The organism is Pelotomaculum propionicicum, assembly GCF_004369225.1.
Lineage (GTDB): Bacteria > Bacillota > Desulfotomaculia > Desulfotomaculales > Pelotomaculaceae > Pelotomaculum_B > Pelotomaculum_B propionicicum.
On record NZ_QFFZ01000004.1, the window covers coordinates 1 to 57,671 of the forward strand.

Genomic DNA, 57,671 nt, shown 5'->3' on the forward strand with positions numbered 1-57,671 from the left:
CAAGCCTCGGACATTTTAGCAATATCATTACAATCTGCTTAAAAAATCAATTTTTTAAACCAAGGGATAAGTATGTCCTTTTTTAGGCTTACTCCTTCAGTTGTGTAATTGAATTGTTTTCACGCTAACTCTATCATGAAGATATTGGACGAAGTCGCCGACCTGGCCTGGGAAAAAGGAAATAGCCCGGCGGCTTCACTTTTAAAAGAAAGCAAAGCGAGACTGGCGCAGGAAGATTTTACTTTAGTTATACTTGGTGAATTCAAACGTGGCAAATCGACTCTTATAAATGCCCTCTTGAGGGGCCAATTACTGCCCACCGCTATTGTGCCCTTGACCGCTATTCCGACTATAATTCAATATGGAAGACAGCTAAAAGTGAATGTAATTACTCTGGACGGAACGAGAAAAGAAATCCCAATCTATGAAATTGGAGGTTACGTTACTGAAAGGGAAAATCCCAAAAATGTAAAAAGGATTAGGGAGGTTTTGATCAGCTACCCCTCGGAATTGTTGAAACAAGGCGTCATACTGGTTGACACTCCCGGCGTCGGGTCAGTTTACCAGCACAACACCAACGCCGCCTATGCCTACCTTCCTTATTGCGACGCCGCTATCTTTATGATCTCCATCGATGCCCCGCTGGGCAAAAACGAAATAGACTATTTGAAGGACATTTTACAATATACAAACAAACTATTTTTTGTTTTAAATAAAATCGATATCGCTACGGCGGAAGATGTTAACGAAGCCCTGGAATATACTAGAAAAACCTTACGAGAAGAACTTGGTGATGGCGCATATAACATGATCCCCTTATCGGCGCGGCAGGCTCTGCTTGCCAGAACCGGCAAGGGTGAGTCCATTATGGCGGACACCAGCGGGATAAAAAAATTGGAAGAAGTATTGGGAAGCTTTATCCGGAACGAAAAGGGCCGCCTGATCCTGGAGGCCGCCGCCGCCAGAGCACTACGGGCAATTAACGAACTGGAAATGGAACTCCTGCTATGGCGAAAGGCTATGGAAAGCTCGTTCCGGGATTTGGATGAGAAAATTGTTCTTTTAACTGCCGAGCTGGATAAGCTGGAGCGTGAACGGGAAGATTCGATCTATCTCCTTTACCGCGAGGTAGACCGTATAAGTGATATGACAGGGGAAGATCTCAATGAATTCCGGCAGGCTAAAACATGTGAAATACTAGGCTGGTTAGAGGATTTTTACAAAAAAGAATCGCCTGGAAAGTCCGCAAAAGAGCTAAACTCTGCCTATAACGGCTTTATCAAGGACCTGATTGAAATGGTTTTAGATGAAAAGCGCATTGAACAGAGCACAAAGGTACGGGAAGAGTTTAAAACCGTCGCTTACAGATTCCTTAACCGCATTGAAGAAATCGTGGACAGGATGCTTTCCGTTTCCGCCGAGATTTTTGAAATTCCTCTTGAAAAATCAGCATCCAAAGAATACATCCTGGGAGCAAAAAAATTCTCTTTCCACTTTGCTGAGCACCCGTCATTCATACCCTCCCTGGAAACGCTGACAACTTTCGGCCTGCTTCCCAAAGCGCTGATCGGCGCCCAACTCTTCAAGAACGCCAAAGGTAAACTAATTGAGCTTTTTGACCGGAACTGCGGCCGGTTGCGCTCTGATCTGGTGGACAGCTTAAAGGAAGGTGCGCGGGATCTGGCCGGCGAAATCAGGTTACGGGCCGACGCAGTATCCCAGGGCCTGCGCTCTGCTTTGCAGAAAGCCTTAAATGAGGCAAGCATGAACGAGGAGGAGCGCGTTGATAAGGAAGTAAAGTGGCAAAAAGAATATAATGAACTGCTTCAAATGAAGGAAACCTTAAAGCAGTTCATTGCTTCCCTGTAATATTTTACGCGGTTGATGGAGGTTTAAAGGTTGGTCTCCTCAGTAATCGCGTTTTAAATTTTACTCGGCAAACAAAAGAAATTGTTCCGCCGGCAGTGATATTACTACCTTTTGGCCGACGGAAAGTTCGGACACCTGTCCTAAGCTGTCGGTTGCAATTTCAGCTTCCAAAAGACATTTGCCATCCCCGTTGTCTGGTTGAAGTAACAAAATCAAACCTTTCCTTTTCTGGTATAGCTGCTTTACCGTACAAGCAGCTTGATTGAGAGCGGGCAGCTCCCTAGCGTTATCCATAGTTACATCTGTCTCAACGATAATGTTTTCAGCCCGTATCCCGACGGTAACAGAGGTTTTTGGGAGGAGCCGCGTCCAATCGCTGTTGTTGGCCTGCAGAACTATACCCAGGCCGGGACAAAACAGTGCCAAACTATCACTCTTATGAGCAACTACTTCTGCGGGAAACAAGTTTTGCACACCAAAAAATTTGGCTGTTTCCACGTTGGCCGGACAGCTATATACTTGCTGTTTTTCGCTGGATTGGACCACTACGCCACGGGCAATAAAAGTGACCGAATCAGCAAGTAAGAAAGCCTCCTCCATATCGTGGGTTACAATGAGAATAGTTATACCGTACTGCTGCTGTAATGTTTTCAGCAATAACCACAGTTCTTTGCGCATGGCCTCGTGCAGCGCTGAAAACGGTTCATCCAACAACAGCAGTTTATTACCTGGAACCAGCGCCCTGGCTAAAGCGGTGCGCTGGCGCTCACCGCCGCTTAAATTCTGAATGGAACGGTCTAAAAGGTGCCCAATTCCCAAATAGTGAGTTAGTTTTTCCACATCGCTGCGCTTATCCGGCGCATGGTGTTTCCGCATCCTCAGTCCATACTCAATATTCTCCCGTACATTCATATGGGGAAAGAGGGCCAGGTCCTGAGGCACATAGGCCAGTTCCCTTTGTTCCGGCGGCAGTACGGTAATGTCCCGGTTAAGCCAGTTAATGCTGCCGGCTTGAGCTTTGCGCAGTCCGGCAACTGTCTCCAAGACAAGGGTCTTCCCGCTTCCGGTCGCCCCCACCAGGGCGTGGCAACTCCCCGTCGGTACAGAAAAACTTATCTGATTGACTTGAAAGCTACCGGCTTTTAGACACAACCCCTTAATTTCCAGCATAAATTCCCCTCTTTGCAATGAGCCTGGCCGCATACAATACGCTGATCCCGATAAAGAGCAATATGCCGATGCAAACAACAGCGCCTTTGATATCCGATATGGCCAGCCGCATATAGATGGCGACCGGCATGGTTTCCGTGCGCATGGCCATTGTGCCGGCAATTGTTATAGTAGCGCCGAATTCTCCGATTGCTTTCGCCCAGGTAAGGATGGCAGCGGCGAAAATGCCGCGGCGGCAAAGCGGCAGCGTTGTAGTACGAAAAGCTGCAAAAGTCGAGGCGCCCAGCGTCCTGGCTACTGCCTCGTAACGTGGCGGTATTTCATCCAAAGCGGATTTGACCAGGCGCGCTGCCACACCGGCTACGGTTACAAACTGGGCCAGCACGATGCCATAGACGGTAAACACAAATTGTTGGAAGTTAGTTTGTATCCACTCCCCCAGGGGAGTGTTGAAAAATATCAGCAGCATGGCGCCAATGGCTGCAGGTGAAACAATCATCGGCAATTCCAGCAAGGTGTCAAGCAAAGTTTTGCCGAAAAAATCGTAGCGCGAAAGGGCGTAAGCCGTCGGCACGGCCAACAGCATGGCCAGTCCCATGGCTATTGTCGCAGCCATTATACTTAACCGGATCGAGAACAGCATCCGTTCCGATAACAGCACTTCCCAGAAACGCTCCCCGGAAAAGAAATATGCCAGTGACGCCATTAATAAAAAATACATGAGAAAGGTAGTGAAAGCTGCTGCCAGGCAAAATTGTTTTAGTTTCACTACTTTAACCACTCTTTAGGCAGGGTGTATTCTCCACCGACCGGCCTGTCTTCACCAATGTAGTCAACCGCTTCGGCGGGCTCCATAAAGTATTGGTATTTCTTAAAGGCAGTCTTGCCGTCTTCCGACTGCAGGAAATCAATAAACTGCTGGGCCAGTTCCCGGTTTTCAGTAAATTTAGATACGGCGATCGGAATGTAGCCGATACGGATAATCTCAGACGGTTTCAGCTTTACGGTTTCAATTTTCTCCGGGTCCCAATACTGGAATACGCTCCACCCGATAACCGCGTCCACAGTCTTTAATGATATGGCGGTAGCTGTTTTTTCACAGCTTTCGGTATAATTAACTATATTATTCCGAAAGGCTTGCTTCTCTTCAGGCGTAAAGGCATTTTCAATAATCTCCACGGCGTACAGTCCCACACACACACCTTCGGGATTGGCGATGGCCACTTTAATGCCCGGCTGGGTCAAGTCTTTCAGCGATTTAATGTTTTTAGGATTTCCTTTCTGTACATTGATGGAATTAACAAGGTAAACAATTTTTTGTTCGGTTTCCGGGTACACGACGCCATCCTTTTTAGCTGTCTCCATAAAGTCAGAAGAACCGGGGAAATACAAATCGCCTTTTTTGCCCAGTTTCATTTGCGTCAGCACATAGCCTGAGCCGCCGAATACCATATCGACTTTCACGCCGGTTTTTTGCTCAAAAGCTTTGGCCGCCAGTTCCAGCGGAGGTTGGCTCGCCGCGCCGGCATAGATCATTAGATGTTTTTCGGCAGGTGGCGCGTTGCCGGGTGTTTCATTGGATGCTTGTTTGCCGCCGGAGCAGCCGCTCACTAGGAGAGCTGCCGTGAAAAAAAGCAAAACTATGGCTGTCAGCCGCCGGGAATTTAGTTTTTTCATGTTACTATTCTCCTTTTCTACATAATAAACCTTGCTAACATTTTAAATTAATCACACCTACCGCAGCTTGCTTCAGGACAGAACCGGTTTATTCCCAGCAACGCGGCAGCGCCGGCGCCGGTCGTGCCGAACAGGACAAGCGGTATGGGGGCGTTGTACAAGGTGTCTATTGTAGCGTTGCAAATGGTGCTGCCGGTGGCGAAGATAACATCACTCGTCTCGATATACTTGTCCAGGTCGACGGCGCCGTCCCTGATCAGGACCCCGTTTTTAGTCTGGCCTATATTGGCCGGATCCAGGTCAAGAACAATTAAAGAGGAGAAGGCGCCAGCTATACGGGCAAGGTGGATCATAGTGTTCACTGCCGTAATGAAGGACCGGAGTTATGCGCCCGTCAGGCAGTTGAGTATTTTCAAAAAAACGCTATCTCCTCCTGTCAAACCAGTCTATAACTAACTAAATAAATATCATATTGGATCAAGAATATCCCAATTCACTTATTAAAGCTCCCCTTGGAAATCAACTTAACTCAACTTAACACAACTTATCAATATTTACTATCATTATAAATTGGGTTATAATGATAAGCAAGTATAATATAATAGTAATTACGACAAATTTTTATCCGGCTGTTAACTGATTGAACCCGCAGGATGTCGGTAGAGAGGGGAAGAGGCTTTTGCGTTTATTGTCATCATTTTCAATCGGCGCTCTTATTGGCGTCTTAGGAGGGCTTATAGGGTTGGGGGGGGCAGAATTCCGCCTGCCCGTGCTGGTCGGTGTGTTTAAGTTCAAAACCATCCATGCGATCATGATCAATCTGGTCGTCAGCCTGGTCACGGTCTGTTTTTCCTTTTTGTTTCGTTCATCCATCGTTCCTTACAGTCAGGTTTGGGGACAAACACCGGTCATTCTCAATTTATTGGCCGGTTCGTTGCTCGGTTCATATGCGGGCGTGCACTTTGCCACCCGCTTAAACGAAAAAAGCCTGAACCGTCTGGTCATGGTTTTTTTGGTTTCCCTGGGCTTGATGCTGGTATTTCACGGGGTCCTGTTTGACAACATCACATCATTTTCCTTGCACCCCTTAACGCGTGCCATCCTGGGCGCTTTAGCCGGTGTGGTCATCGGCATGTTTAGCAGCATGCTGGGTGTGGCCGGCGGGGAATTAATCATCCCCACGCTGTTGTTTCTATTTGCCGTTGATATAAAATTAGCCGGAAGCTTAAGTCTGGCTATCAGTATCCCAACTATTATCATTGGCCTCACCAGGTATAAGACTCATGAACCATTTAAAGTGGTGCGGCAGGAAGCCAAATTCATCGCCGTCATGGCGGCGGGCTCGATTGTGGGTTCCTTTGCCGGCAGCCACCTCTTACGGGGCATATCGGGCGAAGTTGTAAAGACCTTCCTGGGATTTATTTTACTCACATCGGCGGTCAAACTGTTTTACAGCAAATAAACCAATTTAAACAAAGTATTGCGGAAACTAACTGTGTGAGATATGCTTTAGCCAGTTACCATACTTAATTGAGGTGAACGCTTTATGCCCGACAATATATCCTATACACCGGAGGAAGTTGCTAAAATCCTTAGAATCTCCCGCTTTACAGTCTATGAACTGATTAAGCGAGGCGACCTTGTCGCCTACCGCGTAGGTGAGCGTAAAATGCGGATCGAGGCTGCCGATCTTGAACATTATAAAAATAAGACTAAAACGGCGGCGCCAGCTGCGCCGCGGCTGCCTTCGGCTGAGATGGTGGAGAGGCCTCTGTTCAGCAATCAAGAAGGACTCATCATCTGCGGCCAGGACGTTGTCCTGGATATCCTGACCCGTCACCTGGAAAAACAAATGCCGTACGTCCGTTTTCTACGGTATTATGCCGGCAGTGTAGACGGTCTCACGGCGTTATACAGGGGTAGCGCCAACGTGGTCACAACTCACCTTTGGGACGGGGACAACGACGAATACAATGTCCCCTATGTGCGCCGCCTGTTGCCGGGACAGCGGGCGGTCATCATCAACCTGGTGTACCGCATGGAAGGGTTTTACGTAGCGCCGGGCAATCCCAAATTTATCTACGACTGGCCTGATTTAATCCGGCCTGACATTCGGTTTGTAAACCGGGAACGGGGTTCCGGCGCGCGCGTGCTGCTGGATGAAAAACTCCGGCAGGTAGATATGGATCCCTGTCTAATCGCTGGCTACGAACATGAGGAAATGAGCCACCTGGCTGTCGCCAGCTGTGTGGCCAGGGGCGAGGCCGATGTGGGCCTGGGGGTGGAAAAGGCGGCCATGCAGGTATCCAACCTGGATTTTGTCCCCTTGCAGAAAGAACGCTATGATTTGGTATTTCTCCGCCGTGACCTGGACAAACCTCATTTTCAGGCGTTGCTTCACACCTTAAGATCTCCTGAATTCCGGGACGAAGTATCAGGCATGAGTGGTTATGATATCAGCAAAATGGGTGAGCTTATCGCAGAAGTTTAGTTTTTGTCACACTTTCAGATGCAAAACTTTTTTCCTTACCCCGCCAGATAAATGATGGAACAGGATACCCATGACTGTTAGGGCTGAGGAAACAACGAGGATTAAAGCCCATTGCAGCCCGTTTAAAGCAACGGCATGGAAAACCGGCTGATAATATCCCTAGTTCTTTTGCTACGGCACAGGCGGTAAGCTGGTGGTCACCGGTTATCATCACTACTTTTATTCCCGCCCTGCGGCAGGTTCGCACCGCTCCTAACGCTGAAAGCCTGGGAGGATCGATCATGCCGGCTAAACCAAGAAAAACCAGCCCCCGTTCAACAGACTCTTCCGTAAAATTATCGCTTGCGGCAGGCAGCTCCCGGCAGGCAAAAGCCAGCACCCTGAGCGCCTCTCCGGCAAGAGAGGAGTTCTGGGCCAGTATTGCTTCCCTGTCCCTGTCCGACAGGGGTACCGCCAATTCTCCCTTGTATATATGAGTACACAGGTCCAGGACAACATCCGGCGCTCCTTTCACATAAGCTGTTAAGGCTCCCGAAGACTGCCGGCATATCACTGTCATGCGTTTGCGGTCGGAATCAAAGGGTAGTTCGGCTATCCTGGGCTCTTTTACCTCCAGTTGTTCCCGCCAAACCCCGGCTTTTGCGGCCATAACCAAAATTGCCCCTTCTGTGGGATCTCCCATGACTGACCATTCTCTGGATGAGCGACTGCGGACCATGCCTCTAAAAAGCCCCTTGACACTAACTTTACTTCGCTCCAGAACGGCGTTGTTGCAAAATGCGGCCGCTTTCATAAATAATGTGAAATGATTGCCATGCCTGTCCGCTGGGCCGGCAAACTCACCTTTGGGGTTGTAACCTTCTCCTGTAACGTCAAGGGCAGATCCAGCCAGAACAATCTTCCGCACGGTCATTTCATTCTGGGTCAGGGTCCCGGTTTTGTCTGAACAGATCACTGTGGCGCAGCCAAGTGTTTTAACCGCCGGAAGTTTACGAATAATGGCATGCCGCCGGATCATCCGCTGCACTCCAATAGCTAACGATACTGTCACAATGGCCGGCAGGCCTTCAGGTATCGCCGCCACCGCAAGGCTGATTCCGGCCATAAACATCTGGTAAACTTCTTCACCTCTGATTATTCCCATAAACACAACTGCAGCGCAGATAAAAAGGCAAAAAGCCACCAACCACTTACCCAACTGGGCTAAGCGCCGCTGGAGAGGCGTCTCCTCCTGCCCGGCTTCCTGGATCATACCGCAAATCTGGCCCATCTCGGTAGCCATCCCCGTATGTACCACTATACCGCGTCCGCGCCCCCTGGTGACTGCTGTGCCCAGATAAGCCATGTTTCTGGTATCCCCCAGGGAGAGAATTTCTGTTTTAAGAGCCTGTTCCTGCTTTCCTACCGGCGTCGCTTCCCCGGTGAGCGCCGACTCCTCGATACCCAGGTTGACAGTTTGCAGCAGGCGCAAGTTCTGTATGGGCTCAAAAAATGCTTTAAACCAGGCTTTTAGTGCAACAATCCCTACTGTGGCGCACGTAAGATGAGTAACTTTATTCTTGCAGGCAGCATAAAAAAGTGTTACATTAAAAACGGGATGAAGCCCCCTTTGGAAAGATCCGAAACGCTGTTAACGGCTGATGGCTTCTACGAAACAAACGTAGAGACTATCAGCTTTTTTATTGGCGCAGGTTCCAAGGGGGATTTTTCATATTTTGAGTCTTGTCTTAGTTAGCACTAATATTCGAAGGCAAATGCTGTTATGCGTCACCGTTATAGCCCAGGAGGTGTTTTCCATGACCTTCCGCAGTATATTATTTAAAAGAACTGAAGACTGTATAAAAAATGAAACTCTTGAAGCACCAGAGTTTTTTATTGACTTAAACCTTGATCAGATTGTGGACGCCATTACTGCCGGCTGGCAGGAGTATAATCTTAAACCTTTCTTTTATACTTCTTTGAATGACAGCGACGCGATCTATTATCGGCATGAAGTAATGCGGGATCTGGAAAATAAAATACTGTTTGAGCATATAAAATCATTTGCGCAAAGAATGCGCGCAATGCGCGGACATCTTGCCCAAGCAGACAAGCTCCACTATAAATACCAAAAGAAAAGATGGTTTTTGGACGCGGTTGAAACATATTGCGAGGCCGTTAATGGTTTGGTTATCGATCTAACCCTTGTGGATTTAAAATCATCCGGTTTTCTGGCCTTCCGCGAATACATATCAAACTACGTTAAATCCGGAGGTTTTACATTGCTGCTGGCGGAAACAAAAAAGCTTAAAGCAGATTTGTCCGGCATAAAATACTGCCTGCTTATTAAGGACAACAGCATAAAAGTCCGCAAGTATGAATCTGAGATTGACTACAGCGCCGATGTGGAGGAAACATTCGAGAAGTTCAAACAGGGAGCGGCGAGAGATTATAGGGTTAAGTTTTCCAACTATCCGGACATGAACCATGTTGAGGCGGAAGTTCTGTCTATGGTAGCTCAATTGTATCCTGAAATATTCAAGAACCTTGATGACTACTGTGAGAAATGCGTTAATTATCTGGATGAAACCATAGGAGTTTTTGACCGGGAAATACAATTTTATCTCGTCTATTTGGAGTATATAGGAGTACTCAAGCAAGCGGGATTGAAATTTTGTTATCCGCAGATATCAGATAAATGCAAGGAAGTTTATAACTGTGAAGGGTTTGATTTAGCCCTGGCCAAAAAACTGATTAAAGAGAACTTGCCTGTTGTGTGCAATGATTTTTACCTTAAAGACAAGGAGCGCGTATTTGTAGTATCCGGTCCGAACCAGGGCGGCAAAACAACCTTCGCCCGCACTTTCGGGCAGTTGCACTACCTGGCCGGCATAGGCTGTCCCGTTCCTGGCCGGGAAGCGAGGCTTTTTCTGTATGACAAGCTCTTTACACACTTTGAAAAGGAGGAAAATATCAAAAATCTACGCGGCAAACTGCAGGATGACCTGGTCAGAATATACGAAATCCTCAACCAGGCAACTACGAACAGTATCATCATCATGAATGAAATTTTCACTTCCACTACATTAAAAGACGCGGTTTTTTTAAGCAAAAAGGTAATGGAAAAAATAATACAATTGGATTTACTGTGCGTTTGCGTAACGTTCATAGGTGAATTAGCTTCTTTAAGCGGGAAAACCGTAAGCCTGGTCAGCTCGGTAGTACCTGAAAATCCGGCATTGCGAACATACAAAATTTTGAGAGGGCCTGCTGACGGACTTTTGTACGCGATAACCATAGCCGAAAAGCACCGGCTTACATACGACTGCATAAAGGAGCGCATAAATTCATGAAGGCTCATCTTATGTATAAAGACCGTGATTTCGACCTTAAAGGGGAATTACCATCTAATAGACAAGCGCTGACACAGGATCTGGAATTAAGCACGCTGTTCAAAAGTATGGCGCTGGGTGATGATTTTTTATTTGAAGTGGCAAAGAAAGCCGTTTTGTCAGGCTTAAATAATCTGGACACGATATTATACCGTCAAAACATTCTGAAAGATTGTCTAAATAACCCTTCCATTATCAGGGATATCTATGATATTACGATAGAATCAATTGAAAGAAAGAAAAAAACTTATTTTGGCTTTTTCAACAGATATCCCTCCTCAATACTGCATAGCTCAATTGATGTGTTGCAGATCTTCGTGGACATACTCAAAAAACTAAGGATTATCGCTGATGCGCATGCTGACAAATTCGCATCAGAGGGTTTTAGATTGTTTTTCACGATGCTCAAGAAAGAACTTGGTGATGAATACTTTGCCTGTGTCCAAAACCATTTAGAAGAATTGAAATTCCGTAACGGAGTTTTGATCAGCGCTGAATTGGGGGAAGGAAATAAAGGTTCCAATTATATACTTCGCAAACCACAAGGTAAAACACAAGATAAAAAGGAGAGTTGGGTGCAGCGGATCTTTGCCAAAAAACAGCCCGTTTTCACCATTTTTATCAGTGAGCGCGACGAGAGTGGCGCCAGGGCGCTATCGGAGTTGAAGGACAAGGGGATTAACCTGGTGGCTAATGCTCTCTCCCAGTCCGCCGACCATATTCTCAGTTTTTTTAATATGTTGAGGACTGAATTGGCTTTTTATGTTGGCTGTTTGAATTTATATGAGCGGCTTGCCCAAATAGGGGAGCCGGTATCCTTCCCCCTGCCCGTGGACGCCGGCGAACGCAGACATTCTTTTAAGGGGCTATATGATGTCTGTCTCGCTTTAAGTTTAGAGCAAAAAATTGTCGGCAACGATGTGAATGCCGATGGTAAAGACCTCGTGATGATTACGGGCGCCAACCAGGGCGGCAAATCCACTTTTTTGCGCAGCATAGGCTTAGCTCAATTGATGATGCAGTGCGGTATGTTTGTGCCGGCCGAATCTTTCTCATCCAACATCTGTCAGAACCTCTTCACGCACTACAAACGGGAAGAAGACACAACCATGAACAGCGGTAAACTTGATGAGGAACTCGGCAGAATGAGCGATATTGTAGATAAAATTACACCCAATTCGATGTTGCTATTTAATGAATCATTTGCCGCGACAAACGAAAGGGAAGGCTCGGAGATTGCGCGGCAAATAATTAGCGCATTATTAGAAAGACGCGTCAAGGTGTTCTTTGTTACGCATCTTTATGAATTTGCACATGGGTTTTATGATAAAAAGTTGAAGAACACCTTATTTCTGCGGGCTGAAAGACAAAACGACGGAAGAAGGACTTTTAAATTAGTCGATGGCGAACCATTACAAACCAGCTTTGGAGAAGATTTGTATAATGGGATATTCGGTACGGGCAGTTAAATTAGTTCGTATTGCAAGTAAAAGAGAAGATATATTAAGTTAATTGTTGACTTTAAAAGGCCACCCACATAAAATAATGATATTAAAACTGAAGGTGATGGAGCTCGCCTTGCGCCAAAAATGGCTAATGGCTCCTGTAGAGATGATCTGCGGGAGCTTTTTATTTTTTAAACGGGTTTTTCTTATAAAAGTTCTAACAAGGAGGTTTTTTAAATGAAAGGAAATTCGGTACTGCCAAGTGAACAGGTGACCCAGGGTGTAGCCCGAGCGCCGCACAGATCTCTCTTCTATGCTATGGGCTATACAAAGGAAGATCTACAAAAGCCCCTTATCGGCATTGTCAATGCGTTTAACGAAATAATACCGGGACATATCCACCTGAGGGATTTAGCCCAGGCGGCAAAGCTGGGGGTCTCGGCAGCCGGAGGCACACCAATTGAATTTCCGGTCATCGGCATCTGCGATGGTATCGCCATGAACCACAATGGCATGAAGTATCCCCTGGCCAGCCGGGAACTGATTGCAGATTCAATAGAAACTATGGTCATGGCTCACAAGTTTGACGGTCTCGTTCTTATAGCGGACTGTGACAAGATCGTGCCGGGCATGTTAATGGCGGCGTTAAGGTTGAACATACCATCGGTTTACGTCAGCGGCGGCCCTATGCTCACCGGAAGTTACGCTGGCCAGAAAGCGGACCTTGTAAGACCTCTCTTCGAAGCTGTTGGAGCTTATGCTGCAGGTTCAATCAGCGGACAGGAGTTGGAAGAAATGGAATTGAGCGCCTGCCCTACCTGTGGCAGCTGCGCAGGTCTTTTTACCGCGAATTCCATGAACTGCCTGGCAGAGGCGCTCGGTATAGGCCTGCCTGGTAACGGCACCATTCCGGCGCCATACGGGCAGCGTAAAGCGCTGGCCAAGATTGCAGGCCGGCAGGTCATGCAGTTGGTCAAGGAAAACATCCGACCGAGGGACATCATGACACTGAACGCGTTTCATAACGCAATAGCATTGGACATGGCTATCGGAGGCTCCAGCAACACAGTCCTGCACCTTCTGGCAATTGCCGACGAGGCTGGAGTGCCGCTCAAGCTTGAAGATTTTGATAAAATAAGCGCACGTGTGCCCAATATCTGTAAATTGAGCCCCGGAGGGATACACCGTCTGTTCGATTTATATGTGGCGGGCGGGATTTCTGCCGTCTTAAAGCAACTGGGCGGGCAGGGCCTGCTGCATCTGGAAGAGAAAACGGTGACAGGAAAAACACTTGGTGAGAACATCAGCAAAGCAGAGGTTAGAAACGTGGAAGTAATCCGCCCCATCAGCGATCCCTATACCAAACAGGGCGGCATCGCCATTTTGAGAGGCAACCTGGCACCCGATGGCGCGGTGGTGAAACAATCCGCCGTGGCCAAGGAAATGCTCAAACACACCGGTCCGGCCAGAGTCTTCGATAGTGAAGAAGAAGCTTTTGACGCTATTATGGGCGGTCGTATCAATAAAGGTGACGTAGTGGTAATCCGCTATGAAGGACCAAAGGGAGGCCCGGGCATGCGCGAAATGCTCAGTCCCACATCCGCAATAACCGGGATGGGACTCGACAAGGATGTGGCGCTGCTCACGGACGGACGTTTTTCCGGTGGTACTCGCGGGGCCAGCATAGGCCACATTTCACCGGAGGCGTCGGAAGGCGGCCCCATAGCTTTAGTCCAGGAAGGCGACTTGATTGAAATAAACATTCCGAAACGTACTATAAATGTAAAGATAACTAGAAAAGAATTAGCCGACCGGCGGAAAAACTGGCAACCGCCCGCGCCAAAAGTAACAGGCAAAAGCTATCTGGCCCGCTATGCGGCGCAGGTTACTTCAGCCAGCACCGGGGCTGTTCTCAGAACTCGTGGTTAAAATGGCTTGTCCTCAAAACTAATCCGCCAGTTTAAGCAGGGATTGAGCCATTTAAAAATGAATGGCTCAATCCCACGAAAAAACTAACATCAAAGATCAGGTTCCCGTAAACCAATGTTCCGGAGGCAATTTTTCTATTTTACCAAGAAACACACGCTTACAGTGCAACCGTTTGATAGCTATAATGGAAACAACCAACCAGCTAAAACCGGCCAGGTATGAGCCAAGAACGTCACTGGGGTAATGCACTCCCAGGTAGACTCGGCTTACGCCAATGGTCAGAATTACGAATACAGCCAATATCGCCATTAGGCTCCGCCACTTCCGGGACGGGATGTGTTGGAAAGCAAAAAACAGAAGCATCCCGTAAAAAGCCAAGGTAACCATCGCGTGGCCGCTTGGAAAGCTATATCCCGATTCTTTAATAAGATAAAGGTTAGGGCGGATGCGGTGAAAGCTGATCTTTAACAAGTTATTTAAAAGCACCGCACCTAGAAAGGAAAGGGAAAATCCCTTCAGTTCCCACCAACGCCGCCGCCAAACCAGCACTAACAAGATGGCTGGAAAAGCTAAAAAATAGAATTTAACTGAGCCGAGGGAAGTAAAAAATAACATTATTCTGTCCAGTGAAGGGTTTGCGAGGCCGTGAAAATAACTCAGTAAGTACCAGTCAATGGAACTGAAATTATTTTTGACAACCTCTTTCGCTAATACTACAAATAAAAAAAGCGGCGCAAGTACTAACAACATTTCAGGTAGCCAACCAGCTAACTGCTTTCTCTGTAAAGTTATTTTCATGATGTTGCTCCTTTATGGGTAAGTTATAATGCGGATTTTATTTGTTAAACATCATTCTACCTTTAGAAATAAAAAAAGCAAGTTGACTTCAGCTATTTCATTTAATAAAAAGCTAAAATATAACCATGAAAATTTTTGCTTTATTGACTGCCGGAATTTGAGTAATGTAAAATAACAAAAATGAACAGCGATGGGGCTCGCTTATTAAAATGCCATATCCGGCTGATAGCTCCTACCTTAAACGGTAGGGGCTATCTTTTTTTAAAAATCAAAACATTTTTCAAGGAGGTTGACTAAATGAAAATCACCGACGTAAATGCGAGGGAAATTTTAGATTCACGAGGCAATCCCACTATTGAGGTAGATGTCACGCTCGAAGGCGGTTCCAGTGGCCGGGCGGCAGTGCCCTCTGGCGCCTCCACCGGGACAAGAGAGTCGCTGGAACTTCGCGATCAGGACAAAACACGGTTTATGGGTAAAGGAGTCCTGCAGGCGGTAGACAATGTGAACACTGTGATTGCCCCGGAAATAGTAGGGATGGGCGCCACCGACCAATATGCCATTGACAGCACGCTGATAAACCTTGACGGAACCCCTGATAAAAGCAAGCTGGGGGCAAACGCCATCCTTGGCGTTTCAATCGCCGCCGCCAAGGCCGCCGCCGCATATCTGGGCGTGCCCATCTACCGTTATCTTGGAGGTCTAACGGCAAATGAGATACCTGTACCCATGATGAATGTGCTTAACGGGGGCAAACATGCCGACAACAATATTGATACACAGGAATTTTTGATAGTCCCGGCCGGAGCTCCCAGCTTTAAAGAGTCCTACCGGATGGGGGCGGAGGTATTTCACTCACTGAAAGCCATCCTGAAAAGCAAGGGGAAAAACACAGCCGTGGGTGATGAAGGCGGTTTCGCCCCTAACCTGGACTCAAGTGACGAGGCGCTGCAGACCATTGTCGACGGTATAGAGAAAGCGGGATATATTCCGGGCAAAGATGTTTTCCTGGCCCTCGATCCGGCTGCCAGTGAATTCTTTAAAGACGGACTGTACCACTTCGAGGGTAGCAAGAGAACTTCCGGTGACATGGTTGACTATTATTCCAAGCTTGTCGATAAGTATCCAATCGTTTCAATCGAAGATGGCCTGGCGGAGGACGACTGGGACGGGTGGAAAGAGTTGACCGGCAAGCTTGGCGGGAAAATTCAACTGGTCGGAGACGACATATTTGTTACTAACCCGGAGATTTTCAGAAAAGGGATACAACTGGGAATAGCCAACTCGATTTTAATAAAGCTCAATCAAATAGGCACGATTACCGAAACCCTGCAAACTATGTCAATGGCCAGAAAAGCAGGCTACTCTACTGTCATTTCCCACAGGTCAGGTGAAACCGAAGACACCTTCATAGCTGATTTTTCCGTGGGAACCAGCGCCGGACAAATTAAAACCGGTTCGCTTTCCAGATCCGAAAGAGTGGCAAAATACAACCAGCTGTTGAGGATAGAAGAGTCTTTGAGCGGCTCTGTTTTTCCGGGGATAAGCCTCTATAATAAATAGTGAGGTTTTTTGGAGGTGACAGGATGCTGACAGTTACTATTCCGGGAAAAAGGACACTGGAACTAAAGCATATTGTACTGGACTTTAACGGTACAATGGCCTGCGACGGATACCTAATCCCCGGCGTTAAAGAAAGGCTGAATTTGCTTGCGGAGAAACTGGAGGTGCATATTTTAACGGCGGATACTTTCGGTCTCTGTAAAACCTCGTGCCGGGGTATAAATGGCTGCATTAGTATACTCAGCTCTGAGATAGGAGCGCCGGAAAAAGAAAAATATGTCGAATCACTGGGCACAGAAAGTGTTATAGCGGTAGGCAATGGCGCTAATGACGCCTTAATGCTGTCACGCGCAGCTTTAGGCATAATGATCATGGGGCTGGAGGGTGCAGCCGTTAAAGCCCTGCAAACAGCGGATGTTATTGCCAGGGATATAAACTCCGCCCTGGACATGCTCTTGAATCCCAAAAGGCTTATTGCCACCTTGAGGTTATAGCCTTAAAGGATTAAGGCTAGAGCCTCTGTAACTCTTTGATATTTTCCAATTAATTCATTATCTAAAAAGAATGGTTCAAAATGAAAGCTTATTTAGGAATTGACATTGGTTCTCTCACAACTAAAATTGTTATTCTTAGTGAAACTGGCGAGGTTCTTACCGGCCTTTACCTTCAGACTAAGGGCAGGCCGATAGAATTAATCCAAGAGGGGCTTAGAAAAGTAGCCGACTCCATACCGCCCGGCATGGAAATCGCAGGCGCCGGAACAACCGGTAGTGGCCGCCACCTGGCAGGGGTTATTATAGGCGCTGATGTTATTAAAAATGAGATAACAGCCCACGCAGTGGCGGCGACCATGCTGGTCCCCGGTGTCCAGACAATTTTTGAAATTGGTGGTCAGGACTCAAAGATCATCATCCTGAGAAACGGTATAGTGACTGACTTCGCTATGAATACTGTTTGCGCCGCGGGCACCGGTTCTTTTCTCGACCAGCAGGCGGCGCGTCTAAACATCCCGATCCATGATTTCGGCGAGCTGGCCCTGCAATCTAAAATACCTGTGCGAATAGCAGGGCGCTGTACAGTTTTTGCTGAATCGGACATGATCCACAAGCAGCAAATGGGACACAGCATTCCCGATTTGATTAGAGGTTTATGTGATGCCTTGGTGCGTAATTATCTTAACAACGTTGGAAAAGGCAAAGAGATACTGCCCCCTATAGTTTTCCAAGGGGGCGTCGCCGCCAACGTGGGTATTATAGCTTCATTTGAAAGGGCTCTCGGTATGAGCCTTAACATACCTGAATATTCCGGCGTCATGGGGGCAATCGGCGCTGCGCAGCTGGCCAGGGAGGAAATGGCGGGGCGTGCCGGTACTCGTTTTAAAGGATTTAAAATTAGCGGTCTCTCTTATCACACCGGATGCTTTGAATGTGACGGTTGTTCCAATGTATGCGAAGTGGTGGAGATTTACGAAGAAGAGAAGATTATCGGCCGCTGGGGATCACGCTGTTCAAAGTGGGATATAATTTAAATCATATAGATGCTAAGACAACCAAAAACGGATAGCAATAATATGTTTATTGACTTTACAAGCTCCTCAACTTAAAATGGATAATAAAAATGAAGGCGATGGAGCTCGCCTCGCGCCAAACCTGGCTAATGGCTCCTGTAGGAAGTTTACCTGCAGGGGCTTTTGTTGTTATTCTAACTGTAAATCAAGGTGAATAATGTGTCTGATTTTACTAATTCTTTTTTTAATATCGGCTCTATAGAAAAACTGCTGAATGAAAATCGACGCCCCGCTTGTGTTTATGCTGATGAAAACAAGAAAATGTATCTGAAGTGGTTTAATATTGAGAATTACAACAGCCTCGAAACATTGTTCGCGATATCCCAAAACGGTCTTTGCCGTACACATGGTTGGGAATTATCCCAGTTTGGCAACAAATTAAGTACTCTCAATCAGTTCGTGATTAATAAGAAAACAAATGAACTGGAATCACATTGAACAGCTGGAAAAGATGGCCAGGGATTTAGAGGAATATTTTAGAAAAACCGATTACCGCTTTAAGCAAGAACCTAAAGGTGAAGAACAGCTAGCCTGGTTAAAAAGCTTGAGATTTTATGTCGGAGAGGAATTTTGAGTATTTCCCATAAAAAGTTTTGACCTTAAATAATGCATTTCAAAATGACCTTGCTCACCACATCTTCTACCTCTCAAATGTACCAACAATGATTTTTGATTGCAGATTACCAGCAAAAACAGAAAATCGCTAACTTAACAAAATTCAATCGCATGTAATTAAGTTGGCATGGCTAGTTGGCCTACAAAGCTGCCCGCTCCGTTGATAGTCAGGTCATCCTGGCTGAAGATGGCCGCGTCCGGATCGTCTTCCCCTCCGGCCAGAGTGTAGGCAGCGCCGTCCCGCACCGTGTTGCTGGAGCCCTGCGCCAGGACCACGATTGTCTTTTGGGCCTGTTTGGCGTAAATGGCCGGGCCGTCCGGGCAGTTAATTGAGGCGCCGTTCAGCACCAGCCGCACCACATCATCTTTTCCGGCATCCACCACGATTTGTCCGTCAGCCAGGGTGCCGCTCAGCACATAGGTGCCGCTGTCCGAAATAGTCAGTATACTGCCTTTAGCGGCAGCGCCGGCGCCGGCTGTTGCAATGGAGTTTCCCTGCAAGGTGACTGCAGTGGCAGATGAGGAATCCCAGGTGCTGTCGAGGTCCTCACTGCTGTATTGAACTTCTATAGCGGCTAGTTCTGCTGCCGCCGCGGTGGTGACGACGGCAGTGCTTGCCGTACCGCTGCTTGAGCTGCAGCCGGTCAACCCGCTTATCGCTATCAGGGCTGCCGTCAACAGGGCAGCTAATTTCATAAAGCCCGCAGCTGAATCCATTCTGAATATAATCTGAAATTACTCTGAGAGTCGCCAAAAGAAGTAAATGTTGACAGTGTATTATTTGTAAGATAATATAAGACATATAAAAAATATAAGAAGGTGTAAGTCGTGTATACTGTCAAAATGTCTTCCAGGGGGCAAGTAGTAATACCGGCAGAAGCAAGAAATAACCTTAATATTAAAGAAGGTGATATTCTCTCCTGTTATGTAGAAGAAGGAAAAATCATTATAAAAACCAAATCGGCTAAAATCAAAAAAGGGATTGTTGACGAGACATTCGGCCTATTATCAGATTTGGATTACGATATAAAAGATTATGTTAAACAGCTCCACAAAGATTCCGGAAGAAGGTTGGATGTTCAATGAAAGTAGTTTTCGACACTAGTATTATCATTGATCATTTAAAAGGATTGCCTGAGGCACGGGAGCAATTACGGAATATCGAAAACGGTGTTTTTGAGGGCTTTGTTTCTACAATTACGGTAATGGAGCTGCTCTCTGCTCCCAAAATATCTGAACAGCGTTATGAAGCGATTAGAAATTTACTTGAAGTCTTTGAGCATGTACCTGTAGATAAGAAAGTTGCAATTATTGCGGGTAAGCTATTATCAACATACCGTGCTTCACACGGTATGGACCCTTTGGATGCCCTTATCGCTGCAACGGCTTTGGTTAACGAGGCAGTCTTGTTTACGGTAAACAAAAAACATTTCAGGTTTATTGAGGGTTTAGTTAGTATGAATCCGTATTTAACTGAGGAGGGTTAACAGTTCCTGAACATAGATTTTGTTCTGCTAACCTACTGATGAACACAAAAACCACTCGTCAAAGGATACGGGTGGTTTTTCTTGCATAACTCTACATGAAGTAAATGGTAATATTGTATAGTAAGCTCTTATTTAAAGACAATTATAAAGTTTAATGACAATATATTATTGGTTAGATTTGTAAAAGTTAGGTTAGCAAGATAAAAACGATAAATTTTATCATAACAAGCAGTTCTGAACGGGACGCATAAACAATTAATCCACCTGAAACTTAAAACCGAGAACAGAAAGCCTGTTTTTAGTTTGTCGCTTCAAATCATTATATGTCAAATAATGTTGGAATATTTTGAGAAATATAGCAGGAAAATCTATATTTATGTATAATATTAAGATTTAAAGTGTAATTGGGAGTGGTAAAAGTAGAAAAGTTTCTATTATTTCTTTTACAAGGTATTCCTGAGTCGTCCGGGGTTATTGCTTTAAGTCTTGCCCTGGCTAAAGTGCCGCTGCGCTGGGGGCGGATTATAGCTGCGGGAACGGTAATAGCGGTGATTGCTTTCTGCATAAGGACATCGTCTTTTGCCGCAGGCCTGCATACTGTAGCCATCCTGTTGCTTAATGTTATTATAATGACGATCGCCACTCGCATTCCACCTACGAAAGCTTTTGTTGTTGCCTTGATAAGTTCTATTATTCTTGCATTCCTGGAATTGATTATTAATGAGATTCTCTTATCTCTGTTGAAATTCGAACTGCAACAAGTAATTGAAAATGATATGCTGTGGACTTTATTAGGACTGCCCCAGGCTGTAATGATAATTTTTATCGCCTTACTAACTGCACGGTTAATGACACCCAGAGAGGATATGTGGAAAATATGAGTTGCCTCAATATCTATGTCATTTGTGGATAAGATAAAAATCCAAAAAAGGGGGGTGATTGAGGTGAAAAAAATATATGCCAGGTTGTTTGTTTTTACAACCGCGTTATTGCTGCTCCTGGCAAACGTCGCATCGGCTTCAGCATGCGTGTGGTCCCATTACCAGCCGGAAGTACCGGTGTCACTGAGGAAATAGTTGGCTTTTAGGGGTGGATAAACCACCCCTTGCCATGTGAGGTGATAGTTTGAACTATAACATAAGCAGAAAGACGGAATTGTACGAATATGTTACCACTACCCATATACTATGTATTATCGTTGCCGTATGCGCTTTGATTCTTAGCAATAAAGTTATTCCTTATAGAAACTACTATCCTTTAATAAATTTTAGGTTTTTCGCTTTAGTTTGTTTATTGGGGTTTGTGGCTGTTTTGTTGTATAACTCAAAAAAAATCCTGTTGTCTAAGAACCCCGCATCTTTTACCTTGTTAGATTTGGTTTACATAATGATTTCATTCCTGATGGTAATAGCTACTGTATATATAATTGGAGATAAGGTCCCTTATATCTACGCGGTTCTAATACTACCTATTATAATTACCGCCTCAAGCATCGGTAAAACGGCAAGTCTGCTCGCTGCCACAGTTAGCACTGTATTCCTGGTTGTTTACAATATAATATCAGGAAGGAGTTTTTCAATAGCGGGTGCGTTGGAGTCCAATCTCATTCTGATCATGATTATGTATGTGGTTGGTTGGTTCATCGGCGGGTTGAGGGATATTGAAGCCCAGCACCGGAAACAGCTGGAAACGAACTTTAAAAAGCTTAAAGAGGAAATTAGAAGGCGGGAGCAGGCTGAAGAACAGCTTCGCAAATTATCCAGCGCGCTGGAACAAAGTCCCAGCATCGCCGTTATTACAGATACCGGGGGGAATATCGAGTATGTCAACCGGAAGTTTACCGTGGTAACAGGCTACCTTCCCGGAGAAGTGATTGGTAAGAACATGTTTGAAGAGCAATATGGCCAATTCCCTGAAAAATACAAGGAAATAGTGGACACCGTCAATTCAGGCAAAGAATGGAGGGAGGAGCTTCTCAACAAGAAAAAAAATGGCGAATATTACTGGGAACAAGTCTCAATATCGCCTTTCAGGAATATGGACGGGGAGATTACCAATTTTATTAAAATGGCGGAAGATATAACCCAGCGTAAAAGTACAGATATGGAAATGGCCCGGCTTGACCAGCTGAATCTGGTGGGTGAAATGGCCGCGGGAATCGGCCATGAAATCAGAAACCCCATGACTACCATAAAGGGTTTTCTGCAACTTCTCAGGGAAAGAGACAAATATGTTCAGGAGAGGGAATACTTTGACCTAATGATATCTGAATTAAACCGGGCCAATTCAATCATAACCGAATATTTATCATTAGCAAAAAACAAGGCGGTAGAATTAAAAGAGCAGAATTTAAACGCGATCATTAATAACCTTTTCCCCTTGATTACCGCAGACGCGTTAATTACTGATAAAAATGCCGGGAAGGAGCTTGGAGAGATCCCTGATTTATTCCTTGATGAAAAAGAGATGCGTCAAATGATCTTAAACCTTGTTCGCAACGGGTTGGAAGCTATGCCCCCCGGAGGGAATCTGGTAGTCAAAACCTTTACAGATGGAGACGAGGTGATCATGGCCGTGCAGGATCAGGGTAAAGGAATAAATCCCGAGGTGCTTGAAAAAATCGGCACTCCTTTCTTCACTACCAAAGATGATGGAACGGGTTTAGGTTTGGCGGTATGCTACAGCATCGCGGCCAGGCATAAAGCGAGAATTGAAATTGAGACCGGCCCCCAAGGCACTACATTTTTTATTCGTTTTAATAGAACTGTTAGTAACTAACCTAACTTTCACAGGATGCTGCTGCGATCATCTTATCGTATGCGTATTTAAGAAGCTCAACAAAGATTTCCTCTTTAGACTTGTAATTAGGACTGGCAGCAACAATGAAGGAATTACCGAATTAAAATTAAGTTTTTTTTTATCCATTTTTAGCATAAATAATAATCGTAATTTGTCGAAATAAGTAGTGCTGAACAGTTTTCAGATAATGAGCAGTGGTAGAACTATAACTTTTTAAAGGGCATAAATGGGAGGCAAGTTATGAATAACCGGAAAATGATAGTTATTACCGGGAGCGTTGCATTTGTAATAGTTCTCGTCCTGGCTGGCTCGATCAAATATTTCTTAACGCCCCGGCCCCCGGTCAAGGTTGGCGTCGTGCTTCCATTGACTGGTGATTTTGCAGCCTACGGGAAAATGGGACTAAACGGTGCGCGTATGGCAGTTAATGAAATCAATGAGAATGGGGGCTTACTGGGTGGCAGGAAAATAGAACTCTTTATCGAGGACAACCAAACAGATCCGGGAGTATCAATCACAAAAGCGAGAAAACTGATTCAGGAAGATGATGTGGTTGCGCGGTCAAGTCCCATTTTTCCTGTAAAAACGATCCCACTTTGTAGATAGAGGGTGGTCGATGTTCATGAGACCCGGCTGATTCTTTCAGCAGGTGAACCCACAGGTGCCGGAACCAGCTTCTCGGCCTCCCGGCCGTAGAGCACAATCCGAAGTTCCCGGAGTTCCTTCAGCATAGCCGGTGTCATCCGTACACCCCGCCAGGACTTGCTGGCCGCCAAGAGCGTGGCGAACAACAGGCGCAAGCAGGATCCCTCGTTAGGGAACCGCCCCACCACCTTGGTGCGCCGCCTCCCCTCTTCAAAGAGTCGTTCAATCAAGTTGGTGGTTCCCGTAGCCTTGTGGTGGGCCGGGGGAAGGGCAAGGTGTGCCAGACACTCTTCCAGGTCCTCTTTTAGGCAGGCGATGGCGCTCGGATACTGGTCCTGGTAGCGATCAACCAAGGTTTGGACCAGGCGCAAGGCTTCCTTCTTGTCCTGGGCAGCGAATATTTTGCTGATCTCGCCCTTGAGGATCTTCTGAGCTGACTTGGGCGCCTTAGCCAGCACGTTGCGTATTTTATGCACCTTGCACCGCTGGCGAAAGGCCCGCGGGTAGACCTCCCGGATAGCTTTCCTTAGACCCGGTGATCCATCCGAGGCTACCAGTACGGGGCTGGTAACTCCCCTATCCACCAGGTTGTAGAGAAAACCCTGCCACGCCGCGTAAGATTCTTTCTCGCCCATATCCAGGTGCAGGAGCACTTTGCTCCCTGATTCGGTGATCCCATAGGCGCAGAGTACGGCGTCTTTGCAGCTTTCCCCCTGGCGCGCGGGCAAGTAGATAGCATCCAGGAAGAGGTAGAGTACAGGGTCCTTGGACAGATCCCTTTTGCGCCAGGCGTCAAACTCTTCCTGGATGGCCCTGACCACCCGGCTCACGGTGCTCTTGGACATCACCCGTTCGTCAAAGGCCTCCGCAAAGGCGTCGGCCACGTCTTGCTGGCTCAATCCCCGTATGTACATGCGCCGGATCAGACCCTCCAGGGTTTCGGAACGGTTGGTGATGGCGGCAAGAAGTTCAGAATGAAAGGGCTCATTGGTATTGCGGACCTGTGGAATCCCCACCTCGATTACCCCCTGGCCAGTCACGAGGCGTTTGGGTTCATAGCCGTTCCGGTAGCCCTGCCGGATGCGCTCGCCACGCTGGTAATGCTCCCGGCCAAGAAACTCTGTTACCTCTTCTTCGATGGCGACCTGGAGCATATACCTGGCCCCAGTCCGAACCAGGGCATCAAGGAGCCCTTCTCCTTCACCCTTGATGCCGCAGGTCAAAATCTCCTGCCACTCTTGCCTGAACTGCTCGCTCCGTGGTATCCTTGCCATAGATACAGTCCTCCTTTGGATTGGTTTGGTTTTATTCACACCCTTACCATTCTCCAAAGTGGGCTGTATCCCTTTTTACAGGAAGTATAGCACATGGCCGGTTGCGCTCCTGGGGCCTGTTTCAAGTGATGAAAGGGAAGCGGTGCTTAAGGTCTGTACGGCATTTAAAACTCCTCTGTTGTATGGAATCAGCTATGAAGGTGGTTCCTATAATCACTATCTGTTCTGCTACAGTCCGGTTCCGGACCATATGATTAAACCGCTGGTGCCCTATATGAACCAAAACTTTGGAAATTCATTCTATATTCTGGGATACGACTACCTGTGGCCTCATAAAATGTCGGAAGCGATTAAACAAACAGTTGGCAATACCGGGGGGACAGTTGTTGGAACAGAGTTTACGCCGTTTGGAGTAAAGGATTATTCTGAAATAATAAAAAGAATCGAACAGTCGGGAGCAAAGAATCTGATGCTGATTATGCCCGGGCCGGACGGATACAACTTTATTAAACAATTTAACCGGGAAGGTTTGAAAAATAAGGTTCAAATTGCGGCTATCGCTGCGGATGAGGCATATTTGGAGGCGTTGCCTCCTCAGGAACTGGAGGGGATTATAACACCGGTTCATTTCATCAGCAGCGTGGACAAACCGGAAACCCTGGCATTTGTAAAAAAACATCAGCAAATGTACGGAGAGGACAGTATTATTACCTATTCCACGGAATCTCATTACGGTCTGATGATGATGCTGGCGGAGGCCATTAAAAAGACCGGCAGCCTGGATAAAGAGAAAATAATTTCATCGCTGGAGGGACTGGAACTTACCATAGGCAATGGCAAAGTTCAAATGCGGGACGATCATCATATGAACCTGAATATGCTTATTGCCGGGTTTCATAATGGACAACTGGTGATGGCGGAGGATATAGGCAATATTGTACCGGAAGACCAGAGAAAAAGGGCTGAGTATTAATGAAATTAAGAACCAAGATACTGGTAACGCTGTTACCCGCGCTGATACCATTATTGCTGGTCATTTATTTGAACTATTCGTCCCAGCGCCAGTCGGCTAAAGACACTATTTTGAATTTGAGCTCACTGGCGATAGAAAACGGCGCCGGTGAATTAAGCCGTTATTTCGAATTGAGAAGTTCAACCTTTGAATTATTGGCTGGCTCTATTATCAAGGAAACATCACCTTACCCGCGGGTGACACCGGAAGCTGACAAAAGAATCAGTCAGTTAATGAATATGTATCCCGGATTTTCCTTACTGGCTTTAACTGATACAAACGGGCAAATTCTTTACAGCAAAATAGGGTCTAGTAACATGGATCAATATATTCATCCAAGATATATCGTTGGGCAATATGCATTTGAGAAAAAACAACAGGATTTTCTCCTCAATTACTATCAAAATTGGCGGCAAAGTATTCCCCAATATCAGTATGAACTCCATAAGACCGATCAATATTTACAGAATATGAACGATATTGGACAGACCAACTCGCTTGAATATAGACAGGCTCAATTCAAATCTATTAAATTAAATTACTATATTGATAATCCCCCCCATACTGTATTTATGGGAGGGAAAAGGCTTTCAGAACAGGCCGGCCTGCCGTTCCGCTCGGATTCGTATATATTTGTAGTGCCGGTAATAAAGCAAGATCACGAACTGCAGGGCTATCTCATGGGAATTCTGGATTGGACTGTTGTACAAGACATTACCTACAGGATTAAGAGCGATTTAAGAGAACGAGGGTTATCCGGGGTTGATGTTCTACTATTTGATGAAGGTGAAAGCAAATTCTTGACTGATTCCAGTCAACTCCAGCCGGAAGATCTGGCTGGCCTGATCAAGCAAAACGGCAACAACAAAGGCAGGGTGTTCTCAGATCAAAACAAGGCTTTTATTTCTTATATGTCGGTTATTGACGCCAGTCAGTTGAGCAGGAGCGTATTGGAAGATTACCCGGGCATACCGGGCGGCAAAGGTGGGTCCAGCTTTTTTATGCTCTCATATGTTCCGGAAAAGGATGTGTCGGAATCATTGCAACCTCTGCTCTACCGGGCTCTAGGCTTTGAATTGTTAAGCATATTGCTGTTCTTTGGACTGGTTTACTATTTAAGCCGTCAGATGGTAAAGGGCCTTTCAAAGATATCATCACTGATGAAAAAAATCAGCAAGGGGGATTTGACATCCCGCATAATGGTTAAGCAGGCGGATGAAATCGGACAACTGGTAGAGAATTTTAATAGCATGACCGATCAACTGCAGGCGCATCAGGAAGAGATTCAAGAGTATACGAAATCACTAAAAAAATCCATGGAAGAACTTCAAGCTGCCCAAAAACAGGCGGAAGAGGCAACACAGACCAAGAGCATGTTTCTGGCCCGTATGAGCCATGAAATTCGAACCCCTATGAACGCTATCATTGGTTTAACCTATCTGGCGTTGAGCATTAATCCACCTGTACGGATTGCCGCGTACCTGCAAAAAATAAAAGACGCGTCTGATAATCTACTGGTAATAATCAACGATATCCTCGATTTCTCTAAAATTGAGGCGAAAAAAATTTCACTGGAAAAACGGTATTTTAACCTGGAAGAAGTTTTTGACAGATTGTCCGATTTGATCGTGCTTAAAGCTCAGGAAAAAGGTCTGGAATTAATTATTTCCATTGAAAAGGATGTCCCCTTTAACCTGGTGGGAGATCCGTTCAGACTTGGCCAGATACTTATCAATCTGGCCGGCAATGCGGTGAAATTTACCGAAAAAGGTGAGATCCTTATCCGGGTCTATCTGGTGGACCAAACAGGCATTCAGGTTACCCTAGGCTTTACAGTCAAGGATACTGGAATAGGTTTGTCTCCCAATCAGATTGATAAACTGTTTATGTCCTTCACCCAGGCGGATGAGAGTACAACCCGCAGGTTTGGCGGCACCGGGCTCGGACTGGCCATATGCAAACATCTGGTTGAGCTGATGGGCGGGAAAATATGGGCGGATAGCGAGCCGGGCAAAGGCAGTTGCTTTTCATTTACAGTCAGGCTTGAAACCGGGGAGGCCAAACAAAGTGAAGCGGAGGCTCACTGGAAAGATTTACGCGGTATGAGAGCCCTGGTTGTTGATGATAATGCTTCTTCCAGAGAAGTCCTCAAAAGCATGCTAAGTTCATTTCATTTTGATGTGTCTACCGCCTCATCAGGTGAAGAGGCTCTGCGCAGTGTTGAGGCTACCGACCTGGAAAACAATCCTTATGACTTGGTGCTGATGGACTGGAAAATGCCGGGAATCGATGGAATTGAAGCATCCCTTGCTATAAAAGGCATACAAAACATGTCAAAGATACCAGCTATACTTATGGTTACCGCCTATGATATTGAAGATGCCAGGAAAGATAAAAGAATATACAATATTGATGGCTTTTTGACCAAACCCGTAAAACAGTCCGAACTTTTTAATACCATTGTAAATGTTTTGAGATTGGACAAGAAGGCAAACGACTCCGGGAAGGCAAGTGAAAACAGCGGCCGGTTTTTAGAATCAATTCATGCCGTTGCAGGTGCGGCGGTACTGCTGGTAGAGGACAATGAAATCAACCAGCAGGTAGCAACCGAGTTGTTAAAACAGCTCGGACTTGAGGTGACTGTTGCCGGCAACGGTTTCGAAGCAATTGACGCGTTGGCCCAAAGGCCCTTTGACCTGGTTTTAATGGATATTCATATGCCGGGCATGGATGGGCTGGAAGCAACCAGAAAAATCAGAAGCACGGGCCAATATCAGGACCTGCCTATTGTTGCCATGACGGCCAATGCAATGGTTGGCGACCGGGAAAAAAGTCTGGAAGCGGGAATGAACGAGCATATTACCAAACCGATTGACCCGGAGGAACTAAAGAGTGTGTTGATTAAATGGATTAAGCCCGGAAATATAGTGTCCGTGCGGGAGTCTGACAGCAATGCTCTTTCTGCTAATGAAGAAGCGCTGCCGCAATTTAAAACAATAAGCACGGAAAAAGGCATAAGGAATACTGCCGGCAATACCAAACTCTACAGAAATCTGCTCAGGGATTTTGCCAATGATAACCGGTGTTCCGCCGGGGAGATCTATGAGTATATTGAGTCGGGAGATTATCAAAAAGCCCTTCTTACAGTTCATACGATTAAGGGATTAGCGGGTACTCTGGCTGCCGGCAGACTTTTTGAGACAGCCGCCGGGCTGGAAGAGGCTTTAATAAAAGAGCGGCATGACCGGCTGGAACTACTGTTTTTACCCTTTGCGGAAGCGCTGAAGGCGGTGCTGGAGGAAATACAAGCATCTGCGGTGCTTAAACCGGATCTTTCCCCGGTTAGGACAGGTTCCATAGATCTAATTAAGGCCGGGCAGCTTATTGAAAAATTACGTCCTCTGCTGGAAGAAGGCAATGCGGAGACAACGGATTTACTAAATGAAATTGCTGAGACGCTATCGTCGGGACAAACAGCCGCCCTGGCGGATAGAATGATGGAACAGATTAACAGTCTGGATTTTGATGAAGCAATGGCAACACTTAATGAAATAAGCGCTGTAATTAACGGGTCATCTGAATAAGATCGGGTCATACAGTTTAAAAAGGAATGATGATTATGATAGAACAGGACAAAGAAAGGATCCTTATTGTTGATGATGAACACAGCAACCTGAAAATTCTGGCGGATATTCTGAAAACAAAATATACTGTTGTTCTGGCTAAAAACGGTATCCAGGCACTGGAGCGGGCCGACAAACACGCGCCTGATTTAATTCTTCTGGATATAATCATGCCTGATATGGACGGGTATAAGGTGCTCTATGAGTTGAAAAACAATGATACCCTGAAAGACATTCCGGTCATCTTTATTTCAGCCTTGAACAATGACGCGGACGAAGAAAAAGGACTGACCCTGGGGGCCGTTGATTACATTAGCAAGCCATTCAATCCGGCAATAGTTCTGGCCAGGGTAAATAATCACATCAAAATTGTCAGGCAAAGAAAATTAATTGAGAGTATCGCACTATTGGATGCTTTGACGGAAATACCCAATAGACGCAATTACAACTACCGGCTGTCCATTGAATGGTCCCACGCGCTGCGTGAAAAGACACCAATTTCTCTGATGATGCTGGACATTGATTATTTTAAACAATTTAACGACAATTATGGCCATTCCAAAGGTGATGAGGCTCTCAAAGAAGTTGCGGCGATATTTGCCAACAGCCTGAAACGGGCTACGGATTTCGTCGCCCGTATCGGTGGAGAGGAATTTGCGGTACTGTTGCCTAATACCACTGCGGATGGCGCCAGGGACAGGGCGGAGTTTATTCGCTCTTCTGTTGAATCCCACGGCATACCCCACAAATATTCCAAAGTGTCTGAACTACTGACGGTTAGTATTGGAGGGGTCACCTGTATACCCGAACAAGAAGGCGGGTCGGCGGAATTCATTGAAGCGGCTGATCAGAATTTATACAAAGCCAAAAGTCAGGGAGGCAACTGTGTCGTGTGGCTGGATCAGGTATTGGTTTCTTGACCAAACAGCTTCGCCGGTGATGTGTTTAACAATAGCGCTGTCCTGCGCCCTGTTGCCGGCTCCGGTGACAGTCATCTCATGATGTCATTATTCTGCATAGTAGCGAATTGTCATGCGGGTGACATGTAGCTTCGGGTTGGATGGTTACATGATCAATGTCTAAGTGGAAAAGTTTGTGCTCAAGATCCCGCAAAATATTTTGCGTTTCTTTGACCGTAATACAGCTGTCTACGACAACGTGGCAGGACAACGCATTTCGTCCGGTTGTTATGGTCCACACATGCAAGTCATGAACATTTAGGACGCCGTTTACTGAAAGGATGGCATCGACGACTTTGGGAATCTCTACTCCAGCAGGTGTGCCTTCCATTAAGATGGTGACAGTCTGCTTCACAATACGCCATGCGCCAAAAGCAATTAGTAAAGCAATGAGTACACTTAATATAGGATCAATGACATACCACTGTGTATAAGCAATGATGATACCACCAACAATGACTCCGGCGGATGCGGCAGCGTCCCCGAGCATGTGGAGAACCGCACTTCTAACATTGATGTTCTCTTCATCCCGCATACCTAAACCAAGATACAGATTCAACGCGAACCCGACACCGGCACTAATAAACATCCAGGTCGTTGTAACATGTTCAGGGTGCTGTAAACGGTTGTACGCTTCCCATAAAATCCAAAGGGTGATCAGTATTAGCGTAATGCCATTTATAAAAGCAGCCAAAATGCCTGAACGAAAGTAACCGAATGTCATAACTTCGTTCGCGGGTTTCTCCGATTGCCTCAAAGCATACCAGGATAGCCCAATTGCAGCAATGTCGGTAAACACATGTCCCGCGTCGGACAATAATGCTAAGCTATGTGAAATCAGACCGCCGGCAACTTCAACAATCAAAATGCCAAGTGTCAAAAAAAATGCCAATTTCATTTTTCCTTTGGGTGCGTGGGAGTGGATTGCGCCACTATGCTCATGTTCATTATCGTGTTCACAACTGTGGTTATTCATTAACTGAATTCTCCTTTTTAAAATTCAACCCACCACTTTATACCGGCCTCATCGACGGCTTTAACCATAGCGGCCCGTTCAGCCGAACCGGCAACTACCGCTTCTTTTTTAGCCAGGTCCACTTGAGCGCTTATTACACCTGGTACATTTTTAAGTGCCCTTTCTACAGCCATTTTACAATGCATACATGTCATCCCTTCTATCTTTAGAACAGTTTCACTCATCATTTTCACCTCCATCCCTCAAATTTCAAATACACTTCTAAAACTGCCAATGCAGCAACCAGTGAAAAACGGATTTAATCGATTAATTTCTTGCCGTATCCAATAAGGAGCAGGGAATTTGTCACCACGGATACAGAGGAAAAGGCCATTGCCAGGCCGGCCCATTCCGGCGGCAAGAGTTTTCCGGTTAAAGGATAAAGGACACCGGCTGCCATGGGAATTCCGACCACGTTATAAATCAAAGCCCAGAAGAGGTTTTGCTTAATTTTATTTAATGTTTTCCTGCCTAACCGGATAGCCCTTTCCACATCAAGCAGGTCATTACGCACTAATATGACATCGCCTGTTTCTTTTGCCACATCGGTTCCAGACCCGATAGCAATCCCGATATCCGCTTGAGCCAGGGCGGGGGCGTCGTTAATTCCATCGCCGACCATGGCGACCTTTAGACCTTGTTCCTGATACTTCTTGACGATATGGATCTTATCCTGGGGCAGTACCTCGGCTGCTATCTCATCAATGCCAATTTCCTGACCGACAACATGGGCAACCTTCTTGTTATCCCCGGTGATCATGAAAGTTTTCAGACCCAGTCTGTGCAAGCGTTTGATTGCTTCCTTAGTGCTTTCTTTGATAACGTCAGCCAGGGCAATTAAGCCAATACCGCGGCCATCAAGAGAGACGAACATCGTCGTCTTTCCCTCTGCCGCCAGGCGCTGGTAACTCTGTTCGATATTGCTGACATCAATCCCATGTTTTCGCATGTGCTTCAAATTACCAATAAGCAAGGGCTGCCCCCGGTAAGAGCAAGCTATGCCAAAGCCGCTCTCCTCTTGGTAATCCTTGACTTCAGCGATTTCTACCGCTTCCTTCCCGGCACGGGCCACGACTGCTTGAGCCAGGGGGTGGATGGAGGGGTTTTCCCCGGCTGCCGCTATTTTTAACAGGTCCTTTTCTTTAAACGGATGGGCCGCTATTATATCCGTAACCTCCGGAGCGCCTTTTGTTAGTGTGCCGGTCTTGTCAAAACCGATAGCCTTTATACTTGAGATAGCTTCCAGCACCGCTGCGGACTTAAAGAGCAGGCCACGGTTAAGGCCGACGCCGCTGCCGACCATGATAGCCGTCGGGGTCGCCAAGCCTAATGCGCAGGGACAGGCGATGACCAAGACGGCAATTGCTGCTGTAAAGGCAAAAACAAAGGTACTATGAAGAACGAAATACCAAATTAAGAATGTGATTAAGGCCAGGGTTACAACCGCAGGAACAAAATAATTCGAGATCGTGTCGGCTAAGCGCTGGATCGGCGGTTTAACCCCCTGGGCGTCTTCCACCATTTTGATAATCCCGGAAAGCACCGTATCTTTACCTGTTTTAGTCGTTTTTACTTTAATACTTCCGGAACGATTTATGGTAGCCCCGATCACAGGGGCGCCGACTCCCTTTTCAACAGGTATCGACTCCCCGGTCAGCATGGCCTCGTCGATGCTGGTTTGTCCTTCCAAAATCTCACCGTCTACCGGTATTTTTTCTCCGGGTTTAACAATGACAACGTCGCCGATTTTTAGATCAGCCGCTGCCACTTCCTTTTCTTCGCCATTGACAAGCAAGCGCGCTTTATCGGCCTGTAACTCTAACAGCCGTTTTAACGCCTGCCCGGCCCGCCCTTTCGCTTTGGCCTCCAGATATTTCCCGAAAAGCACAAAGGTAATCAACAAGGCTGACGTATCAAAGAAAGTTGGACCTTCGAAGAAAAGAGTCGGGAAGAACATATTGATTGTCGTCATCACACTATACCCATAAGAAGCAGTGATTCCCATTGCAACCAGGACATCCATATTGGTCGAGCGGTTTTTCAAGGCGTGGTAAGCGCCGCGATAAAATGTCCAACCCGCCGTAAACTGCACGATGGTAGCCAAAACAAGAATTGTATACATCAATGGTCTCGTCATGGGGAGATACATGAGCGGCATAATAGGCAAAGAAAGAATCGCACTAAAAATGAGCCAATTGCGCTGTTTTATCAAACTACGGTCGTCTTGTTTTTCGTCCTCTCTCTCCAGGGGAATATAGCCGGCATCCTTTACTTGCTCAAAGATGTCGCTTAAGCTTACCGTCCGGGGATCGAATTCGACAGTCACCGTCTCATTGGCAAAGTTCACTGAGGCTGTGTGTACACCGGAGGTCTTTTTGAGCTTCCTCTCAATGGTCAAAGCACAGTTGGCGCAGGTCATGCCGCTTACCTTAAACTGCTTCTTAAGATCCTCGCCAACTAAGTTATCAGGCACTCCATCTGCTTCTAAGTGAGCTTGTTCCGCCTCTTTGCACACACCGCTTTTTTCTTGGGACTCCTCTGCTCCTGCATATGGAGCAGGAACGGTCGAATATCCCGCTTCTTCAATCACTTCCTGTACTGCGGAAATGTCAAGCTGCTCCGGATCAAAGTGAAGACTCGCCTTAGAGTCTGACAAAGACACCTGGACGTCTGCCACACCCGGAAGTTTCTCCAAAGCTTTAGCCACCCGCCGGACACAATGCTCACAAGTCATGCCATAAACGGGAATCTCTATCTGAGCCTGACTCTTACATTCTACAGTATCAACCATAGTATCACCTGCATAAGTACGATTAAAGAAAAAACTACCTTTACCCATATCGCTTTACTTATTTAAGTAGTTTGAAGATGGTTTTTAGGACTTCATCTATCACTTGTTCATCACCGGCCAGCAGCTGCTCTGTAACGCAGGATTTCATATGCTTTTCTAATAAAAGTTTGGCTACTCCATGTAAAGCCGCCTGGGCGGAAGAAATCTGGTTCAAAATATCATCACAATACACATGTCGCTCAATCATACCCTTAATGCCGCGAACTTGCCCCTCAATTCGGTTCATTCTGCTGACAAGTTCGCGGATTGTTTTTTCACTATGATGGCTAAGCCGTTTACCATTGTCAGGACCCTCATGACAACTAGGGCAGGAGTCCTTTATCTCATCCATATAGTCACCATCTTTTAGATTTAATATTAAGTCCCCTTGCCAATATAGTATACCCCCCTATGCTATTATGTCAACTACTTACTTATATAATTTTGCTAATCAAATGTCAAGACTTGTGTTTTGAATAAAGATGAACAACCACCCAGGAGGGTGGTTGTTGTGGTGGTTTGGCGGTTATCCGTCTGTTGTTTCCAGTTAACTAAATGGTTTCAGATGCTCCATTTTAAAGTGCGCGTTGGCCAGGATGGCGGGCCAGTTTTCCACCATGCTGCTGACGCGCTTTTTCCACTCATCATTTAAAGTGTCCCAGGAAACCAGGCGCGGGTCGGTTTTAAGCTGTTGATCATAAACTTCACCGAATTTCCAGCCCGCCTCTTTTCTCTGGGCAAACCAGTTTTCATGTGTATATTCGGCAAGGCTTTGGACTTCTTTTTCACTAAATTTGATCGCTGCAATTTTTTCAAGGACTGAAACGATATCATATTGAAGCAGTACCAGGGCGTCCGGGATTTGCCTTATATGCTCCCGGTAGAAATTTCTTTCTTCCTCGGACAGAGTTTCCCAATGACTTTTGTTTTGGATCATTTCATAAATGGCAATTGCCAGGCTTTCAACTTTTTCACTGTAAAAAACATCATGCATCAAGTAGCGGGTAAACTGTTCTTCATCAACGTGCAGCTTCAACTGAGCTTTGGAAGGAAGGTAGGACTGCTCCCATTTTTTTGCGTTGGTCAGTATGCTCATGTCCATGATTGCTTCCATAGACCTTGATTCATGCTTGTATCTGGGAATCTTCAGCAGCGCCCGCAATACACCATTATCGATCTGGGCCTCGCCTCTGTCGTTAACCAGGTGGGGGAGTTTTCTCTCAAATAAGGAACGGAGCAGCATGGCCCTGCGGATTACAAACAACTGGTCCACCTGATGATTAGACGGGTTTGGCCCAAGTATGTTGACGTTGCCCCTCAAACGGCTGATGAAGTCCGGACCCTTGGCGCTTTTAAACCCCGTTAAAAACCTTTTCTTTTCCTCGTCATCCGTGATTGTCTCGCCGCAGAATTCTTCAAATGTGCTGCTGGTCCCGCCTGCGAATACGAAAATCGCCTTCCCGATGGGATGTACCGTATCCTCTTCTCTGAACAGTCCGTCCTGCATGGGAGCTAAAAAGTACTTCAGCCAGCCCAGCTTTCCTTCATAAGAAGTGTCAAATTCATCAAAAACAATCAGTGGTATTTTCCCTTCTAACGAAAAGTCCCTTGCTTTGTGAAAGACTTTTGCAAGATCGTCAGGCGACCGGAACTGTGACAAATTAAAATTCAATTTCTTGATCAGGTCAGGTGCGATATTTGCGGCTACTTCAGTCACACCATATGATTTTCCGGAGCCCGGGGTCCCGAATACAGCAATGGAAAGAGGCCTGACTGCGTTTTTCGTTGCAATATACTCGCCCATCAGGTTGCTGATGCTCCGGTAACTTTCAATCTCTGTGCGGTCAACAGTTTTCAACTGCCCAAACCGGGCCACCGGGATAAACTTCAGGACCTTCTCATAACCGCTTTTTACGATTTCCGCGGCGATTTCCACCAGGTTGGACGGGCTTTTGTCATTTAAAATATACCAGGTGTCCTGACTGTCGTTATTAATGGGGATGTGGATTTTCACATCCTGTACATTTTCTTTGGAAATTGCTAAACTGTCATCTTCCAAAAAGACTTTCGGGTTCGGGAAGGTAATTGCAGACGCTTTCCCGCCGAAACCTTCGACATAATATTTTTGCGCGGCTACAATGCCTGCGCGAATGCCGTCATTGATTGAGAAAAAAAGTTCTTCCTCCTTCATTCCATGCGTAACAATACTCTTTACCAACCCGGCCACAAAACAGGAGGTGTATCCATACATCCCCCCCTGGATCTGCTTCAGGAAATCTCCCTCGAATTCATAAGGCATAAAATAAAGGCGGGACTCGGAAATCCCGTTGTATTTATAATAGATTGCGCCCTCCAGTCCGAAAGTGAAGATCAGGTGCCTGCAGCCCGCTAGAAAAGAAAGATTCGGGTTATTGTTCAACTGCCACACAAAGTCCTGCGCCGTCCTTTCCCAGGAGATGCTTTTGCTGATGTTCACGCCTTTGGCGCGAAGGTCTTCGCTGTTGATGATGATAATCGTTTTTTCAATATGGGTTGCCACCAGGTGCTTCCATAATGTGCTGGACATGTTGGGATTGTTCAATTTGTACAGGACAAGCGGGTTTTTCCCTTCTGTTTTCAGGGCCAGCGGCCAAAATTCCACGTGCTCATTGAATCCATTGTTCTCGTCATCGATGACGACCATGGCCGCGTCCGCGTCATCATCAACAACAGGAAGCAGTTTGGGTAATCCGGACGACGTTCCTGTAAAACCAAAAAAGCGGCTGATCCGGTATACTTTACTCGTGTCCTTTCCGCCTGGGATTCTGGGGAATGGCGCTATCTCAGCTGTGGAATGAAGGAATTCGTTTGCGTTTATGGTTTCCATATCCCCCATATCCGGCGCAAGGACAGGCTGACCGATTGCCAGAGAGATGAGCCTGGCCAATAGCACGGATTCACCCGGCAATGATATTTTGTGCATGTTTTCATGCGTTTGCCAGTTCCAGCCGTTCTGTTTCTGCGGCAGGGTAGTCCAAAGAAGTTTATTGATGCAGATATCGCCGCTTACTACGATTGTGTTGTTCCGGTTCTCCATTTTATAACCTCTTTTGTTTGTTGTTTTACAGGGTATATAGATTATATCAGCTTAAAATGAATTTACTATTAAGCTTCTGTTAAGATTTTATAAAATGAAATTGACTAGCAGAAAGTGTTTTAATCAGATATATTGTTTTCATGAGCAGGTTTCTCTGGGTTGGAAACACTGTTAAAGAGTATAATAATTAAAGCATGCTAAAGGTATGGGAGGGCAGGTAAAATGAATTTATCGGGCAACACCGTGCTGATTACAGGGGGAGCAAGCGGTATCGGGCTGGCCCTGGTGGAACGTTTTCTGGCCAGGGGCAACAAAGTGATTATTTGCGGCCGCCGGCAGGAAAAGCTGCGGGAAGCTCAGCGGAGATTCCCGCAGCTCGAAATTCGCAGGTGTGATGTTTCTGTCGAAGTGGAACGACAGTTATTGTTTGATTGGGTCAAAAAGAGCTTTCCTGATTTAAATATTTTAGTAAACAACGCGGGTGTTCAGCACCGGATGGACCTCTTGCTGGCGCAGGAAAAATGGGGCTATTATCAGGAGGAAATATTAACAAATTTTGCGGCGCCCGTCCATCTTTCCATGCTTTTTATCCCTCACCTGGCCGCAAAGCCAAACGCTGCAATCATCAACATAACCTCGGGACTGGCCTTTACACCCATGGCCATAGCTCCAATTTACAGCGCCACAAAGGCGGCGCTTCATTCCTTTACCATGAGCCTCAGACATGTGCTGGCAGATAAGAACGTCAGTGTTATTGAGGTGGCGCCGCCCGCGGTAAACACTGATTTGGGCGGGGCCGGCCTGCACACTTTTGGAGTGCCCCTGGAAGAATTTGCGGACGCTGTGTTTAAAGGCTTCGAAAGGGGAGACCTGGAAATTGGTTATGGACCATCTGAAAAATTAATGCGCATGTCGAGGGATGAGATTGACGAGGCCTGTCAGCGGATGAACAGCAGGATGAGTCTTCAACAGGAAAAAACTTCTAGAAAGGTTGGTAAAATGTGAATGATACTCTAAAGGTTATTAAAAACAGGAGGGCGATCAGAAAGTACAAAGCTGAACAAATTTCCGCCGCTGAATTGCAGGAAATACTGGACTGCGCTGTTTACGCGCCGAACGCCAGGAACCAGCAGAAATGGCATTTCACCGTGATCCAGAGCAAGGCCATGCTTGACAAAATGGTGGGCATAATCAGGGAAAACATCAACAATTCGGGAAATGAATTTTTGAAGCAAAGAGCAGCTTCCCCTGATTACCACACTTTTTATCATGCTCCCACAGTTATTCTGATCTCGGCGGATGAAAAAGCTCCGTGGATACATGTCGACTGCGGCCTGGCCGCTGAGAACATCACACTGGCGGCGGAAGCGCAAAACATCGGCTCCTGCGTGATCGCCTCCTCCGGTTTGCTTTTTGCATCAGAAAAAGGGAACGCCATGAGAAAGGAACTGGGGATGCCTGAGGGATACAATCATGTCTGCACCATAGCGCTCGGGTATAAAGACGAAAACCCGGCGCCGCCTCCGAGAAGCAAAGAGGTAATAAATTACGTAAGATAAACAGTAAAAAAGGCTGGACAAAAAAGGGCCCGCAGCCCTGGTTTATCAGGGTTGCGGGATTTCCCATTTCCATTTTCCGTCTTCTAGCACCATCATTGCTGTTGGTCCGGGTAATTTATTTGCGTGACATACCATTTTCCTTCGTCTCCGGGGTAAACAGGCAGCGGGTACTGTTCATCCCGGACTACGGCAACGCAGCGCTTTATTGGTTCGAAAACAGTCATAGCAAAATCAGGTAAGCTGCCCTCTTGAAAATAAATAAAAAGCATACTTTGGTACAATGTGTTTGATTTCACCAGATTGCTGTGATATAAACATTATAGTCTTAAGTACCAGGGTCTATCCTATTATTAACAAGGGGGAGAAACAATGCGTACTCAGCAATTACTTTATTTGCTGGAAATCTCCAAGACCCGTTCTATCAATAAGGCTAGCGAAAACCTCAATATTTCCCACCAAGCCCTGAATGTAAGCATTAAAAATCTGGAAGATGAATTAAACACCTGTCTGCTAAACCGCAGTGCCCAGGGGGTTTCCCTGACGGAAACCGGCCAGCTAACGGCCAATTTTGCGACAGCCTGTTTAAACAAGCTGGCTGAGTTGCAGGAAGCTATTGCCAAAATCGAAGAGGGCCGAAACGTCGCTACGCCTAAAGGCCATCTCAACCTTTCAACTATGGCGATCCCCAACTACAGCTTGGTCCAGCCAACCATCAAACAGTTTCTGTTAAAGTATCCACAAATAACTATTGATGTCACCAGAACAACCATGGCGGAAATCCTGAACAATATCAGGCAACAAAAAATCATGTTGGGCTTCATCACCATACATAAAACACCATTAGAATGGCTCGCACCAGATTGCCCCTTTCTAATCGATTATCTGTTGACTGACAAATCTTATATTGTCATGAGCAGCGAACACCCGCTGGCCAAGAAAAAAACGGCTGTTACTCCTAAATCGCTGCTTCAATATCCTTTTGTAGTTTATCGTGAAGGAAATGAAATTAACGTTCCTGCCGTCCTGGCATTGAAAGAAAGTTATAACCCGCAAATTCAAATTACCACAAACAGTCTGGAGACATTTGAAGAAACGATTTTATCCGGGCAGGGGATTGGTTTTACAAGTAAATTATCAATTAAAAGCGCTAATTACTTTAAACATAAAGAGAAATTGTCCTTTATTCCGTTGAAAAATACGCCAACCCCCATCATCACCTTGTTGATCAACAAAGAGGCTTATATCCAAAACCAGAAAGTCATTGATCTGTTTTTGGGTATTCTGAAAAGCTTCATCTGACCCAGCATCAGACTCCCAATCTCTTACGTCCACAATTTTCCCTTGATACCCTTGTGTTTTTTCAATGAAACCCTATGCCGCTGCTAAAAGAAAGAAATGTTTCAAGATAACAAATTAAGCGTTGTTGTCTTGAAACATTTCTGTTTTTCTGTTGTTTTTTGTTGCAATTATTATTTGCAGCCATTCGATTGTGGTCCAGTACTTCTGCTATGCAATATATTCTCTTTACTTATAATGATGATTAGTAAGTAAATAATTCACGTATAGCGCGCAATATCGGAGATTAAGACTTACACAAAGAATCATTAATTTTAGGGAGTGAGGTTATGAGTTTAAGCAGAAAGGCACTGGCGGATAAGATTTTAGTTTTAGGCATCGACGGTATGGACCCCAAATTAACGAAGAAGTATGTTGCTGAAGGCAAAATGCCTAATACTAAAAAATTTATAGAACGGGGCGCACAGAGAGAAGATCTGGTCATGCTGGGAGCGCAGCCGACAGTTACACCTCCTATGTGGACTACTTTGGCCACCGGCGCTTATCCGGTAACCCATGGGATAACTTGTTTTTACCGGCAGTCAAAAGACTCTCTGGACGTCATCGAGTATAATTTGGACTCGTCCAAGTGTCAGGCTGAGCAGTTATGGAATGTTTTTGCTGAAGCCGGTAAGAAGACCCTCGTCTGGCATTGGCCGGGCAGTTCATGGCCTCCAACCTCAACTAGCCCTAACCTCAGTGTTGTAGATGGCACACAGCCTGGCAATGTAAATATGGGTGTAGCCATTGTTGATCCTGAGAAAATTCTGGTTGCCAGCGTCAAGACTGAAGAAGTGACCTATAAGAAACAAGCAGCCACTGAAGGTGAAGTACCGTGCGTCATCAGCGATCTGAAGGTTCAGAAAAGCACCTATAATTTGGCTGAAAGTGTAAAAGCCAAGAAAAAGACCAGGATTTTGCTGACCAAGGAGGATGGCGAGGGTGCTTTGCCGGAAACTCCCTTTGATGTGGTCTACTCACCGATCAAGGACGCGGCTGGCTGGGCGGATGCGCCGGCAGATGCCAGGGAATTCACCATGTTACACGCTGGTGGGTTGATTCGCAGACCGTGTCTAATTTTGAAAAATGCCGATGGTGTTTATGACAGAGTAGCCATTTATAAGTCTAAGAAAGAAACGGAACCGATGGCCGTCCTGGAACAGGGTGTGTATGTGAGGGATCTGCTGGATGAAGCCATTAAAGACGATGATAAGAAAGTCATCGCTAACCGCAATATGCGGATATTGTATCTGGAGCCCAATGGCGAGCAAGTCAGAATGTGGATTTCAGCCGGTATGGATACTACTAACGACGATTTGTGGCACCCTGCCAGTTTGTTTAAAACTGTAACCGAGAATATAGCCTTCCCTCAACCGACTTGTCTGATTGGTAATGCCAGTGTTCAGATCGCCAGGGAATGTATGATCGCTACTTGGCAGGCTAGCGCTGACTGGCAGGCCGATGTGCTTAATTATCTGATCGAAAAAGAAAACTTCGAAATCATTTTCTCTCATTTCCATAATGTTGACCTGGCAGGCCATATGATTATCCATAAATTAAAAAAGGGAGGCAAGGGGACCCCGGAAGATTACAAACAAATGCTCGAGGATGTCTACCGGCAGACAGATGGCTATATCGGCCGCTTCCTGCATTTACTGGATGAAGGATGGACGGTGTTGATTGTCTCCGACCATGCGGCCGTTTGTCCGGAGCATAATCCGCCGTTGATTGGGGATATGACGGGTCTAAACGTTACCCTGATGAGAGAGCTGGGCTTCACCAACATTAAGCAAGATGCCGAGGGCAATGATCTTAAAGAAATCGACTGGGCCAAAACCAAAGCCGTTGCCAACCGGGGCAACCATATTTATCTCAATATTAAAGGCCGGGATAAATACGGAATTGTTGAGCCTGAAGATCAATACGAAGTAGAGGAAGAAATCATGACTGCTCTTTATGGCTATAAAGACAGTGTGACCGGCAAGAGAGTTATTGCCATGGCTTTAAGAAACAAAGACGCTGTTTTACTCGGCCTGGGCGGCCCTGAATCCGGCGATATCATTTATTGGACGGCGGAAGGCTATAACTACGACCATTGCGATTCCCTGTCCACGACCTGCGGGTACGGCGGCACCTCAGTTTCGCCAATCTTTATGGCGGCAGGACCGGGCTTTAAGACCGGCTTTAAGACCGACCGTATTATCCGTGAAGTCGATGTAGCCCCGACAGTTGCTGTTATCGGCGGTGTCAGAATGCCTGCCCAATGTGAAGGGGCGCCTGTGTACCAGATCTTATCTGAAGAGTTCTAGGACGGAGGCAATAACAATGGAACTCAAAAACCTGAACGCGGTCACCTTCGAAGAAATAGTTTACGACAACTGCGAGAACTGCCTGGTGGTATTCAGCCGGAAAACCTGTCACGTATGCGCCGAAGTGGTGCCCATGGTAGAAGAGATAGCAGAAAAGTACAAAGATAAATTCGGCTTTTACCGCGTTGACTCAGAAGAACAAAGAGACCTGTATAACAGGTTTTCCCTCAGAGGAGTACCACAGCTGCTGTTCTTTAAAGACGGCGATTATCAAGGCAAGCTCGCCGGCAAAGTCGAGGAAGAACAGTTAGAAGAAAAGATCGAAGAATTGCTGTAAGCAATAGATGATGAGCGTTTGAGGTGACTAGTCAATGTCAGTATACGATCTGCTGATACTGGGCGGAGGCCCCGCCGGCCTCGCCGCCGGTATCTACGGAGCAAGAGCCAAACTCAAAACAGCGATCCTGGAGAAAGGCGCCGTAGGCGGCATGGCCTTTACCACCAGGGAGATAGTAAACTACCCCGGCTTTAAATCCACCACAGGTCCCGATTTAATGAAAACCATGGCCAGCCACGCCAAAGAATTCGGCGCTGAGATCATCAAAGGCCAAATAACAGAAGTAGATCTCGATGGAGAAATTAAAACAGTCAAAACCAAAAAAGGCGTCCAGTATCAGGCCAGAGCAGTAATCTTAGCCCCCGGCTCCCAGCCCCGCCTGCTCAACATACCAGGTGAGAAAAAGCTGAGAGGCAGCGGCGTGTCCTACTGCGCCACCTGCGACGCCGAATTCTACGAAGATTTGACCGTGGTGGTCGTCGGCAACGGAGACGCCGCCATAGAAGAAGCCATCTACATCACCAAGTACGCCAGCAAGGTTATCGTGATAGTCATTCACGACGAAGGAATCGTGGACTGCAACAAAGCCAGCGCCGAAAAAGCCTTCAAGAATCCCAAGATAGAATTCGTCTGGAACTCCGTCCTGGCCGAAATCAAAGGCAAAGAAAACGTCGAGGCGGTAGTGGTCAAAAACCTGAAAACCGGAGAGCTCACAGAAGTAAAGGCCGAAGGAGTCTTCATCTATGTGGGCATGGTGCCCGAGACAGAATTTTTAAAAGGCAAAGTAGAGTTAGACCAAAGAGGCTACATTCCAACCAACGAGATGATGGAGACCAACATAGACGGCGTGTGCGCCGCGGGAGACGCCAGGGTAAAATACCTGCGCCAGGTGGTGACCGCGGCCAATGACGGCGCTGTGGCAGCAGTGACATTAGAGAGATACCTGGCCGAAGAAGACGATTTCAAAGAGAACGTGCTGAACGCGGACAAGCCCGTGCTGCTGGCCTTCTGGAGCCCGGCGGATGAAGAAAGTATAGAAGCGGTAGCCAGGCTGGAGCAGACAGTGGCAGAGAGCGGGGATAAAGTAAAGCTGGTTAAGGTGGACATGTCGAGGAAGAAAAGGATAGCCCGGAGGTATAACGTGACGGAGGTACCGGCTGCCCTGCTGCTCAAGGAAGGGAAGGTTGTCCGTAATATTCTAAAACATAACTGCGTTTGACCAGTGATGTCATAGGCGCCATGACATTGCTGATGCTGAAATAAGGAGATGGTGGACAAAGAGAAAAGGGTTACGAATCAGAATTGTGATATAGTGCTGAGCGGTGGTTTCGACTCAGGTGACGACAAGATAGGTGTACAGAACCAGGAAGTCAGCACTTTTATGTGAATATGATCACAAATTTTTGGGAAGAGGTACTCTAGACAAGTAAGAAACCAGAAGTAATAAACAGGATAACCCCAAAACAATATCCATTGGGGAAAGACATATATGGATTACCACGATGCAGTAGTCGCCATAAGTTTTTATCGAGATTCATAAGTCAGCCAAATAACTAGTGCTCAAGAATAAGGAAGGACTGATTATTATGACGACACCCACCAGTAATGTGAAATCAAATGAAGAAATGTTAGCCAAATCCACAATAGAAAATGATGATACCCCAGAACTGAAATTGCCATTCTGGCAGGCAAACATGTGGTTGTTTGTTCTATGGGCAATGCACTTAATTGATGTTATGGATAGATATGCACTGTCTGCTACTTTACCAATGATTAAGCAGGCTTATCAACTTACAGACGCGCAAGCGGGCATGTTGGGTTCGATTTTTGGCGTCAGCATCGTAATTTTTGTTATACCTACAGGCATGATTGCATATAAATGGAGCCGGCGCAAGGTCTGTGCAATTATGGTGGCTTTATGGAGTATAGCTACCTGGGGCACTGGCCTTGCCAAGGGATATTTCCCTCTCTTAGCAGCCCGTTTTGGCGTTGGGGTTGGTGAAGCAGGCTATATACCTGTTGCTTATTCCCTTATCAGTGCTTGGTACCCTAAAAGTAAGCGTGGAACAATGATGGGGTGGTTTTATTCAGGATCACAAGTTGGAGCTACCGTAGGACTTATGGTCGCAGGTTGGCTTGCGTATACTTATGGCTGGAAAGCATGTTTCGGTATAATGGCTGTCCCCGGGTTGATTCTGGCAGCTATTGGTTGGTTTATGCCTGACTTTAAAAACAAGATAGATACCACAGTGAAAGAAGTGGAACAAGCGGGTTCTACAAAGAAGAGTTTGAATTTGGGTTTAAAAGATGCTTTTATTTATACAGTAAAATCTCCCGCAGTTCTCTGTTCGTTCCTCATTACCGGATGTTTAATGCTTGGAACTACTTCCATGTCTATTTGGGGAATAACATTGTTTACCAGGACTTTTGGGATGAACGTTAAACAAGCATCGACTTTTGTGGGTTTTATTGGAATAATTGCTGTGACTGTCCCAATTCTTATGGGGTGGGTGTCGGACCGACTGCAAATAAAAAATAAAGAAGGAAGGTTAACAGCTTCATTTTTATTTGTAACTGGGTTTTTACTATCCATAATAATATTTACGCAAAACTCCTTATACGCCAAAAGCCTTGTAGTAGCCTTTATCTTTTTCGGGCTGGCTAAGGCATTTGTTATAAGCGGAATGTCAAACATTAATTCTGTAACACAAGACCTGCTGCCACCTTTTTACCGTAGCGTATCCAGCACATTTATACCTGTGGCAAACCAGGGTATTGGAGGTGTAGCGGGACCGGTGTTGTGTGGGGTGTTATCCGATGCATGTGGTATTAATATGGCACTGGCATATGTATCTACTATTGCCTTTATTCTTGTGATGGTATTAACTATGCTGTGTAAGAAGTTTTACAAAAAAGATCGCGAAAAATTAGAAAGCCTGGGCAGTTTCAATCTAGAAAGAGGTTAGGGTCAATTATAGCAATATAATGACCACCAGTTTCATAGGACTGATTTGGGTCCTCTGTCTACTAATCTGAATAAATTTCAGTAGCGACTTAAAATCCAGCACTCCACCAACCAGGATGGTAGATGACCGCTATAACATTACGCAGGAAGAAAGCGAGAAGATTTTAAAGAAATACTTCCCCGCCGGCACGGACAGCGCGCTTAAGACCCTGGATATGAAAGAAAAAAGCAAACTGGTTTGAGGATGCGCCGGCTTATGGATTAGCCGGCGTTTTGTATGTGCCATTTAGCCATTTGTACATATCGTCGTAAATGGATCGTATTTTGTAGTTATCGCTGCGCCAGGCTCTTACCAGGGTTTTTGAACCGGCGTAGTAAGCCATGGACGCTTCCTTATCGATATTGAGCTGCTGCGCTTTATTAAGCTGCTTATAAAACAGGTTATAATATTCAGGGCTGGAGAGTATGCCTTCATCGAATTCTATCTCAAGGCCAAGGTTGTAGCGCTTTGCCAGTCCCGCGGCCTTATCCATGCGTTCATCCGGGGGAACGTTGCTGGCGTAATAGTTGGGCTGCAAAAAAGCATGGTTGAAACCGTATGATCTCCAAACATCATAGCCGTGCGCTCCAAAGAACGGGATCCAGAAAAATTTCAGGCCGTCGTTACGCACCAGCCGGGCCACGTCTTGCACCAGTTCGACGTCACCGGGCGTGGTCGGGTCCATACTTTCTTTGTACCAGTAAATACCAGCCAGGTTAAGGTATTTAAATCCCGCCTGGTCCCACCTGTCCTTTAGATTGTCGTAAAACCAGCGTACGGCCAGGAAGCGGTCTTCAAACGCCTGACTCTGGCCGGCTTTCTTTTCGGAGAAACAAAGCGGACTGCCGCCGCTTTCAAGAATGCCGAAGTTTTCTTGCTGCCCGTCGGGATAGGGAACGGTAAGAATGACATTAACTTTTCCCTGGTAATCAGGTATTTTATTCAAACGGGCCATGGTTTCCTCCAGGGCGGAAAGCTGCGCTCCGGGGGCAAAGAGGTCCTCGGCGTAGGCGGTCCAGCCGTCCCTGGTACAGGCCAGGTCGGGGTAGGGGAGAAAGAGCAGGGTATCAAACATCTTCCCCTCTATGCTGTTCCTTTTGTCCAGGTAAACCAGCATGGGCAGAAAGTCCTGGGAGGTCCACCTGCCCAGGTCGCCGTGGCTGCCTGAAAAGACCAGTAGAATGTTTCTGATGTCCGGGATTTGCAGGTAGGTGTCGGCAGTCTGTCCATTCTGTTCTTCATGCGCCAGGATCACCGGACTTTGCGGTTGACCGCCTCCTTTGATGGACAGGTGTCTGGCGAACACAAAGACGTCCACCGGAAAGCTGATCTTAACGTAACGGGCTGCGACAGGCGGGAAGGTCAGAGCGAATTCCTTGCTCAAAACCGCCGGATCGGCGGGGTCAATGCTATGGCTGACCAGCCCCAGGTGATACCAGGTTCTCCCGTCCGCCGACATAGAACAGTTCATGTATTGGGGCAGGTAAATGCCTGACCCGGCTTCCTGTTCGAATTCCAGGGAGATTTTGGTGACAGGGGCAACCTTTTTTAAATCCACTGTAATATCCCGTCCCTGCTGGCGAAAAAAGCCCGTCCAGGTTTCGTCCAGGCAGGTGAGGCCTTCTTGGGGGCCGGGATAACTTTTCTCTTCTGTCTCCCGGAAACCCTGGTCGGGCGAGTGCACCTCTACTCTGTAGGTTGCCCCGTTAGTGAGCTCCTCTCCGGGTACACAGGCGGTGGTAGTTGCGGGGCTTTTCTCCGTTGTTTTTGCTGCCGTGCCGGCGGAAGTAATATTAGTATGGACCAGATAAGAGTTGTATCCCGCGTTAACCGTAATGGTGGCTTGGCCCGGTTTCGGCCCGGCTGAAAAGGAGCCGTCTGGAGAGATGCAGCCGACGACCGGGTCGTCCAGCCCGTACACTGTTGTAAAGGGCAAGGGCTGCCGAGAATTGTCCGGTTCAATTTTACTGGTTTCTCCCGTTTTTATTTGCAGTTGCCGGGAGTCGACAACTGGGAAAGCGGTCAGAGCTTGTCCTTTTCTGATCTTAAATAACCGGTCGGCGAGCACGGCTGCTTCCGCCCTGGTTAATGTTTCTTGAGGACGAAAGAGATTGTCGCCGCCGTTCATCAGGCCCTTCCAGACAACATAAGCTACGCTTTTCGCAGCATATGAGGAAATCTGGTTTTCATCAAGGTACCTGCCGCCAAGTATAGGCTCCTCCAAGCTTTCCTCCCGTATGGCGCCGGCCAGTAGCACAGCGGCATCCTGCCGTTTGATCGAATCATCCGCTCCCATTACCTTGTTTCCAGTACCCGCTACCAGGCCAAGTTTGACCAGTGCTTCCACATATCCTGATTCCGCTGCGGAGAGGGGCAGATCTGAAAAGGTAGGCGCAGCGGGAGAATAAGGCTGTACCCCCAGCACCCTGGCCAAAAGGACAACGAAATGGGCGCGGCTGATACTCTGCGCCGGGCCGAATTCATTGGCCCCGAGGCCGCTAATGATGCCACGGTCGCTCAGTTGAATAATGGCGTCCCTGGCAAAAGAACCTTCAATATCCTGAAAGGCGGGTGAAGCCGGCGCGGCCTGGGCGATTGCGGTAAAGGCGAAGATAATTAGACCTGCCAGCCAATACTTTATTTTCATATTAATTCCCTATTCTTTTTAATTTGACATTCTAAGTAAATTATATATTAATTAGATAGAGAATGAATACACATTTTATAGAACTTCGCCCCTGAAAACCCACTGGCTCGTCCCGTGGGATGAAAGGGGCGGTCGCCCGTTTAGGCGACAAAATCATTTATTCTGGAAGGCTTTCTGAAATAATCCATTTTAAAATTTTTAAGGGCTTCAGTACATAGAAGCCCTTTTTTCATTGGATAACTTATGATAACTTAGGTACCAGGTGCCTAAGTTATTGAGGTGCTGGGATTTTTTATAAAGCATCAAGGATTCAGGAATACTCTATAGTAACTGGGGGTAGTGCTGTGCAAGAATATGTTACTTTAGTAGATGAAAATGATAAAGTGGTTGGAGTTGCTGAAAAAATTGACGCCCATAAAAACCCTAAGCTGCATCGGGCGTTTTCAATCTTTATTACCAACTCTAAGGGTGAGTTCTTAATACAACAGCGTGCTGAGAATAAATATCATTGTCCGGGGATGTGGGCGAATACCTGCTGTGGCCACCCGAGGCCTGGTGAATCCCTGGAAGAAGCGGCGCACAGAAGGCTGCAGGAAGAAATGGGGTTTGACACCAGGATGGTCAAAGTCTTTTCATTTATCTATAAAACTGAGTTTGAAAACGGGTTAACAGAAAAGGAATATGATCATGTCTTTGTTGGGAAATGGGATGGGATACCTAAAAAAAATATAAATGAAGTAGCTGATTACAAGTGGATCTCCAGGGATATTTTGGAGGAAGACATTAAAAAGAATCCGGAAATCTATACATCATGGTTTAAAATTGCCTGGGAAATTTTATTGGCCAGAAATTGGGGAAAGGCTATAAAAGATGGAGGAAGTTATGATTTTTTAACCAAGGATAAATGAAAACATTGTGCGAATGAATTTGCGTCTGATGTTTACGGCAAAGAACTTTTTTAGGATAGCTTTTAAATATAACGGAATAATTTTTAAGGCTTGCCACCTGTAAAGCCTTATTTATTTTGTTAATACGGCTTGGGGTGACTCCTTATTTCTTCTTGACACTGCTTAATGGCAGGGATACAATAGCATTAAAAAATGAACCATTATTCATTTCTTTGGGGTGGTTTTTCTTTGGCATACCGCAAGACCGACAAAGTGGGAAAAAAACTTGAGGCTAAACTGCAGGCCATCATGCAGGCAGCCCAGACAGTTTTTGCGGAGCACGGCTACCATGGCACGTCAATCAAGGAAATAGCCAGGAAGGCCGGCTTGGCCACCGGCACCATCTACCTTTACCTGCGTAATAAGGAAGCCCTCTTTGCCGCTTTGGTAGACGAGATCTACGAAATGGTGCTTTCAAAAATAGCGGAGAGACGCAAGGAAGCTCAGGATGTACAGGGCAAACTGCGGGCATCAATGGAAGCGGCGATTGATACCCTGGGTCAAAACCGGGCCCTGGCCAAAGTGATCCTGCTGCAGACGGCAAATTCCAACCAGGCGGTAAGTGAGCAGCTGGCCGACCTGCTGGGCCGCCTGGCGGAACTGGTGGAAGAAGACATTAAGGAATCAATTGAAACAAGCCAGATTGCGCCTTTAGACAGCCGGATCGCCGCAACCGCCTTTGTGGGCACATTTTATAATGTGGTCCTGACCTGGCTGAGAGAGGATAGTCCCTCCAGCCTGGCAGAAGTGATAGGTCCCCTGGTTGAATATAACCTCCGGGGTTTAGGATTTACCAGCCCCCCAAGTTAAACCTATCAGAAACATATATCGCTAATGCGGCTCCAGCTGTAGGTTCGATTTCAATCGAACAGGGCGCGATAGCGCCGAACTTGCTTGAGAGCCTGGGGACATACCTCGTCAACAAAGGAATACCTGAAACAGAGATGTGTCCCCATTCCTCTGACGAATAAATTCGCACCTACATTTATATAGGTAGCCCAGAACGTTATTTTCAGAGCAGAAAGGACGATGCTATGGGAGCCCGGACGATACCCCGCGCGGATATTGGCTTTATCGGCGGTTCAGGGACCTTCTCCCTGGAGTTTCCCGAAAAGCTGGACTGGGGCGGGGTGAAAATTGAAGCCACCGGCCTGGTTTGCCCAACTCCCTTTGGGGAGGGGCCTCCCTTGAAGTTATTTACCATAGCTGCCGGGAGCCCCCGGACAGTACTGGCCGCCAGGATGCACGGCCGCCAGCCGGGTGTGTCCTGGGGAGAGGCCTCCCGGCGCCTGTTCTGGATTTTCCGGGAAGCGGGCGTGCGCAAGGTGGTTGCCGAGGGTGGGGTAGGCAGTGTCAATTACCTGCTGGACCCCAGGGATATAGTAGTGCCCAATGATTATATCGACTTTTCCATGCGGCGGGACACAAGTATCGGAGAGGAATACCTGTCAGTGATGCGCCAGCCCATCTGCCCCTCTCTGCACCGTGCTTTAGTCGGCGCGGCGGCGGAGAATCCCCTGGGCCGGGTCTTCAGCCGCGGCATTTACCTGGTGACGGACGGCAGGCATTTTGAAAGCCCCGCCGAGATGGCCCTCTTTCGCCAGTGGGGAGCGGACATCGTGGGGCAGACGCTCAGCCCGGAAGTCTACCTGGCGCGGGAAATAGGAGCCTGTTACGCCGGTATGTACCTGGTGGTCAATTATGGTGAGGGCATAGTGAAACCATGGGACTACCGCCTGCTCAAAGAGATTTTTTTTGAGGACGCATCAGCCTGGGGGCGGATTGCCATACGTGCCCTTGAGACACTGGACCTGGAAGCTGCCTGTGAGTGCGGCAGCCTGCGGAAGCCCACCCTGCTGCGGCCGGAAAACGTGAAGCGCTGGGAGGAACTTGCATGATACATTATCTGGAACAAAGCGAACTAGCTGATGTTGCCCGTAAGGTCCTGGACGGCGAGCGCCTGAGCCGGGCGGACGGGATTAAACTGTGGCAGTCCCATGACCTGCTGTCGGTCGGCCTGTTAAGCGATTACGCCAGGCGCCGGCAGGTGGGCGATGACGTTTTCTTCATCAACAACACCCATATCAACCACACCAATATCTGCCGCAACCTGTGCGAGTTGTGCGCCTTCGGCAAAAAGCCTTCCGGCAGCGGAGCGTATACTCTTTCCCTGGCGGAGATTGCGGCCAGGGCGGAAAAAGCGCGAGGGCTGGGTGTGTCCGAGGTGCATATAGTCGGCGGGTTAAATGAGGATCTGCCTTTCAGCTATTACCTTGAGATGTTAAAGCTGGTAAGAGATATTTTGCCTGAGGCTCACATCCAGGCCTTTGACGCGGTGGAAATAGATTTTTTGAGTGAAATAAGCGGTCTCGGCCTGGAAGAGACGTTATCGCGGCTCGGGGAAGCGGGGCTGGGCTCGCTGCCCGGAGGCGGAGCGGAGATCTTCAGCGCCGGGGTGAGGGAAAAAATCTGCAGTAAAAAAATCAGCGGCGCCAGGTGGCTGGAGGTCCAGGAAACCGCGCACAAGATGGGTTTCAGGAGCAACGCCACAATGCTGTACGGGCATCTTGAGACCATAGAGGACAGGGTGGACCACCTGCTTGCCCTCAGGGAACTGCAGGACCGGACCGGAGGTTTTCTGTCCTTTATTCCCCTGGCCTTCCACCCGGACAACACTTCCCTGGCGCAATTGCCCAAAACCACAGGCGTGACAGACCTAAAAGCGCTGGCTGTGGCCCGCCTGATGCTGGATAATTTTCAGCATATCAAGGCCTTCTGGATTATGATCACGCCAAGGATGGCCCAGGTGGCGCTTAGTTTCGGGGTGGACGACCTGGACGGGACGGTCAGGGAGGAGCGGATCTTCCACGAGGCGGGAGCGGAAACCGCCCAGTACCAGCCGGCGGAAACCTTCCTGCGCATGATCCGTGAAGCCGGCCGGACACCGGTGGAGAGGGACACACTATACAATGTTATCCGACGTTATGACCAAACAAGTATTGATTAGGCTCTCATGTATCAGGAGCAAGGTAGGTTCGATTTTAATCGAATAAGTCGCGTTTGCGCCGAAGATGTAGATGCACCTGGGGACATTCCTCATCTTAAAAGGAATACCTAGTAAAGAGGTGTGTCCCCGTTCCTTAGACGGTGTGTCCCCATTCCTCTGACGAATAAATTCGCACCTACATATAGGCGGCCCATATTGTTATTTCCAAGAATTAGTGCATAGGAGGTCTGTTTTATGGAATTGCCCCGTCTGGGATATGTTTCATACATCAACTGCCTGCCGGTTTTTTGCGCTATGCAGGAGGGGCTGGTGAAAGTCCCCGCCAGGCTTTGCTCCCACCACCCCAGCCGGCTTAATAGTATGTTCAGGGAAGGTTTGCTGGATGTTACCGCTATTTCTTCCATTGAATATACCAGGCAGCCGGAAAATTGCCTGGTGCTGCCCGACCTGTCCATAGCCTCTGACGGCCCGGTACGGAGTGTGGCTATGGTCAGCAGGGTGCCTGTGGAACTGCTGGCGGGAAGGACCGTTTCCCTGACCCCCCACTCGGCGACCAGCGTCATGCTGCTCAAATTGCTCCTGCATAAATTCTACAATATTAAGGTTGACTTTTTCACCAGGCCTCCGGCTGCTTCTGTATGGTGGGACCAGCCCGACGCTGCTCTGGTTATCGGTGACGAGGCCCTGCAGGAGATTAACCAGGCCGGTGGCGGGCTGCACGTGTATGATCTGGGCGCCGAATGGAAGCGCTGGACCGGCCGTCCCATGGTATTCGCTTTATGGGTAACAACCCGGGATTTTGCACAAAAGTATCCGGAACAGTTAACAGCGATCTGGCGGGGGATGCTTACAGCTAAAAAGTGGGGGCTGAAAAACCCGGAGAAACTGGTAGCCAGGGCCAAGTCAGCAACTGAATTGTCAGAGGAGGTGCTGACAGACTATTTTAAATGCCTGCAGCACGACCTGAGCTGGCATCATATCGACAGCCTTATGTATTTTTATCACTGCGCCGCGGAATGCGGGCTGGTTAAACCGGCGGTGGCCTTACATATCTGGGGGAAGGAAAATGACCGCTTCTATCGCGTCCAAAGCGCTTGAGGTAAAACGGCTCAGTGAAAAAGAGGGACTGGACCTGTTGAGGGGGCAGGACCTGCTTACACTGGGTATGCTCGCCAGCCAGGTGCGGGAAAGGCTGCACCCTGAGCGGCGGGTTACCTTTGTCATTGACCGCAACATCAATTATACCAATATATGTGTTGCCGGATGCCGCTTCTGCGCCTTCCATCGCCTGGCCGGTCACCCCGAGGCCTACGTCCTCAGCCGGGAAGAGATTTTTCATAAGATCGAGGAGACTGTCGCGGTAGGAGGGACTCAGATTCTGATGCAGGGAGGTCTCAACCCTGACCTGGACCTCAAGTATTTTGAAGATTTGTTTGCAGCGATTAAAAAACGCTATCCGGTCAAACTTCACTCTCTTTCACCTGTGGAAATTGACTACCTGGCGCGCACCTCAGTTCTGCCGGTAGAAGTGGTGATCCGCCGCCTGGCCGCGGCAGGCCTTGATTCAATCGCCGGGGGCGGCGCGGAGATCCTGGTGGACCGGGTGCGCCGGCAGATCAGCCCCCGCAAGACCAGCACCGGAAGGTGGCTGGAAATTATGAGGGCAGCCCACCGGGCGGGCTTGAAGAGCACTGCCACCATGATGTTCGGTAGTGTGGAGACACTGGATGAAAGGATTGCCCACCTGGAGGCGATCCGCCGCCTGCAGGATCAAACAGGCGGTTTCACCGCGTTTATCCCCTGGAGCTTTCAGCCGGGGCATACTGACCTGGGCGGCTCGCCGGCCAGTTCCGTGGATTACCTGCGGACCCTGGCCGTATCCAGGATTTACCTGGACAACGTGCCCAACCTGCAGGTTTCCTGGGTGACCCAGGGCGTAAAAATCGCGCAGGTGGCCCTGGCCTTCGGCGCCAACGATTTTGGCTCCACCATGCTGGAGGAAAACGTGGTGCGGGCGGCAGGGGCGAGTTTCAGCGCCTCGCTGCAGGAGTTGGTGCGCAGCATCAAAGACGCGGGCTACCAGCCCGCTCAGCGGGATAATTTGTACAATATAATAAGGACTTATTAGCAAGAACTATTGATACTACTCTCTGTTATTTCATTTTCTATTTGAAAAACTTGTTGTAAAGATAGTACAATATAGTTAGGGCCGTCATGCGTGCCCTGATTTTTGTTGACTGGACGGATTTACTGGCGACGTTGGGAGTGGTTAAGAAATGGTTGAAGAAATATTGTCTGACATCTATAAAATTGAAGTGCCCCTGCCGGGGAACCCCCTTAAGGCTTTAAATTCCTACCTAATCAAAGGTGCCGGGCGTAACCTGCTGATAGATACCGGCTTTAACCAGGCAGAATGCCGGGAAGCGCTGTTCAAAGGCCTGAAGATGCTGGGAGCTGATTTAGAACAGACGGATATTTTTATCACCCACCTGCATGCTGACCATTGCGGGCTGGTTACGTCTCTGGCCAACGAAAAGTCCGTTGTGTATTGCGGAGAGATTGACGCGGAGCGCATCAACTGGTCACTATCTCCCACCTACTGGGCAGAGAACTTGGCCTTTACCAGTTCATACGGATTCCCGCTGCAGGAGTTTAGCAAGTCCATGCTAAAACATCCCGGCCAAAAATACAGCCCGGACAGAGAACAGGCTTTTCACACTGTCAGGGAAAACGATGTCATAGAGGTGGGTGATTACCGTTTCGTCTGCTTGGAAACACCCGGTCATACACCGGGACACATATGTCTTTATGAGCCGGACAGAAAGATACTGATTTCCGGTGACCACATTTTAGAGGATATCACGCCTAATATCACCATGTTTTTAAGAGGTCTGTCTGATCCTCTGGGGCAGTATCTGAAAAGCTTGGATAAAGTGGACAGGATGGACATAAGCCTTGTTTTGCCGGGACACAGGCGGCTCATAAGTGACGTGCATAAGAGGGTCGCTGAATTAAAGCAACACTATGATCAAAGGCTGAACGAAGTGCTTAATATTTTAAACAAGGGCAGGATGAGCGCCTACCAGGTAGCCAGCCAGATCACCTGGGATTTAACCTATGCCGCCTGGGAACAGTTTCCCCTGGAGCAAAGGTGGTTCGCCACCGGGGAAGCTATCTCCCACCTGGAGCACCTGCGGCTGAAGAATAGGGTCCGGAGATTTCAAAACCAGGAAAAACTGCTATTTGAGCTCATCGCTTAAAACCAGCGACTAGCAAACGGGGAAGGTTCTTGATTTGCTTGGTAGGCAAAGCAAATCAAGGACCGTCCCCGTTTTTGCTATTTTGCTGCAACGCCTTTAAAACGCCACCTTAACAGGATTGGCATAATGAATAAAATAAACAAAAGCCGGAACATTTGATAGGCGGTCACCAGGGAGACATCTGCGCCAACCAGGACCGCTGTTAATCCCATTTCCGTCGTGCCGCCGGGAGCCGTACCCAGGAAAGCGCTGATTAAGTCCAAAGAGTGCAGGCGTGTCAGCAGTAAGCCTATACCCAGTGAGAAGAACACCACTGCAATACTCCCTCCCAGGATGTACGGCAGCAGCTTTTTCCAATTCTCAAGACTGGTTGGGTTGATGCTTAACCCCAGGTATGCCCCTATCGACAGCTGTGAGATAAAGACAAAGAATGGAGGGGTATACGGCGCTTTGAACCCGATCAGGACGAGAATCGCAGATCCAAGCAAGGGTCCCAGCAGGAAAGGGGTGGGCATTCTTGTTTTTACCGCGACCCACGCGGCAGTTATAGCCACAAAGGCAAATAATAACTGGTTCCAATGAGGCTGGATTACTGTGTTATTCACAGACGGCATAGTGGCGGCAATCGCCTGCTGGGCATTGCCGGACAACCCGTGGATAACCAGGAACGGTACAATAAAAACCGACGACAGTAACCGGAGGGTCTGCATAAAAGTGACAACTGTCAGATCCGTACCTGGTATTTCTTCACTGAGGACAACCATCTGGGTGAGGCCGCCGGGGACGCTTCCAATAATGCCGGTTGCGAGGCTTATTCCCGTCCGGCGGCTGGTGATGTATCCTATGACCAGGCTAAACAGGATAATTGATGATGTTGCCAGCAGCATGGCCGGGAGCTGTTTGATAATCTGCAGGCTGGTCCCGATGGTAAAAGAACTTCCCATCAAGTAACCAAGGATCACCAACCCGCAGTTGCGGATTTTCACCGGCCACAGCAAATTCCTTCCGGCAGCCAGGCGCCATAGCATGACAGCCGTTAAAGAACCCAGCATCCAAGGCAAGGGCAAATGCAACAGGCGGAATAATAGTCCGCCTGTTAAAGACACTAATATTGTTTCAACAATTTGCAGTAACATAGCAGCCTCTTTATTTTTTTAACTCACCGCCCGCGATAATAACCTGCATCACATGCGATGTGCCGCAGGCGGGAATCATCGTCACCGCGTCTCTCAGGTAGCGGCTGACCGGGTAGTCTGTGATCACCCCGTAACCGCCCATAAGGTCTATAGTCCGCTTGGCTGCTCTGACGGCTGCTTCCGTGGCAAAGAACTTGGCCATAGCATATTCAGAAAAGCACGGCTTGCCGGCGTCCTTCAGGCCGGTCGCGTTATAGGTCAGGAGGCGGGCAGCCTCGTAGTCGGTGCGGTTTTCAGCGATGATAAATTGTATGTTGGGCAGGTTTGACAGGGGCTTGGCATAAATCACACGTTCTTTGGCGAATTTTACTGATTCTTCGAGACATCCCCGCAGGATCCCCAGAGCCACTGAAGCAGTGCCGCCGCGGCCCATTTCGCCTAAAGTGCCCAGGCCGATTTTAGCTCCGTCGCCTGGTTTGCCAAGTAAACTGTCCTGCGGCACCCGGACGTTGTCCAGGTTAATATCTCCGGTGAAGGATCCCCTGAGGCCCGCCTTTTTTTCCTTGCGGCCGGGAGTTTGACCAGGGGTGTCGCCTTCAACAATAAAAACCGAAAGCTGAGGCCGCCCTTTACTGTCTTCTCCCGTGCGCACAGAGACCACATTGACTTCCATACAGTGTGAGTTGGTGATAAAACACTTGCGGCCGTTTAAAACCCAGTCGTTTTCAACCAGCCGGCCGGTTGATTTTTGTCCCATAAAGTCTGAGCCTCCACCCGGCTCAGTGACCGAAAGCGCCCCGAAGGACCCGGAGCAGAGACGGGGCAGGTATTTCTGCTTTTGTTCCTCACTGCCCCAGGTCATGATTGCGTAAACAGCCATGGTATGGGCCACCAGGCCCATGCTGAAACCTGCG

General features: G+C 47.4%; 50 protein-coding genes and 4 riboswitches (1 of these 54 running past the window's edge). Of the genes, 34 read left to right on the plus strand and 16 right to left on the minus strand.

Translation table 11 applies throughout. The annotated features are described in order from the left end of the window. Positions 1-135: 135 nt before the first annotated feature. Positions 136-1,869 carry a dynamin family protein gene (locus Pmgp_RS02665; RefSeq protein WP_134212429.1) on the plus strand — a complete coding sequence of 578 codons (1,734 nt, stop codon included), beginning with the start codon at positions 136-138 and terminating at the stop codon, positions 1,867-1,869. A 60-nt stretch (positions 1,870-1,929) separates the two neighbouring features. On the opposite strand, the gene Pmgp_RS02670 is transcribed toward Pmgp_RS02665, so the two are convergent. Genes Pmgp_RS02670 through Pmgp_RS02685 form a run of 4 tightly spaced genes read right to left on the minus strand, consistent with a single transcriptional unit; the run spans position 1,930 to position 5,069 of the window. Beyond that, the gene (locus tag Pmgp_RS02670) at positions 1,930-3,039 is read right to left on the minus strand and encodes an ABC transporter ATP-binding protein (RefSeq protein WP_192902746.1); all 1,110 of its coding nucleotides are present in this window, start codon (positions 3,037-3,039) and stop codon (positions 1,930-1,932) included. Then, positions 3,026-3,808 (minus strand): ABC transporter permease, encoded by a 783-nt coding sequence (locus Pmgp_RS02675; RefSeq protein ID WP_205077925.1) that lies wholly within the window; start codon positions 3,806-3,808, stop codon positions 3,026-3,028. Before Pmgp_RS02675 ends, Pmgp_RS02670 begins: the two co-directional genes overlap by 14 nt. Beyond that, complete coding sequence (gene modA, locus Pmgp_RS02680; RefSeq protein WP_134212432.1) at positions 3,808-4,716, minus strand: molybdate ABC transporter substrate-binding protein; 909 nt, start codon at positions 4,714-4,716, stop codon at positions 3,808-3,810. The genes Pmgp_RS02675 and modA overlap by 1 nt, the downstream gene beginning before the upstream one ends. A 47-nt stretch (positions 4,717-4,763) precedes the next feature. Beyond that, entirely contained in the window at positions 4,764-5,069 is a 306-nt protein-coding gene (locus tag Pmgp_RS02685) for a Rossmann-like domain-containing protein (protein WP_134212553.1), read from the minus strand. A 326-nt stretch (positions 5,070-5,395) separates the two neighbouring features. Here Pmgp_RS02685 and Pmgp_RS02690 point away from each other — a divergent pair, with 326 nt between their 5' ends. Continuing rightward, on the plus strand, positions 5,396-6,178 hold the full coding sequence (locus tag Pmgp_RS02690; RefSeq protein WP_134212433.1) for a sulfite exporter TauE/SafE family protein: 783 nt from the start codon (positions 5,396-5,398) through the stop codon (positions 6,176-6,178). An 84-nt stretch (positions 6,179-6,262) separates the two neighbouring features. Beyond that, a complete protein-coding gene (locus Pmgp_RS02695) occupies positions 6,263-7,207 on the plus strand; it encodes a helix-turn-helix transcriptional regulator (RefSeq protein ID WP_134212434.1) in 945 nt (314 codons plus the stop codon). On the opposite strand, the gene Pmgp_RS02700 is transcribed toward Pmgp_RS02695, so the two are convergent. Then, positions 7,191-8,678, minus strand: coding sequence for a cation-translocating P-type ATPase (locus Pmgp_RS02700; protein WP_427910007.1), 1,488 nt, complete (start codon positions 8,676-8,678; stop codon positions 7,191-7,193). The genes Pmgp_RS02695 and Pmgp_RS02700 overlap by 17 nt on opposite strands. A 113-nt stretch (positions 8,679-8,791) precedes the next feature. After that, positions 8,792-8,864: riboswitch (Fluoride riboswitch) on the plus strand. A 139-nt stretch (positions 8,865-9,003) separates the two neighbouring features. Between Pmgp_RS02700 and Pmgp_RS02705 the strand changes: the two genes are divergently transcribed. From Pmgp_RS02705 to ilvD, 3 genes are all read left to right on the plus strand, one after another. Continuing rightward, entirely contained in the window at positions 9,004-10,539 is a 1,536-nt protein-coding gene (locus Pmgp_RS02705; RefSeq protein WP_134212436.1) for a MutS-related protein, read from the plus strand. A gap of 11 nt (positions 10,540-10,550) precedes the next feature. Further along, positions 10,551-12,047, plus strand: a complete 1,497-nt coding sequence (locus Pmgp_RS02710) for a MutS-related protein (RefSeq protein ID WP_243119701.1) — start codon at positions 10,551-10,553, stop codon at positions 12,045-12,047. 84 nt (positions 12,048-12,131) lie between these two features. After that, a riboswitch (Fluoride riboswitch) is annotated at positions 12,132-12,191 on the plus strand. A 69-nt stretch (positions 12,192-12,260) separates the two neighbouring features. Beyond that, positions 12,261-13,952, plus strand: coding sequence for a dihydroxy-acid dehydratase (gene ilvD / locus Pmgp_RS02715; protein WP_134212438.1), 1,692 nt, complete (start codon positions 12,261-12,263; stop codon positions 13,950-13,952). A 96-nt stretch (positions 13,953-14,048) separates the two neighbouring features. Here ilvD and Pmgp_RS02720 read toward each other — a convergent pair whose 3' ends face one another. Continuing rightward, the gene (locus tag Pmgp_RS02720; RefSeq protein ID WP_134212439.1) at positions 14,049-14,750 is read right to left on the minus strand and encodes a phosphatase PAP2 family protein; all 702 of its coding nucleotides are present in this window, start codon (positions 14,748-14,750) and stop codon (positions 14,049-14,051) included. A 177-nt stretch (positions 14,751-14,927) separates the two neighbouring features. Further along, positions 14,928-14,992, plus strand: a riboswitch (Fluoride riboswitch). Between the two features lie 55 nt (positions 14,993-15,047). Between Pmgp_RS02720 and eno the strand changes: the two genes are divergently transcribed. From eno to Pmgp_RS19615, 4 genes are all read left to right on the plus strand, one after another. Beyond that, positions 15,048-16,313, plus strand: a complete 1,266-nt coding sequence (gene eno, locus Pmgp_RS02725) for a phosphopyruvate hydratase (protein WP_134212440.1) — start codon at positions 15,048-15,050, stop codon at positions 16,311-16,313. A gap of 23 nt (positions 16,314-16,336) precedes the next feature. Next, entirely contained in the window at positions 16,337-16,807 is a 471-nt protein-coding gene (locus Pmgp_RS02730) for an HAD family hydrolase (protein WP_134212441.1), read from the plus strand. A gap of 80 nt (positions 16,808-16,887) precedes the next feature. Beyond that, a complete protein-coding gene (locus tag Pmgp_RS02735; RefSeq protein ID WP_134212442.1) occupies positions 16,888-17,841 on the plus strand; it encodes an acyl-CoA dehydratase activase in 954 nt (317 codons plus the stop codon). 85 nt (positions 17,842-17,926) lie between these two features. Then, positions 17,927-17,986, plus strand: a riboswitch (Fluoride riboswitch). Between the two features lie 312 nt (positions 17,987-18,298). After that, on the plus strand, positions 18,299-18,454 hold the full coding sequence (locus Pmgp_RS19615) for a hypothetical protein (protein WP_192902747.1): 156 nt from the start codon (positions 18,299-18,301) through the stop codon (positions 18,452-18,454). 158 nt (positions 18,455-18,612) lie between these two features. Here Pmgp_RS19615 and Pmgp_RS02740 read toward each other — a convergent pair whose 3' ends face one another. Next, a complete protein-coding gene (locus Pmgp_RS02740; protein ID WP_243119702.1) occupies positions 18,613-19,191 on the minus strand; it encodes a carbohydrate-binding domain-containing protein in 579 nt (192 codons plus the stop codon). Between the two features lie 132 nt (positions 19,192-19,323). Between Pmgp_RS02740 and Pmgp_RS02745 the strand changes: the two genes are divergently transcribed. The 6 genes from Pmgp_RS02745 (at position 19,324) to Pmgp_RS02770 (ending at position 23,387) form a co-directional block, all read left to right on the plus strand. Beyond that, positions 19,324-19,581: an AbrB/MazE/SpoVT family DNA-binding domain-containing protein gene (locus Pmgp_RS02745; protein ID WP_134212444.1), complete on the plus strand. Its 258-nt coding sequence runs from the start codon at positions 19,324-19,326 to the stop codon at positions 19,579-19,581. Then, entirely contained in the window at positions 19,578-19,982 is a 405-nt protein-coding gene (locus tag Pmgp_RS02750) for a type II toxin-antitoxin system VapC family toxin (RefSeq protein WP_134212445.1), read from the plus strand. The genes Pmgp_RS02745 and Pmgp_RS02750 overlap by 4 nt, the downstream gene beginning before the upstream one ends. A gap of 410 nt (positions 19,983-20,392) precedes the next feature. Continuing rightward, on the plus strand, positions 20,393-20,863 hold the full coding sequence (locus Pmgp_RS02755) for a hypothetical protein (protein ID WP_134212446.1): 471 nt from the start codon (positions 20,393-20,395) through the stop codon (positions 20,861-20,863). A gap of 63 nt (positions 20,864-20,926) precedes the next feature. Beyond that, entirely contained in the window at positions 20,927-21,058 is a 132-nt protein-coding gene (locus tag Pmgp_RS02760; RefSeq protein WP_243119703.1) for a cyclic lactone autoinducer peptide, read from the plus strand. Positions 21,059-21,572: 514 nt separating this feature from the next. Then, positions 21,573-22,760, plus strand: a complete 1,188-nt coding sequence (locus Pmgp_RS02765; protein ID WP_243119704.1) for an ATP-binding protein — start codon at positions 21,573-21,575, stop codon at positions 22,758-22,760. A gap of 261 nt (positions 22,761-23,021) precedes the next feature. Further along, positions 23,022-23,387, plus strand: coding sequence for an ABC transporter substrate-binding protein (locus tag Pmgp_RS02770; RefSeq protein ID WP_134212449.1), 366 nt, complete (start codon positions 23,022-23,024; stop codon positions 23,385-23,387). A 14-nt stretch (positions 23,388-23,401) separates the two neighbouring features. On the opposite strand, the gene Pmgp_RS02775 is transcribed toward Pmgp_RS02770, so the two are convergent. After that, positions 23,402-24,700 (minus strand): IS256 family transposase, encoded by a 1,299-nt coding sequence (locus Pmgp_RS02775; protein ID WP_134212450.1) that lies wholly within the window; start codon positions 24,698-24,700, stop codon positions 23,402-23,404. On the opposite strand from Pmgp_RS02775, the gene Pmgp_RS02780 reads away from it, so the two are divergent. The 3 genes from Pmgp_RS02780 to Pmgp_RS02790 are packed head-to-tail and all read left to right on the plus strand — an operon-like array spanning position 24,636 to position 30,255. Next, positions 24,636-25,673: an ABC transporter substrate-binding protein gene (locus Pmgp_RS02780; protein ID WP_243119705.1), complete on the plus strand. Its 1,038-nt coding sequence runs from the start codon at positions 24,636-24,638 to the stop codon at positions 25,671-25,673. The two genes, Pmgp_RS02775 and Pmgp_RS02780, sit on opposite strands and share 65 nt — an antisense overlap. Beyond that, positions 25,673-29,296: a hybrid sensor histidine kinase/response regulator gene (locus tag Pmgp_RS02785; protein WP_134212452.1), complete on the plus strand. Its 3,624-nt coding sequence runs from the start codon at positions 25,673-25,675 to the stop codon at positions 29,294-29,296. Before Pmgp_RS02780 ends, Pmgp_RS02785 begins: the two co-directional genes overlap by 1 nt. Before the next feature lie 35 nt (positions 29,297-29,331). Further along, positions 29,332-30,255 (plus strand): GGDEF domain-containing response regulator, encoded by a 924-nt coding sequence (locus tag Pmgp_RS02790; RefSeq protein WP_134212453.1) that lies wholly within the window; start codon positions 29,332-29,334, stop codon positions 30,253-30,255. A 76-nt stretch (positions 30,256-30,331) separates the two neighbouring features. Here Pmgp_RS02790 and Pmgp_RS02795 read toward each other — a convergent pair whose 3' ends face one another. The 5 genes from Pmgp_RS02795 to Pmgp_RS02815 form a co-directional block, all read right to left on the minus strand. Then, complete coding sequence (locus Pmgp_RS02795) at positions 30,332-31,270, minus strand: cation diffusion facilitator family transporter (protein WP_134212454.1); 939 nt, start codon at positions 31,268-31,270, stop codon at positions 30,332-30,334. Positions 31,271-31,287: 17 nt separating this feature from the next. Next, on the minus strand, positions 31,288-31,494 hold the full coding sequence (locus tag Pmgp_RS02800; RefSeq protein WP_134212455.1) for a CopZ family metallochaperone: 207 nt from the start codon (positions 31,492-31,494) through the stop codon (positions 31,288-31,290). Positions 31,495-31,568: 74 nt separating this feature from the next. Further along, positions 31,569-34,100, minus strand: a complete 2,532-nt coding sequence (locus tag Pmgp_RS02805; protein WP_192902749.1) for a heavy metal translocating P-type ATPase — start codon at positions 34,098-34,100, stop codon at positions 31,569-31,571. A 58-nt stretch (positions 34,101-34,158) separates the two neighbouring features. Next, a complete protein-coding gene (locus tag Pmgp_RS02810) occupies positions 34,159-34,491 on the minus strand; it encodes a metal-sensitive transcriptional regulator (RefSeq protein ID WP_134212457.1) in 333 nt (110 codons plus the stop codon). A 195-nt stretch (positions 34,492-34,686) separates the two neighbouring features. After that, positions 34,687-37,215, minus strand: a complete 2,529-nt coding sequence (locus tag Pmgp_RS02815; protein ID WP_134212458.1) for a RyR domain-containing protein — start codon at positions 37,213-37,215, stop codon at positions 34,687-34,689. Between the two features lie 222 nt (positions 37,216-37,437). Between Pmgp_RS02815 and Pmgp_RS02820 the strand changes: the two genes are divergently transcribed. The 8 genes from Pmgp_RS02820 (at position 37,438) to Pmgp_RS20505 (ending at position 45,962) form a co-directional block, all read left to right on the plus strand. Then, positions 37,438-38,220, plus strand: a complete 783-nt coding sequence (locus Pmgp_RS02820) for an SDR family oxidoreductase (RefSeq protein WP_134212459.1) — start codon at positions 37,438-37,440, stop codon at positions 38,218-38,220. Continuing rightward, entirely contained in the window at positions 38,217-38,774 is a 558-nt protein-coding gene (locus tag Pmgp_RS02825; RefSeq protein ID WP_134212460.1) for a nitroreductase family protein, read from the plus strand. The genes Pmgp_RS02820 and Pmgp_RS02825 overlap by 4 nt, the downstream gene beginning before the upstream one ends. Positions 38,775-39,143: 369 nt before the next feature. Beyond that, positions 39,144-40,073 carry a LysR family transcriptional regulator gene (locus Pmgp_RS02830; RefSeq protein ID WP_134212461.1) on the plus strand — a complete coding sequence of 310 codons (930 nt, stop codon included), beginning with the start codon at positions 39,144-39,146 and terminating at the stop codon, positions 40,071-40,073. Positions 40,074-40,399: 326 nt separating this feature from the next. Next, positions 40,400-42,418 carry an alkaline phosphatase family protein gene (locus tag Pmgp_RS02835; RefSeq protein ID WP_134212462.1) on the plus strand — a complete coding sequence of 673 codons (2,019 nt, stop codon included), beginning with the start codon at positions 40,400-40,402 and terminating at the stop codon, positions 42,416-42,418. Positions 42,419-42,434: 16 nt separating this feature from the next. Continuing rightward, the gene (locus Pmgp_RS02840; protein ID WP_134212463.1) at positions 42,435-42,755 is read left to right on the plus strand and encodes a thioredoxin family protein; all 321 of its coding nucleotides are present in this window, start codon (positions 42,435-42,437) and stop codon (positions 42,753-42,755) included. 34 nt (positions 42,756-42,789) lie between these two features. Next, positions 42,790-43,974, plus strand: coding sequence for a thioredoxin-disulfide reductase (gene trxB, locus Pmgp_RS02845; protein WP_134212464.1), 1,185 nt, complete (start codon positions 42,790-42,792; stop codon positions 43,972-43,974). A 367-nt stretch (positions 43,975-44,341) separates the two neighbouring features. Further along, entirely contained in the window at positions 44,342-45,721 is a 1,380-nt protein-coding gene (locus Pmgp_RS02850) for an MFS transporter (RefSeq protein WP_153189179.1), read from the plus strand. 115 nt (positions 45,722-45,836) lie between these two features. After that, entirely contained in the window at positions 45,837-45,962 is a 126-nt protein-coding gene (locus Pmgp_RS20505) for a hypothetical protein (RefSeq protein WP_282432865.1), read from the plus strand. 12 nt (positions 45,963-45,974) lie between these two features. On the opposite strand, the gene Pmgp_RS02860 is transcribed toward Pmgp_RS20505, so the two are convergent. Then, positions 45,975-48,407, minus strand: a complete 2,433-nt coding sequence (locus Pmgp_RS02860) for a DUF4855 domain-containing protein (protein WP_134212466.1) — start codon at positions 48,405-48,407, stop codon at positions 45,975-45,977. A 344-nt stretch (positions 48,408-48,751) separates the two neighbouring features. Here Pmgp_RS02860 and idi point away from each other — a divergent pair, with 344 nt between their 5' ends. From idi to Pmgp_RS02895, 7 genes are all read left to right on the plus strand, one after another. After that, complete coding sequence (gene idi, locus Pmgp_RS02865; RefSeq protein WP_134212467.1) at positions 48,752-49,315, plus strand: isopentenyl-diphosphate Delta-isomerase; 564 nt, start codon at positions 48,752-48,754, stop codon at positions 49,313-49,315. A gap of 228 nt (positions 49,316-49,543) precedes the next feature. Continuing rightward, positions 49,544-50,164 (plus strand): TetR/AcrR family transcriptional regulator, encoded by a 621-nt coding sequence (locus Pmgp_RS02870; protein WP_134212468.1) that lies wholly within the window; start codon positions 49,544-49,546, stop codon positions 50,162-50,164. 224 nt (positions 50,165-50,388) lie between these two features. Further along, positions 50,389-51,252, plus strand: a complete 864-nt coding sequence (locus tag Pmgp_RS02875) for an MTAP family purine nucleoside phosphorylase (RefSeq protein WP_134212469.1) — start codon at positions 50,389-50,391, stop codon at positions 51,250-51,252. Further along, complete coding sequence (mqnE, locus tag Pmgp_RS02880) at positions 51,249-52,361, plus strand: aminofutalosine synthase MqnE (RefSeq protein WP_134212470.1); 1,113 nt, start codon at positions 51,249-51,251, stop codon at positions 52,359-52,361. The genes Pmgp_RS02875 and mqnE overlap by 4 nt, the downstream gene beginning before the upstream one ends. 234 nt (positions 52,362-52,595) lie before the next feature. Then, complete coding sequence (locus tag Pmgp_RS02885; protein ID WP_134212471.1) at positions 52,596-53,459, plus strand: menaquinone biosynthetic enzyme MqnA/MqnD family protein; 864 nt, start codon at positions 52,596-52,598, stop codon at positions 53,457-53,459. Further along, positions 53,428-54,489, plus strand: a complete 1,062-nt coding sequence (gene mqnC, locus Pmgp_RS02890) for a cyclic dehypoxanthinyl futalosine synthase (RefSeq protein WP_134212472.1) — start codon at positions 53,428-53,430, stop codon at positions 54,487-54,489. The genes Pmgp_RS02885 and mqnC overlap by 32 nt, the downstream gene beginning before the upstream one ends. 148 nt (positions 54,490-54,637) lie before the next feature. Beyond that, on the plus strand, positions 54,638-55,621 hold the full coding sequence (locus tag Pmgp_RS02895; RefSeq protein ID WP_134212473.1) for an MBL fold metallo-hydrolase: 984 nt from the start codon (positions 54,638-54,640) through the stop codon (positions 55,619-55,621). A gap of 77 nt (positions 55,622-55,698) precedes the next feature. Here Pmgp_RS02895 and Pmgp_RS02900 read toward each other — a convergent pair whose 3' ends face one another. Together Pmgp_RS02900 and Pmgp_RS02905 are read right to left on the minus strand one after the other, a co-directional pair. After that, entirely contained in the window at positions 55,699-56,757 is a 1,059-nt protein-coding gene (locus tag Pmgp_RS02900) for an AbrB family transcriptional regulator (protein ID WP_134212474.1), read from the minus strand. A gap of 10 nt (positions 56,758-56,767) precedes the next feature. After that, positions 56,768-57,671, minus strand: partial view of an acyl-CoA dehydrogenase family protein gene (locus tag Pmgp_RS02905; protein WP_134212475.1) — the 3' portion only. The gene runs 236 nt beyond the window's last position; only the last 904 of its 1,140 coding nucleotides appear in the window; its start codon lies off the right edge, out of view — the gene reads right to left on this strand; the stop codon is at positions 56,768-56,770.

What these genes read in the sequence shown, in the direction of transcription:
- Pmgp_RS02820 (WP_134212459.1), top strand. Translation starts at nt 37,438, where the DNA reads ATGAATTTATCGGGCAACACCGTGCTGATTACAGGGGGAGCAAGCGGT.
- Pmgp_RS02750 (WP_134212445.1), top strand. Translation starts at nt 19,578, where the DNA reads ATGAAAGTAGTTTTCGACACTAGTATTATCATTGATCATTTAAAAGGA.
- Pmgp_RS02860 (WP_134212466.1), bottom strand. Translation starts at nt 48,407, where the DNA reads ATGAAAATAAAGTATTGGCTGGCAGGTCTAATTATCTTCGCCTTTACC.
- Pmgp_RS02780 (WP_243119705.1), top strand. Translation starts at nt 24,636, where the DNA reads ATGCCGCAGGTCAAAATCTCCTGCCACTCTTGCCTGAACTGCTCGCTC.
- Pmgp_RS02895 (WP_134212473.1), top strand. Translation starts at nt 54,638, where the DNA reads ATGGTTGAAGAAATATTGTCTGACATCTATAAAATTGAAGTGCCCCTG.
- Pmgp_RS02740 (WP_243119702.1), bottom strand. Translation starts at nt 19,191, where the DNA reads ATGAAATTAGCTGCCCTGTTGACGGCAGCCCTGATAGCGATAAGCGGG.
- Pmgp_RS02705 (WP_134212436.1), top strand. Translation starts at nt 9,004, where the DNA reads ATGACCTTCCGCAGTATATTATTTAAAAGAACTGAAGACTGTATAAAA.
- Pmgp_RS02695 (WP_134212434.1), top strand. Translation starts at nt 6,263, where the DNA reads ATGCCCGACAATATATCCTATACACCGGAGGAAGTTGCTAAAATCCTT.
- mqnC (WP_134212472.1), top strand. Translation starts at nt 53,428, where the DNA reads ATGACCGCTTCTATCGCGTCCAAAGCGCTTGAGGTAAAACGGCTCAGT.
- Pmgp_RS02840 (WP_134212463.1), top strand. Translation starts at nt 42,435, where the DNA reads ATGGAACTCAAAAACCTGAACGCGGTCACCTTCGAAGAAATAGTTTAC.
- Pmgp_RS02900 (WP_134212474.1), bottom strand. Translation starts at nt 56,757, where the DNA reads ATGTTACTGCAAATTGTTGAAACAATATTAGTGTCTTTAACAGGCGGA.
- Pmgp_RS02735 (WP_134212442.1), top strand. Translation starts at nt 16,888, where the DNA reads ATGAAAGCTTATTTAGGAATTGACATTGGTTCTCTCACAACTAAAATT.
- Pmgp_RS20505 (WP_282432865.1), top strand. Translation starts at nt 45,837, where the DNA reads ATGGTAGATGACCGCTATAACATTACGCAGGAAGAAAGCGAGAAGATT.
- Pmgp_RS02810 (WP_134212457.1), bottom strand. Translation starts at nt 34,491, where the DNA reads ATGGATGAGATAAAGGACTCCTGCCCTAGTTGTCATGAGGGTCCTGAC.
- Pmgp_RS02875 (WP_134212469.1), top strand. Translation starts at nt 50,389, where the DNA reads ATGGGAGCCCGGACGATACCCCGCGCGGATATTGGCTTTATCGGCGGT.
- Pmgp_RS02685 (WP_134212553.1), bottom strand. Translation starts at nt 5,069, where the DNA reads ATGATCCACCTTGCCCGTATAGCTGGCGCCTTCTCCTCTTTAATTGTT.
- Pmgp_RS02775 (WP_134212450.1), bottom strand. Translation starts at nt 24,700, where the DNA reads ATGGCAAGGATACCACGGAGCGAGCAGTTCAGGCAAGAGTGGCAGGAG.
- Pmgp_RS02790 (WP_134212453.1), top strand. Translation starts at nt 29,332, where the DNA reads ATGATAGAACAGGACAAAGAAAGGATCCTTATTGTTGATGATGAACAC.
- Pmgp_RS19615 (WP_192902747.1), top strand. Translation starts at nt 18,299, where the DNA reads ATGAACTGGAATCACATTGAACAGCTGGAAAAGATGGCCAGGGATTTA.
- trxB (WP_134212464.1), top strand. Translation starts at nt 42,790, where the DNA reads ATGTCAGTATACGATCTGCTGATACTGGGCGGAGGCCCCGCCGGCCTC.
- eno (WP_134212440.1), top strand. Translation starts at nt 15,048, where the DNA reads ATGAAAATCACCGACGTAAATGCGAGGGAAATTTTAGATTCACGAGGC.
- mqnE (WP_134212470.1), top strand. Translation starts at nt 51,249, where the DNA reads ATGATACATTATCTGGAACAAAGCGAACTAGCTGATGTTGCCCGTAAG.
- Pmgp_RS02720 (WP_134212439.1), bottom strand. Translation starts at nt 14,750, where the DNA reads ATGAAAATAACTTTACAGAGAAAGCAGTTAGCTGGTTGGCTACCTGAA.
- Pmgp_RS02885 (WP_134212471.1), top strand. Translation starts at nt 52,596, where the DNA reads ATGGAATTGCCCCGTCTGGGATATGTTTCATACATCAACTGCCTGCCG.
- modA (WP_134212432.1), bottom strand. Translation starts at nt 4,716, where the DNA reads ATGAAAAAACTAAATTCCCGGCGGCTGACAGCCATAGTTTTGCTTTTT.
- Pmgp_RS02835 (WP_134212462.1), top strand. Translation starts at nt 40,400, where the DNA reads ATGAGTTTAAGCAGAAAGGCACTGGCGGATAAGATTTTAGTTTTAGGC.
- Pmgp_RS02850 (WP_153189179.1), top strand. Translation starts at nt 44,342, where the DNA reads ATGACGACACCCACCAGTAATGTGAAATCAAATGAAGAAATGTTAGCC.
- Pmgp_RS02710 (WP_243119701.1), top strand. Translation starts at nt 10,551, where the DNA reads ATGTATAAAGACCGTGATTTCGACCTTAAAGGGGAATTACCATCTAAT.
- Pmgp_RS02670 (WP_192902746.1), bottom strand. Translation starts at nt 3,039, where the DNA reads ATGCTGGAAATTAAGGGGTTGTGTCTAAAAGCCGGTAGCTTTCAAGTC.
- Pmgp_RS02800 (WP_134212455.1), bottom strand. Translation starts at nt 31,494, where the DNA reads ATGAGTGAAACTGTTCTAAAGATAGAAGGGATGACATGTATGCATTGT.
- Pmgp_RS02830 (WP_134212461.1), top strand. Translation starts at nt 39,144, where the DNA reads ATGCGTACTCAGCAATTACTTTATTTGCTGGAAATCTCCAAGACCCGT.
- Pmgp_RS02730 (WP_134212441.1), top strand. Translation starts at nt 16,337, where the DNA reads ATGCTGACAGTTACTATTCCGGGAAAAAGGACACTGGAACTAAAGCAT.
- Pmgp_RS02805 (WP_192902749.1), bottom strand. Translation starts at nt 34,100, where the DNA reads ATGGTTGATACTGTAGAATGTAAGAGTCAGGCTCAGATAGAGATTCCC.
- ilvD (WP_134212438.1), top strand. Translation starts at nt 12,261, where the DNA reads ATGAAAGGAAATTCGGTACTGCCAAGTGAACAGGTGACCCAGGGTGTA.
- Pmgp_RS02815 (WP_134212458.1), bottom strand. Translation starts at nt 37,215, where the DNA reads ATGGAGAACCGGAACAACACAATCGTAGTAAGCGGCGATATCTGCATC.
- Pmgp_RS02665 (WP_134212429.1), top strand. Translation starts at nt 136, where the DNA reads ATGAAGATATTGGACGAAGTCGCCGACCTGGCCTGGGAAAAAGGAAAT.
- Pmgp_RS02785 (WP_134212452.1), top strand. Translation starts at nt 25,673, where the DNA reads ATGAAATTAAGAACCAAGATACTGGTAACGCTGTTACCCGCGCTGATA.
- Pmgp_RS02770 (WP_134212449.1), top strand. Translation starts at nt 23,022, where the DNA reads ATGAATAACCGGAAAATGATAGTTATTACCGGGAGCGTTGCATTTGTA.
- Pmgp_RS02795 (WP_134212454.1), bottom strand. Translation starts at nt 31,270, where the DNA reads ATGAATAACCACAGTTGTGAACACGATAATGAACATGAGCATAGTGGC.